56 protein-coding genes, 1 pseudogene and 1 riboswitch (2 of these 58 running past the window's edge) are annotated in these 56,160 nt (G+C 55.6%); of the genes and pseudogenes, 31 read left to right on the forward strand and 26 right to left on the reverse strand.

Features of this window, described 5'->3' with window-relative positions; all coding sequences use genetic code 11:
- The 4 genes in view from cmoA to E0L20_RS00965 are tightly spaced (at most 52 nt apart) and all read right to left on the reverse strand, a layout consistent with a single transcriptional unit that may run on beyond the window.
- Positions 1–138 carry the 5' portion of a carboxy-S-adenosyl-L-methionine synthase CmoA gene (gene cmoA, locus E0L20_RS00950; RefSeq protein WP_131632262.1) on the reverse strand. Its footprint begins 606 nt before the window's first position, so only the first 138 of its 744 coding nucleotides appear in the window; the start codon lies at positions 136–138; the stop codon falls past the left edge of the window.
- Positions 139–178: 40 nt separating this feature from the next.
- Positions 179–574 carry an MAPEG family protein gene (locus tag E0L20_RS00955; RefSeq protein WP_131632263.1) on the reverse strand — a complete coding sequence of 132 codons (396 nt, stop codon included), beginning with the start codon at positions 572–574 and terminating at the stop codon, positions 179–181.
- 52 nt (positions 575–626) lie between these two features.
- Positions 627–1,445: a DUF72 domain-containing protein gene (locus tag E0L20_RS00960; protein ID WP_131632264.1), complete on the reverse strand. Its 819-nt coding sequence runs from the start codon at positions 1,443–1,445 to the stop codon at positions 627–629.
- A complete protein-coding gene (locus tag E0L20_RS00965; protein ID WP_131632265.1) occupies positions 1,442–2,008 on the reverse strand; it encodes a hydrolase in 567 nt (188 codons plus the stop codon). Before E0L20_RS00965 ends, E0L20_RS00960 begins: the two co-directional genes overlap by 4 nt.
- Positions 2,009–2,272: 264 nt before the next feature.
- Between E0L20_RS00965 and aspS the strand changes: the two genes are divergently transcribed.
- From aspS to ruvB, 6 genes are all read left to right on the forward strand, one after another.
- Positions 2,273–4,045, forward strand: coding sequence for an aspartate--tRNA ligase (aspS, locus tag E0L20_RS00970; RefSeq protein ID WP_131632266.1), 1,773 nt, complete (start codon positions 2,273–2,275; stop codon positions 4,043–4,045).
- A gap of 1 nt (position 4,046) precedes the next feature.
- Entirely contained in the window at positions 4,047–4,490 is a 444-nt protein-coding gene (gene nudB / locus E0L20_RS00975) for a dihydroneopterin triphosphate diphosphatase (RefSeq protein ID WP_131632267.1), read from the forward strand.
- Between the two features lie 27 nt (positions 4,491–4,517).
- Positions 4,518–5,258, forward strand: a complete 741-nt coding sequence (locus E0L20_RS00980; protein ID WP_040075122.1) for a YebC/PmpR family DNA-binding transcriptional regulator — start codon at positions 4,518–4,520, stop codon at positions 5,256–5,258.
- Between the two features lie 34 nt (positions 5,259–5,292).
- Positions 5,293–5,814, forward strand: coding sequence for a crossover junction endodeoxyribonuclease RuvC (gene ruvC / locus E0L20_RS00985; protein ID WP_003859749.1), 522 nt, complete (start codon positions 5,293–5,295; stop codon positions 5,812–5,814).
- A gap of 81 nt (positions 5,815–5,895) precedes the next feature.
- Positions 5,896–6,510 carry a Holliday junction branch migration protein RuvA gene (gene ruvA, locus E0L20_RS00990; RefSeq protein WP_023312236.1) on the forward strand — a complete coding sequence of 205 codons (615 nt, stop codon included), beginning with the start codon at positions 5,896–5,898 and terminating at the stop codon, positions 6,508–6,510.
- Between the two features lie 8 nt (positions 6,511–6,518).
- On the forward strand, positions 6,519–7,529 hold the full coding sequence (ruvB, locus tag E0L20_RS00995; RefSeq protein ID WP_131632268.1) for a Holliday junction branch migration DNA helicase RuvB: 1,011 nt from the start codon (positions 6,519–6,521) through the stop codon (positions 7,527–7,529).
- An 88-nt stretch (positions 7,530–7,617) separates the two neighbouring features.
- Here the strand turns inward: ruvB and znuB are convergent, their stop codons facing one another.
- Entirely contained in the window at positions 7,618–8,403 is a 786-nt protein-coding gene (gene znuB, locus E0L20_RS01000) for a zinc ABC transporter permease subunit ZnuB (RefSeq protein WP_131632269.1), read from the reverse strand.
- On the reverse strand, positions 8,400–9,155 hold the full coding sequence (gene znuC / locus E0L20_RS01005) for a zinc ABC transporter ATP-binding protein ZnuC (protein WP_131632270.1): 756 nt from the start codon (positions 9,153–9,155) through the stop codon (positions 8,400–8,402). The genes znuB and znuC overlap by 4 nt, the downstream gene beginning before the upstream one ends.
- A gap of 77 nt (positions 9,156–9,232) precedes the next feature.
- Here znuC and znuA point away from each other — a divergent pair, with 77 nt between their 5' ends.
- The 3 genes from znuA to lpxM all read left to right on the forward strand — a co-directional run bounded on the left by znuA (position 9,233) and on the right by lpxM (position 12,610).
- The gene (znuA, locus tag E0L20_RS01010; protein ID WP_131632797.1) at positions 9,233–10,177 is read left to right on the forward strand and encodes a zinc ABC transporter substrate-binding protein ZnuA; all 945 of its coding nucleotides are present in this window, start codon (positions 9,233–9,235) and stop codon (positions 10,175–10,177) included.
- 15 nt (positions 10,178–10,192) lie between these two features.
- Positions 10,193–11,512 carry a murein DD-endopeptidase MepM gene (gene mepM / locus E0L20_RS01015; RefSeq protein WP_131632271.1) on the forward strand — a complete coding sequence of 440 codons (1,320 nt, stop codon included), beginning with the start codon at positions 10,193–10,195 and terminating at the stop codon, positions 11,510–11,512.
- Between the two features lie 126 nt (positions 11,513–11,638).
- Positions 11,639–12,610, forward strand: coding sequence for a lauroyl-Kdo(2)-lipid IV(A) myristoyltransferase (gene lpxM, locus E0L20_RS01020; RefSeq protein ID WP_131632272.1), 972 nt, complete (start codon positions 11,639–11,641; stop codon positions 12,608–12,610).
- A gap of 40 nt (positions 12,611–12,650) precedes the next feature.
- Here lpxM and pyk read toward each other — a convergent pair whose 3' ends face one another.
- Together pyk and E0L20_RS01030 are read right to left on the reverse strand one after the other, a co-directional pair.
- The gene (gene pyk / locus E0L20_RS01025) at positions 12,651–14,093 is read right to left on the reverse strand and encodes a pyruvate kinase (protein ID WP_131632273.1); all 1,443 of its coding nucleotides are present in this window, start codon (positions 14,091–14,093) and stop codon (positions 12,651–12,653) included.
- Positions 14,094–14,208: 115 nt separating this feature from the next.
- A complete protein-coding gene (locus tag E0L20_RS01030) occupies positions 14,209–15,078 on the reverse strand; it encodes a MurR/RpiR family transcriptional regulator (RefSeq protein ID WP_119937233.1) in 870 nt (289 codons plus the stop codon).
- A gap of 357 nt (positions 15,079–15,435) precedes the next feature.
- On the opposite strand from E0L20_RS01030, the gene zwf reads away from it, so the two are divergent.
- The 3 genes from zwf to kdgA all read left to right on the forward strand — a co-directional run bounded on the left by zwf (position 15,436) and on the right by kdgA (position 19,638).
- Positions 15,436–16,911, forward strand: coding sequence for a glucose-6-phosphate dehydrogenase (gene zwf, locus E0L20_RS01035; RefSeq protein WP_131632274.1), 1,476 nt, complete (start codon positions 15,436–15,438; stop codon positions 16,909–16,911).
- A gap of 234 nt (positions 16,912–17,145) precedes the next feature.
- Positions 17,146–18,957, forward strand: coding sequence for a phosphogluconate dehydratase (edd, locus tag E0L20_RS01040; protein WP_131632275.1), 1,812 nt, complete (start codon positions 17,146–17,148; stop codon positions 18,955–18,957).
- A 39-nt stretch (positions 18,958–18,996) separates the two neighbouring features.
- Complete coding sequence (gene kdgA, locus E0L20_RS01045; RefSeq protein WP_131632276.1) at positions 18,997–19,638, forward strand: bifunctional 4-hydroxy-2-oxoglutarate aldolase/2-dehydro-3-deoxy-phosphogluconate aldolase; 642 nt, start codon at positions 18,997–18,999, stop codon at positions 19,636–19,638.
- 42 nt (positions 19,639–19,680) lie between these two features.
- Here kdgA and purT read toward each other — a convergent pair whose 3' ends face one another.
- Positions 19,681–20,859, reverse strand: a complete 1,179-nt coding sequence (purT, locus tag E0L20_RS01050) for a formate-dependent phosphoribosylglycinamide formyltransferase (RefSeq protein ID WP_131632798.1) — start codon at positions 20,857–20,859, stop codon at positions 19,681–19,683.
- 170 nt (positions 20,860–21,029) lie between these two features.
- Between purT and E0L20_RS01055 the strand changes: the two genes are divergently transcribed.
- On the forward strand, positions 21,030–21,683 hold the full coding sequence (locus E0L20_RS01055; protein ID WP_131632277.1) for a tellurite resistance TerB family protein: 654 nt from the start codon (positions 21,030–21,032) through the stop codon (positions 21,681–21,683).
- A gap of 83 nt (positions 21,684–21,766) precedes the next feature.
- Positions 21,767–23,842, forward strand: a complete 2,076-nt coding sequence (ptrB, locus tag E0L20_RS01060) for an oligopeptidase B (protein ID WP_131632278.1) — start codon at positions 21,767–21,769, stop codon at positions 23,840–23,842.
- Here ptrB and exoX read toward each other — a convergent pair.
- The 3 genes from exoX to E0L20_RS01075 all read right to left on the reverse strand — a co-directional run bounded on the left by exoX (position 23,824) and on the right by E0L20_RS01075 (position 25,502).
- Positions 23,824–24,486 carry an exodeoxyribonuclease X gene (gene exoX / locus E0L20_RS01065; protein ID WP_131632279.1) on the reverse strand — a complete coding sequence of 221 codons (663 nt, stop codon included), beginning with the start codon at positions 24,484–24,486 and terminating at the stop codon, positions 23,824–23,826. The two genes, ptrB and exoX, sit on opposite strands and share 19 nt — an antisense overlap.
- Before the next feature lie 24 nt (positions 24,487–24,510).
- Positions 24,511–25,161, reverse strand: a complete 651-nt coding sequence (locus tag E0L20_RS01070) for a nitrilase-related carbon-nitrogen hydrolase (protein WP_131632280.1) — start codon at positions 25,159–25,161, stop codon at positions 24,511–24,513.
- A 110-nt stretch (positions 25,162–25,271) separates the two neighbouring features.
- Positions 25,272–25,502 carry a DNA polymerase III subunit theta gene (locus tag E0L20_RS01075; RefSeq protein ID WP_013096102.1) on the reverse strand — a complete coding sequence of 77 codons (231 nt, stop codon included), beginning with the start codon at positions 25,500–25,502 and terminating at the stop codon, positions 25,272–25,274.
- Between the two features lie 137 nt (positions 25,503–25,639).
- On the opposite strand from E0L20_RS01075, the gene yobA reads away from it, so the two are divergent.
- From yobA to E0L20_RS01090, 3 genes are read left to right on the forward strand one after another with little or no spacing between them, the layout of a single operon-like run.
- A complete protein-coding gene (yobA, locus tag E0L20_RS01080; protein WP_131632799.1) occupies positions 25,640–26,011 on the forward strand; it encodes a CopC domain-containing protein YobA in 372 nt (123 codons plus the stop codon).
- A gap of 1 nt (position 26,012) precedes the next feature.
- Complete coding sequence (copD, locus tag E0L20_RS01085) at positions 26,013–26,882, forward strand: copper homeostasis membrane protein CopD (RefSeq protein WP_131632281.1); 870 nt, start codon at positions 26,013–26,015, stop codon at positions 26,880–26,882.
- A 15-nt stretch (positions 26,883–26,897) separates the two neighbouring features.
- Positions 26,898–27,236, forward strand: coding sequence for a YebY family protein (locus tag E0L20_RS01090; protein WP_131632282.1), 339 nt, complete (start codon positions 26,898–26,900; stop codon positions 27,234–27,236).
- Positions 27,237–27,641: 405 nt separating this feature from the next.
- Here the strand turns inward: E0L20_RS01090 and E0L20_RS01095 are convergent, their stop codons facing one another.
- Positions 27,642–28,583, reverse strand: a complete 942-nt coding sequence (locus E0L20_RS01095) for a VirK/YbjX family protein (protein WP_131632283.1) — start codon at positions 28,581–28,583, stop codon at positions 27,642–27,644.
- 167 nt (positions 28,584–28,750) lie between these two features.
- On the opposite strand from E0L20_RS01095, the gene pphA reads away from it, so the two are divergent.
- Complete coding sequence (gene pphA / locus E0L20_RS01100; protein ID WP_131632284.1) at positions 28,751–29,395, forward strand: protein-serine/threonine phosphatase; 645 nt, start codon at positions 28,751–28,753, stop codon at positions 29,393–29,395.
- Positions 29,396–29,429: 34 nt separating this feature from the next.
- On the opposite strand, the gene E0L20_RS01105 is transcribed toward pphA, so the two are convergent.
- The 4 genes from E0L20_RS01105 to yebS form a co-directional block, all read right to left on the reverse strand.
- Positions 29,430–29,669, reverse strand: coding sequence for a YebV family protein (locus E0L20_RS01105; protein WP_131632285.1), 240 nt, complete (start codon positions 29,667–29,669; stop codon positions 29,430–29,432).
- A gap of 105 nt (positions 29,670–29,774) precedes the next feature.
- Complete coding sequence (gene rsmF / locus E0L20_RS01110; protein WP_131632286.1) at positions 29,775–31,217, reverse strand: 16S rRNA (cytosine(1407)-C(5))-methyltransferase RsmF; 1,443 nt, start codon at positions 31,215–31,217, stop codon at positions 29,775–29,777.
- A gap of 77 nt (positions 31,218–31,294) precedes the next feature.
- Complete coding sequence (locus E0L20_RS01115) at positions 31,295–33,928, reverse strand: PqiB family protein (RefSeq protein WP_131632287.1); 2,634 nt, start codon at positions 33,926–33,928, stop codon at positions 31,295–31,297.
- Positions 33,897–35,180, reverse strand: a complete 1,284-nt coding sequence (yebS, locus tag E0L20_RS01120) for a membrane integrity lipid transport subunit YebS (RefSeq protein WP_131632288.1) — start codon at positions 35,178–35,180, stop codon at positions 33,897–33,899. The genes E0L20_RS01115 and yebS overlap by 32 nt, the downstream gene beginning before the upstream one ends.
- A gap of 132 nt (positions 35,181–35,312) precedes the next feature.
- Here yebS and E0L20_RS01125 point away from each other — a divergent pair, with 132 nt between their 5' ends.
- The 4 genes from E0L20_RS01125 to htpX all read left to right on the forward strand — a co-directional run bounded on the left by E0L20_RS01125 (position 35,313) and on the right by htpX (position 39,739).
- Positions 35,313–35,810 carry a GAF domain-containing protein gene (locus E0L20_RS01125; RefSeq protein WP_131632289.1) on the forward strand — a complete coding sequence of 166 codons (498 nt, stop codon included), beginning with the start codon at positions 35,313–35,315 and terminating at the stop codon, positions 35,808–35,810.
- Between the two features lie 96 nt (positions 35,811–35,906).
- Positions 35,907–36,596 (forward strand): RNA chaperone ProQ, encoded by a 690-nt coding sequence (proQ, locus tag E0L20_RS01130; RefSeq protein ID WP_131632290.1) that lies wholly within the window; start codon positions 35,907–35,909, stop codon positions 36,594–36,596.
- A gap of 19 nt (positions 36,597–36,615) precedes the next feature.
- Entirely contained in the window at positions 36,616–38,664 is a 2,049-nt protein-coding gene (gene prc, locus E0L20_RS01135; protein WP_131632291.1) for a carboxy terminal-processing peptidase, read from the forward strand.
- A 193-nt stretch (positions 38,665–38,857) separates the two neighbouring features.
- Complete coding sequence (htpX, locus tag E0L20_RS01140) at positions 38,858–39,739, forward strand: protease HtpX (protein ID WP_131632292.1); 882 nt, start codon at positions 38,858–38,860, stop codon at positions 39,737–39,739.
- Between the two features lie 51 nt (positions 39,740–39,790).
- Here the strand turns inward: htpX and E0L20_RS01145 are convergent, their stop codons facing one another.
- Positions 39,791–41,164, reverse strand: a complete 1,374-nt coding sequence (locus tag E0L20_RS01145; protein WP_131632293.1) for an MFS transporter — start codon at positions 41,162–41,164, stop codon at positions 39,791–39,793.
- 178 nt (positions 41,165–41,342) lie between these two features.
- Between E0L20_RS01145 and kdgR the strand changes: the two genes are divergently transcribed.
- Positions 41,343–42,134, forward strand: a complete 792-nt coding sequence (kdgR, locus tag E0L20_RS01150; RefSeq protein WP_131632294.1) for a DNA-binding transcriptional regulator KdgR — start codon at positions 41,343–41,345, stop codon at positions 42,132–42,134.
- A gap of 65 nt (positions 42,135–42,199) precedes the next feature.
- Here the strand turns inward: kdgR and E0L20_RS01155 are convergent, their stop codons facing one another.
- Positions 42,200–42,439, reverse strand: a complete 240-nt coding sequence (locus E0L20_RS01155; RefSeq protein ID WP_131632295.1) for a YobH family protein — start codon at positions 42,437–42,439, stop codon at positions 42,200–42,202.
- Between the two features lie 160 nt (positions 42,440–42,599).
- Here E0L20_RS01155 and mgrB point away from each other — a divergent pair, with 160 nt between their 5' ends.
- The 7 genes and pseudogenes from mgrB to rlmA all read left to right on the forward strand — a co-directional run bounded on the left by mgrB (position 42,600) and on the right by rlmA (position 47,834).
- A complete protein-coding gene (gene mgrB / locus E0L20_RS01160) occupies positions 42,600–42,743 on the forward strand; it encodes a PhoP/PhoQ regulatory lipoprotein MgrB (protein ID WP_013096124.1) in 144 nt (47 codons plus the stop codon).
- Positions 42,744–42,817: 74 nt separating this feature from the next.
- Positions 42,818–43,108 carry a YebO family protein gene (locus E0L20_RS01165; protein ID WP_131632296.1) on the forward strand — a complete coding sequence of 97 codons (291 nt, stop codon included), beginning with the start codon at positions 42,818–42,820 and terminating at the stop codon, positions 43,106–43,108.
- A gap of 23 nt (positions 43,109–43,131) precedes the next feature.
- The gene (locus E0L20_RS01170; RefSeq protein ID WP_131632297.1) at positions 43,132–44,121 is read left to right on the forward strand and encodes an MBL fold metallo-hydrolase; all 990 of its coding nucleotides are present in this window, start codon (positions 43,132–43,134) and stop codon (positions 44,119–44,121) included.
- A gap of 526 nt (positions 44,122–44,647) precedes the next feature.
- Positions 44,648–44,792 (forward strand): annotated as a pseudogene (locus tag E0L20_RS01175) (DUF2627 domain-containing protein).
- Positions 44,793–44,804: 12 nt separating this feature from the next.
- Positions 44,805–45,014, forward strand: a complete 210-nt coding sequence (gene cspE, locus E0L20_RS01180; protein ID WP_001062678.1) for a transcription antiterminator/RNA stability regulator CspE — start codon at positions 44,805–44,807, stop codon at positions 45,012–45,014.
- A 230-nt stretch (positions 45,015–45,244) separates the two neighbouring features.
- Positions 45,245–46,951 carry a peptidoglycan glycosyltransferase FtsI gene (ftsI, locus tag E0L20_RS01185; protein WP_131632800.1) on the forward strand — a complete coding sequence of 569 codons (1,707 nt, stop codon included), beginning with the start codon at positions 45,245–45,247 and terminating at the stop codon, positions 46,949–46,951.
- Between the two features lie 67 nt (positions 46,952–47,018).
- Positions 47,019–47,834 carry a 23S rRNA (guanine(745)-N(1))-methyltransferase gene (gene rlmA, locus E0L20_RS01190; RefSeq protein WP_131632298.1) on the forward strand — a complete coding sequence of 272 codons (816 nt, stop codon included), beginning with the start codon at positions 47,019–47,021 and terminating at the stop codon, positions 47,832–47,834.
- Here rlmA and mntP read toward each other — a convergent pair.
- The 5 genes from mntP to manX form a co-directional block, all read right to left on the reverse strand.
- On the reverse strand, positions 47,831–48,397 hold the full coding sequence (gene mntP / locus E0L20_RS01195) for a manganese efflux pump MntP (RefSeq protein ID WP_131632299.1): 567 nt from the start codon (positions 48,395–48,397) through the stop codon (positions 47,831–47,833). The two genes, rlmA and mntP, sit on opposite strands and share 4 nt — an antisense overlap.
- A gap of 10 nt (positions 48,398–48,407) precedes the next feature.
- A riboswitch (yybP-ykoY riboswitch) is annotated at positions 48,408–48,596 on the reverse strand.
- Positions 48,597–48,794: 198 nt separating this feature from the next.
- On the reverse strand, positions 48,795–49,253 hold the full coding sequence (locus E0L20_RS01200; protein WP_131632300.1) for a DUF986 family protein: 459 nt from the start codon (positions 49,251–49,253) through the stop codon (positions 48,795–48,797).
- A gap of 55 nt (positions 49,254–49,308) precedes the next feature.
- Entirely contained in the window at positions 49,309–50,160 is an 852-nt protein-coding gene (locus E0L20_RS01205; RefSeq protein WP_131632301.1) for a PTS mannose transporter subunit IID, read from the reverse strand.
- A 12-nt stretch (positions 50,161–50,172) separates the two neighbouring features.
- Positions 50,173–50,973, reverse strand: a complete 801-nt coding sequence (gene manY / locus E0L20_RS01210; protein WP_008500490.1) for a PTS mannose transporter subunit IIC — start codon at positions 50,971–50,973, stop codon at positions 50,173–50,175.
- Positions 50,974–51,020: 47 nt separating this feature from the next.
- On the reverse strand, positions 51,021–51,983 hold the full coding sequence (gene manX / locus E0L20_RS01215) for a PTS mannose transporter subunit IIAB (protein ID WP_131632302.1): 963 nt from the start codon (positions 51,981–51,983) through the stop codon (positions 51,021–51,023).
- A 462-nt stretch (positions 51,984–52,445) separates the two neighbouring features.
- Here manX and yoaE point away from each other — a divergent pair, with 462 nt between their 5' ends.
- Positions 52,446–54,005, forward strand: a complete 1,560-nt coding sequence (yoaE, locus tag E0L20_RS01220) for a CNNM family cation transport protein YoaE (RefSeq protein WP_131632303.1) — start codon at positions 52,446–52,448, stop codon at positions 54,003–54,005.
- Positions 54,006–54,011: 6 nt separating this feature from the next.
- Here the strand turns inward: yoaE and E0L20_RS01225 are convergent, their stop codons facing one another.
- Together E0L20_RS01225 and sdaA are read right to left on the reverse strand one after the other, a co-directional pair.
- The gene (locus tag E0L20_RS01225) at positions 54,012–55,610 is read right to left on the reverse strand and encodes an EAL domain-containing protein (RefSeq protein ID WP_131632304.1); all 1,599 of its coding nucleotides are present in this window, start codon (positions 55,608–55,610) and stop codon (positions 54,012–54,014) included.
- A gap of 129 nt (positions 55,611–55,739) precedes the next feature.
- Positions 55,740–56,160, reverse strand: the final stretch of a protein-coding gene (sdaA, locus tag E0L20_RS01230) for an L-serine ammonia-lyase (RefSeq protein WP_131632305.1). It continues 944 nt past the right edge of the window; the window shows 421 of its 1,365 coding nt (coding positions 945–1,365); its start codon lies off the right edge, out of view — the gene reads right to left on this strand; its stop codon occupies positions 55,740–55,742.

A 56,160-nucleotide genomic window follows, 5' to 3' on the forward strand; every position in this document is an offset into this window, starting at 1 on the left:
GATCATCGAGATAATGTTGGAATAACCGGGAACAGAGCGCTGGATCATATCCGGGAAGACTTCGGCTACCCGTTCATCAAAGGTCCAGTCGCCCAGGCTGGCGATAGGCGCAGAAAAAAGCGTGTCGCGATCTGACATAACGTAAAAATCCGGGAAAAATAAAGGGGCGTATTGTGCGCTAACGGAAGGAGAAAACCAACTCCCACGGCATATACCACAGGTTAGCCAGCACCATCAGCAAAAGCGAACACCATGTGGCGCTCATGCCGGAGCGACGCCAGCGGAATAAGCGGTGGTGAAAGCCGTAATAATGCATTAACCGACCCGCAATCAGCAGCAGGCCGCAAACGTGCACCATCCAGGTTTCCGCGCCGTTCATTTCCATAAACAGCAGCAGGATCAGCGCAACAGGGATGTACTCAACCGCATTACCGTGAATGCGAATGGCGCTTTGAAGTTCGGAAAAACCACCGTCACCGTAGGAGACGCGGTACTGCATTCTCAGGCGCACAACGTCGAATGAAAACTTAATCAGCAGTAATGCACCTAACACCGCATACAGCGCGCTGACCATACAAACTCCCTGTTATTTGGCAGATGGCACCTCTCTATGATAGGGGGTGAAATCAGAAAAGAGAAGATTGTTGTGGGATGGATGGGGCGCTGCCCACCGACGGAACCGCAGCCTGCAAGGCATGCCAAAGAGCATCGACCAGTTCAGGCGCGTGCGCGATGTCTGGGGTGTGTAAAAAGAGATACGGCGTGGTGGTTTTCTCCCATTTCGGCAACGTTTGCAGCCAGACGGCGAACATATCCTGATTTTGCTGCATATTGTCGCTGCCGATAAACCTGATCATGGGGTTTTTCGCCGTCACGATGGCGTGTACGGGCACTTTTGGCTTTTTGCGCTGCGCCTCAACGATGGCTTCACTGTGCGGAATGGCGCCGTGCACCGGACGGCTGTCGAGGATGACGCGGTTAACGGAACGTTCGAGCAGGCCGCGGTTGAGTGCTATCTCGGCCTCGCGTTTGGCAAAGAAGTCCTGATGCCGGACTTCAACGCCGTAGGTAAATTCCCGGGGCAGGGCATCCAGAAACTGCCACAGCGCGGGCAAGTCGCGCGGGCCAAAGGTCGCGGGAAGCTGTAGCCAGTATTGGCCGATGCGGTTCGCCAGCGGGGACATCCGCGTGAAAAATTCTTCGGTTAAATCATTACAGTTGCGCAGCGCGGCGTTGTGGGAGATGGTCGCCGGAAACTTAAAGCAGAAACGAAAGTCGTCGCTGGTTTGCTCCCGCCAGCGCTCGACGATTTCTGCCCGGGGAAGGGCATACAGCGTGGTATTACCCTCGACGCAGTTAAAGTGTCGGGCATACTCTTCAAGGCTGGTGATGCCAAGGCGCACCCATTTCGGGTGCGACCACTGGGGCAGGCCCACGTATATCATAAGGCGTTTAAAATCTCGTCGGTGCTGCGGACGCGACCTATGCGCGGGAAGATATGGGTCATGCTGCCCTGATGCTGATCCGCAGAGGCTGCGCTGCAGGCATCTTCGGCAATCACCAGGTTAAAGCCCAGTTCCCAGGCGTTGCGGGCAGTGGATTCCACGCCGATGTTGGTGGAGATCCCGCAGAGGATAATGGTGTCGATGCCGCGACGGCGCAGCTGCAGCTCCAGATCGGTGCCGTAAAATGCGCCCCACTGGCGTTTGGTCACTTCGATATCGCTGTCGCGTTTGCCGAGCGATACCGGGTACGTCCACCAGTTTTCCGGCAGGGCATGCGCCCCGGCCTGAGCATCGACCGGCTGTTTTAACGCTTCGGCAAAATCAGCGGACCAGCCGACGCGTACCATGACCACGGGCGCACCGCTGGCACGGCATTTTTCCGCCAGACGGGCAGCGCGGCTGACCACATCATCAGCGGCGTGTGGGCCACCGGCAAAAGGCAGGATACCTTCCTGTAGGTCAATGACCACAAGTGCGGTTTTGGTGGCATCGAGTGTAAACATAGTAACTCCAGTTAAATGAATCGCTTCGGCTACACCTTACGACGTTATGGCCTGTTATCGGTCGGATAATTTTGTTAATTTTTGTGAGAATGCGCAATAAGAGCGCAGCAAACGACCGTCAGGCCGCGCTTCTCTCTTATCGTCCGGCGGAATTTCCAGTATAATAGCCGCCTTTTTTCATCCAGTTGTGACATACAGAAAGCTGCGACATAGTAGCCTGCACATCAGGCAACGTTTAGCCTGCGGCTAATTAAGGGATATCTCATGCGTACAGAATATTGCGGGCAGCTGCGTCAGTCCCACGTCGGGCAGCAGGTTACCCTGTGTGGTTGGGTCAACCGTCGTCGTGATCTTGGTAGCCTTATCTTCATCGATATGCGCGACCGCGAAGGTATCGTTCAGGTGTTCTTCGATCCGGATCGCGCAGAGGCGTTGAAGCTGGCTTCTGAACTGCGTAATGAGTTCTGCATTCAGGTCACCGGCACCGTGCGCGCCCGTGACGAGAAAAACGTAAACGCAGACATGGCGACCGGTGCGATTGAAGTCCTGGCGTCTGACCTCGTTATCATTAACCGTGCCGAAGCGCTGCCGCTGGACTCCAACCACGTCAACACCGAAGAAGCGCGTCTGAAATACCGCTACCTGGATCTGCGTCGCCCGGAGATGGCTCAGCGCCTGAAAACCCGCGCGAAGATTACCAGCCTGGTGCGTCGCTTTATGGATGACCACGGTTTCCTCGATATCGAAACCCCGATGCTGACCAAGGCCACGCCGGAAGGCGCGCGCGATTACCTGGTGCCGTCCCGCGTGCATAAAGGCAAATTCTACGCGCTGCCGCAGTCTCCGCAGCTGTTCAAGCAGCTGCTGATGATGTCCGGCTTCGACCGCTACTACCAGATCGTAAAATGCTTCCGTGACGAAGACCTGCGCGCTGACCGTCAGCCAGAATTCACCCAGATCGACGTAGAAACCTCCTTCATGACCGCCGAGCAGGTGCGTGAAGTGATGGAAGCCCTGGTGCGCGGCCTGTGGAACGACGTGAAAAGCGTTGAGTTGGGTGACTTCCCCATCATGACCTTCGCCGAGGCCGAGCGCCGCTACGGCTCTGACAAACCGGACCTGCGTAACCCGATGGAGCTGGTGGACGTGGCTGACCTGGTGAAATCCGTCGAGTTCGCGGTATTTGCCGGTCCGGCTAACGATGCCAAAGGTCGCGTCGCGGCGCTGCGCGTTCCGGGCGGTGCTGCCCTGAGCCGTAAGCAGATCGACGACTACGGTAACTTCATTAAAATCTACGGCGCGAAAGGGCTGGCCTATATTAAGGTAACCGAACGTGCGAAAGGTCTGGAAGGGATCACCAGCCCGGTGGCGAAATTCCTGAACGCAGACATCGTGGAAGCGATCCTCGAGCGCACTGGCGCGCAGGACGGCGACATGATCTTCTTCGGCGCGGACAACAAGAAAGTGGTCGCGGATGCCATGGGCGCGCTGCGTCTGAAGCTCGGCAAAGACCTGAACCTCACCGACGAAAACAAATGGGCGCCGCTGTGGGTTATCGACTTCCCTATGTTTGAAGACGACGGTGAAGGCGGCCTGACCGCAATGCACCACCCGTTCACCTCGCCAAAAGACATGAGCGCGGCGGAGCTGAAGGCGGCACCGGAAGACGCGGTCGCCAACGCTTACGATATGGTCATCAACGGCTATGAAGTGGGCGGCGGTTCCGTGCGTATTCACAGCGGCGAAATGCAGCAGACCGTGTTTGGTATTCTCGGCATTAACGAGCAGGAGCAGCGTGAGAAATTCGGCTTCCTGCTGGACGCGCTGAAATACGGTACGCCGCCGCATGCGGGTCTGGCATTCGGTCTTGACCGTCTGACCATGCTGCTGACCGGCACCGACAACATTCGTGATGTTATCGCCTTCCCGAAAACCACGGCAGCGGCGTGTCTGATGACCGAAGCGCCAAGCTTTGCCAACCCGGCCTCTCTGGCCGAGCTGGGCATTGAAGTGGTGAAGAAGGAAGAGAAAAACTGATATGGCATATAAGCGTCCCGTTTCTGTCTTAGTTGTAATTTACGCCCAGGACACGAAGCGGGTGCTGATGTTGCAGCGGCGCGACGATCCTGATTTCTGGCAGTCGGTTACCGGCAGCCTGGAAGAGGGGGAGACCGCGCCGCAGGCCGCCGCGCGTGAAGTAAAGGAAGAGGTCACCATTGACGTTGCCTGCGAGCAACTGACCCTGAAGGACTGTCAGCGCACGGTGGAGTTTGAAATTTTTAGCCATTTACGTCATCGCTATGCGCCGGGTATCGAACGCAATACGGAATCCTGGTTCTGTCTCGCGCTCCCCCACGAGCGGGAAATCGTGTTCACTGAACACCTGACCTACCGCTGGGTAGACGCGGCGGATGCTGCCTCGCTGACCAAGTCGTGGAGCAACCGGCAGGCGATTGAAGAATTTGTAATTAACGCTGCCTGAAAAGGCGCGCTCTTTGAGGATATTTTTATGGCAGGTCATAGTAAGTGGGCCAACACTAAACACCGCAAAGCGGCACAGGATGCCAAGCGCGGTAAAATCTTTACCAAAATCATTCGCGAGCTGGTAACGGCTGCGCGTCTGGGCGGCGGCGATGCGGGATCTAACCCACGTCTGCGCGCGGCTATCGATAAAGCACTGTCTAACAACATGACGCGTGACACCCTGAACCGTGCAATTGCGCGCGGCGTGGGCGGTGATGAAGACGCGAACATGGAAACCATCATTTATGAAGGTTACGGTCCTGGCGGTACAGCGGTCATGGTTGAATGTCTGTCTGACAACCGTAACCGTACCGTAGCGGAAGTGCGCCACGCGTTCACCAAAACCGGTGGCAACCTGGGCACCGACGGTTCCGTGGCTTACCTGTTCAGCAAAAAAGGCGTTATCTCCTTCGAGAAAGGCGATGAAGATGTGATCATGGAAGCGGCGCTGGAAGCGGGTGCGGAAGACGTGGTGACCTTCGACGACGGCGCTATCGACGTCTACACCGCGTGGGAAGAGATGGGCGCCGTGCGCGACGCGCTGGAAGCGGCTGGCCTGAAAGCGGACAACGCTGAAGTCTCCATGATCCCGTCCACCAAAGCGGATATGGATGCAGAGACTGCGCCAAAACTGCTGCGTCTGATCGACATGCTCGAAGACTGCGACGACGTGCAGGAAGTGTATCACAACGGTGAAATCTCTGATGAGGTTGCAGCGACTCTCTAATGAGAGCGTATAAGTCCGTTACGGGAGACGCGTGATGTCGATTATTCTCGGGATTGACCCAGGCTCACGCGTCACCGGTTATGGCGTTATCCGTCAGGTCGGACGCCAGTTAACCTACCTGGGCAGCGGGTGTATTCGCACCAAAGTCGACGATCTGCCGTCGCGCCTCAAGCTCATCTATGCGGGCGTGTCGGAGATCATCACCCAGTTTCAGCCGGACTATTTCGCCATTGAGCAGGTCTTTATGGCGAAGAACGCCGATTCGGCGTTAAAGCTCGGTCAGGCGCGCGGCGTAGCGATTGTTGCCGCCGTGAACCAGGATTTGCCGGTATTCGAATACGCGGCACGCCAGGTAAAGCAGACGGTGGTGGGCATTGGGAGCGCGGAGAAAAGCCAGGTGCAGCACATGGTGCGTACCCTGCTGAAGCTTCCCGCGAACCCGCAGGCCGACGCCGCGGATGCGCTGGCGATTGCGATTACCCACTGCCACGTCAGCCAGAACGCGATGCAAATGAGCGAGTCGCGGCTTAATCTGGCACGAGGCAGGTTACGATAATAAGAAATCAGGCTGGATAAACATCCAGCCTTTTTTTATTATGTTGCCAGTCAACAAACTTTCAGAACGCAGGAGCGTCACGTGATAGGCAGACTCAGAGGCATCATCATTGAAAAACAACCCCCGTTAGTGCTGCTGGAAGTGGGTGGCGTGGGCTATGAAGTCCATATGCCGATGACCTGCTTCTACGAGCTGCCGGACGCGGGCAAAGAGGCGATTGTCTTTACCCAGTTTGTCGTGCGTGAAGATGCCCAACTGCTGTACGGCTTCAACAACAAGCAGGAACGCACCCTGTTCCGCGAGCTGATTAAAACCAACGGCGTCGGGCCGAAGCTGGCGCTGGCGATTTTGTCCGGCATGTCTGCGCCACAGTTCGTGAATGCCGTTGAGCGCGAAGATCCCGCGGCGCTGATTAAGCTCCCGGGCATCGGTAAGAAAACCGCTGAACGTCTGATCGTCGAAATGAAGGACCGCTTTAAGGGCTTGCACGGCGATCTGTTCACGCCGGCTGCCGATTTGGTACTGACCTCGCCAGGCGGCCCTGCAACGGATGATGACGCCGAGCAGGAAGCGGTTGCCGCGCTGGTGGCGCTGGGCTATAAACCTCAGGAGGCCAGCCGTATGGTGAGCAAAATTGCCAAACCGGACGCCAGCAGTGAAACCCTGATTCGTGAAGCGCTGCGCGCTGCATTGTGAGGTAAAGGATGATTGAAGCAGACCGCCTGGTATCGGCAGGCACCCTTCAGGCAGAAGACGTGGTGGATCGTGCGATCCGCCCGAAGCTGCTTGATGAGTATATTGGCCAGCCGCAGGTCCGTTCCCAGATGGAAATCTTCATCCAGGCGGCCAAGCTGCGCGGCGATGCGCTCGATCACCTGCTGATTTTCGGCCCGCCGGGGTTAGGCAAAACCACGCTGGCGAATATCGTCGCCAATGAAATGGGCGTGAACCTGCGCACCACCTCCGGTCCGGTGCTGGAGAAAGCGGGGGACCTGGCGGCGATGCTGACCAACCTTGAGCCTCACGACGTGCTGTTTATCGATGAGATCCACCGCCTGTCGCCGGTAGTGGAAGAAGTGCTTTATCCGGCAATGGAGGATTACCAGCTGGATATCATGATCGGTGAAGGCCCGGCGGCGCGCTCCATCAAAATCGACCTGCCGCCGTTCACCCTGATTGGCGCCACGACGCGCGCCGGGTCGTTAACCTCTCCGCTGCGCGACCGCTTCGGCATCGTTCAGCGCCTGGAGTTTTACCAGGTGCCCGACCTTCAGCATATCGTTGGCCGCAGTGCTCGCTATATGGGTCTGGAGATGAGCGAAGAGGGCGCGTTTGAAGTGGCGAAGCGTTCCCGCGGAACGCCGCGTATTGCCAACCGCCTGCTGCGCCGCGTGCGTGACTTTGCCGAAGTGAAGCATGACGGCACGATTTCCGCTGAGATCGCAGCCCAGGCGCTGGATATGCTGAACGTGGATGCGGAAGGCTTCGACTATATGGATCGCAAGCTGCTGCTGGCCGTGCTGGATAAGTTCTTCGGCGGCCCGGTCGGGCTGGATAACCTGGCGGCGGCTATCGGTGAAGAGCGAGAGACGATTGAGGACGTGCTGGAGCCGTATCTGATCCAGCAGGGCTTCCTGCAGCGTACCCCGCGCGGGCGCATGGCAACGGTGCGGGCGTGGAATCATTTCGGCATAACTCCGCCCGCAATGCCATAAAAAATGCCGGGTGGCGGCTACGCCTTACCCGGCCTACAATTTGGCCTTTGTAGCCCCGGTAAGCGAAGCGCCACCGGGGACATACCCGCTACTGTGCGGTCTTCTTCATCATACTGAAGATAAACAGCGCCGCCGCACACAGCACCACCGACGGACCCGCAGGCGTGTCGTAAAACGCCGAGAAGGTTAACCCACCCGTTACCGCAATCATTCCGATAATTACCGCCACACCCGCCATCTGCTCCGGCGTCCGTGCAAAGCGACGGGCCGTGGCCGCAGGTATAATCAGCAGTGAGGTGATGATCAGCGCCCCGACAAACTTCATCGCTACGCCGATGGTTAACGCCGTCACCAGCATCAACAGCAGCTTCACGCGCTGGAGCTTCACGCCGTCGACAAAGGCCAGATCGGGGCTGACGGTCATCGCCAGCAGGTTACGCCACTGCCAGAGCAGAATGCCAAGCACCACCGCCACGCCAATGGCGATCGAGATCAGATCTTCCGGCGTAACGGCAAGCAAATCGCCAAACAGGTAGGCCATCAGGTCAACGCGGATGTTGGACATCAGGCTCACCACCACCAGACCCAGCGACAGGGCGCTGTGCGCCATAATGCCAAGCAGCGTGTCTATCGCGAGGTGAGGGCGTTTTTCCAGCCAGACCAGCCCCCCGGCCAGCAGCAGCGTGACCACGATAACGGCATAGAACGGGTTGACGTTCAGCAGCAGGCCAAAGGCCACGCCGAGCAGAGACGCGTGCGCAAGGGTATCGCCGAAATAGGACATTCTGCGCCAGACCACAAACGAGCCAAGCGGGCCCGCGGCGCAGGCAAGCATAATCCCGGCCAGCCAGCCGGGCAGTAACAGTTCAATCATGAGCGTCCATTTCCCCGGCGCAGGACAATTCGTCCCTGTAAATCGTGGCGGTGATTGTGATTATGGCGATAGATGCCAAGCTGCTCGGCGCCGCGATGCCCAAACATAGAGATAAACTCCGGATGCATCGAAACGACTTCGGGCGTACCCGAACAGCAGATGTGATGGTTAAGGCACAGTACTTCGTCGGTTTTCGCCATCACCAGATGCAGATCGTGGGAAACCATCAGCACCGCGCAGTTAAGCTCGCAGCGCAGCTGGTCAATCAGGTCATAAAGCGCGACCTGGCCGTTAACGTCAACGCCCTGCGTAGGTTCGTCAAGGACCAGCAGCTGAGGGCTGCTTAGCAGCGCTCGCGCGAGCAGCACGCGCTGCGTTTCACCGCCGGAGAGCTTCTGTAAGGGAGCGTCCATCAGATGACCCGCCTGCACGCGCTTAAGGGCAGGGAGAATGTCTGCTTTGCGCGTGCCGGGGCGCAGGCGCAGAAAGCGGCTGACCGTCAGCGGCAGGGTGGCATCCAGATGGAGTTTTTGCGGCACATAGCCGATTCGCAGTTTTTCTTCGCGTTTGATCACACCTTCATCAGGTGCTACCAAACCCAGAACCACGCACACCAGCGTGGATTTACCCGCGCCGTTCGGCCCGAGCAGCGTCAGAATTTTGCCGGGTTTCAGATCCAGCGAGACGTCAGAGAGGACGCGGCGCTGGCCGAATGACACCGAAATATTTTCAAGAGTAACCAAAGTCGTCATGTCAATTTAAGCTTGCAGAAGTCAACGAATGTTATAATATCACATTCACCGAACTTATTACGATGATTAGTCGCATTATGTTACATAAAAATACGCTTCTTTTCGCAGCATTATCCGCTGCCCTTTGGGGTACAACAGCACAAGATGTTAACGCCGCTGTTGTCGCTTCGCTTAAACCGCTTGGATTCATTGCATCCGCCATTGCAGATGGGGTGACGGAGACGCAGGTTCTGCTGCCGGATGGCGCTTCTGAACACGATTATTCTCTGCGTCCGTCCGACGTAAAACGCTTACAAAACGCGGACTTAGTTGTCTGGATTGGTCCAGAGATGGAAGCGTTCATGCAAAAATCGGCGAAACAGGTGCCCGATAAAAAACAGGTCACGATCGCCGAGCTTTCGGGCGTGAAGCCCTTGCTCATGAAAGGGACTGACGACGACGGTGATGAGCATGACCACGACCACGCTCATGCCGAAAAAGGTGACGACGATCACCATCACAGCGAGTACAACATGCATCTCTGGCTTTCCCCAGAGATAGCAAGGCTTTCGGCGGTTGCAATCCATGACAAATTAGTGGAACTTATGCCGCAAAGTCGAGCCAAACTTGACGCCAACCTGAAAGATTTTGAGGCACAATTAGCCGCAACCGATAAGCAGGTGGGTAACGAGCTCGCGCCGCTGAAAGGAAAAGGGTATTTCGTTTTTCATGACGCCTACGGCTATTACGAAAAACACTACGGCCTGACCCCGCTGGGGCATTTTACCGTCAACCCTGAAATACAGCCTGGTGCGCAGCGTTTACATGAGATCAGAACACAGTTGGTTGAGCAAAAAGCAACGTGCGTTTTTGCTGAGCCACAGTTCAGGCCAGCGGTCGTAGAAGCCGTGGCCAGGGGAACTTCCGTGCGCATGGGAACCCTTGACCCGCTAGGTACGAACATCCAGTTGAGCAAAGCGAGCTATTCGCAGTTCCTCAGCCAACTGGCGAACCAGTATGCGAGCTGCCTGAAAGGAGATTAACGAGGAAGTGAATACGTGCAACAGATAGCCCGCTCTGTCGCCCTGGCGTTTAATAATCTGCCTCGACCCCACCGCGTCATGCTGGGGTCGCTTACAGTTCTCACCCTAGCGGTCGCCGTCTGGCGGCCCTATGTTTACCACCCGAGTTCTGCCCCCATCATCAAAACCATCGAGCTTGAGAAGAGCGAAATCCGCTCTTTGCTGCCGGAGGCCAGCGAGCCTATCGATCAGGCCGCGCAGGAAGATGAAGCGATCCCGCAGGATGAGCTGGATGACAAGATCCAGAACGAAGCGGGTATTCATGAGTATGTTGTTTCCACTGGCGATACGCTGAGCAGCGTCCTTAACCAGTACGGCATCGACATGAGCAATATCAGCCAGCTTGCAGCCTCCGACAAAGAGCTGCGTAACCTGAAAATTGGTCAGCAGCTCTCCTGGACCCTAACCGCAGACGGCGACTTACAGCGCCTGACGTGGGAGATGTCGCGCCGCGAAACCCGCACCTACGATCGCACTGCAAACGGTTTCAAAATGACCAGCGAAATGCAGCAGGGCGACTGGGTTAACAGCGTAATGAAAGGCACCGTTGGCGCGAGCTTCGTTTCCAGCGCGCGTGATGCGGGCCTGACCAGCGCTGAGATCAGTTCGGTGATTAAAGCCATGCAGTGGCAGATGGACTTCCGCAAGCTCAAAAAAGGCGATGAGTTCTCCGTACTGATGTCCCGTGAAATGCTGGACGGCAAGCGTGAGCAGAGCCAGCTGGTCGGCGTTCGTCTGCGTTCCGATGGCAAAGACTACTATGCCATTCGCGCGGAGGACGGCAAATTCTACGACCGCAGCGGTACGGGGCTTGCGAAGGGCTTCCTGCGCTTCCCGACGGCAAAACAGTTCCGCGTCTCGTCCAACTTTAACCCGCGTCGACTGAACCCGGTCACCGGCCGCGTTGCGCCGCACCGTGGCGTTGACTTCGCGATGCCGCAGGGTACGCCCGTGCTCTCCGTTGGCGATGGCGAAGTGGTAATGGCAAAACGCAGCGGGGCGGCGGGATACTACGTGGCCATTCGTCACGGTCGTACGTATACCACCCGTTACATGCACCTGCGTAAGCTGCTGGTTAAGCCGGGTCAGAAAGTGAAGCGCGGTGACCGCATTGCGCTTTCCGGTAATACCGGACGTTCTACCGGCCCGCACCTGCACTATGAAGTGTGGATCAACCAGCAGGCGGTAAACCCGCTGACGGCGAAGCTGCCGCGTACCGAAGGGCTGACGGGTAAAGATCGTACTGATTACCTGGCGCAGGTCAAAGAGGTGATGCCGCAGCTGCGCTTCGACTAAGCCACTCATCTGTCGAATCGAAAGCCGGTGCCCGCGAGCGCCGGCTTTTTCTTTTGTGCCTGAGCGCCTGCCTCGCTACACTATCCGCATTATTCCTTTTTTCGCTTTCTCTTCCCTGGAATCAGCATGGAAACAAAAAAAAATAACATTGAGTACATTCCTGAGTTTGAGCCGTCGTTCCGTCATCCGCGCAGCTGGGGAGCCTGGCTTGGCGTGTACGCGTTTGCCGGTATTGCTATGCTTCCGGCATCCGTTCGCGACCCGATTCTGGGGACGGTAGGTCGTCTTGCCGGACGGATGGGCAAAAGCGCTCGCCGCCGGGCGCAGATTAACCTCTATTACTGTTTCCCTGAAAAAAGCGACGCCGAGCGTGAAGCGATTATTGACGCCATGTACACCACCGCGCCGCAGGCCATGGCGATGATGGCGGAGCTGGCGCTGAAAGGGCCTAAGAAGATCCTAAGCCGCGTTGACTGGAAAGGGCTGGACATCATTGAAGAGATGCGCCAAAACGATGAAAAAGTGATTTTCCTCGTGCCTCACGGCTGGGGCGTGGATATTCCGGCGATGCTGATGGCGTCGCAGGGGCAGAAAATGGCGGCCATGTTCCATAATCAGGGGAATAAAATCTTTGACTACGTCTGGAACACCGTGCGTCGCCGCTTTGGCGGTCGCCTGCACGCGCGTAACGATGGGATCAAGCCGTTTATTCAGTCCGTGCGTCAGGGATACTGGGGCTACTATCTCCCGGATCAGGATCACGGTCCCGAGCACAGCGAGTTCGTCGATTTCTTTGCTACCTACAAAGCCACACTCCCCGCGATCGGTCGCCTGATGAAGGTCTGTCGCGCCCGCGTTATCCCTCTGTTCCCGGTCTACGACGGTAAAACGCATCGTCTCAGCATCGAAGTACGTCCGCCTATGGACGACTTGCTCACTGCCGATGATTACACCATCGCGCGCCGCATGAACGAAGAGGTTGAACTGCTGGTGGGGCCGCATACCGAACAGTACACGTGGATACTGAAGCTGCTCAAAACGCGCAAGCCGGGTGAAAAAGAGCCGTACAAGCGCAAAGAGCTTTTCCCGAAGAAATGAAAAACACGCCCTCTCCCCGCAGGGGAGAGGGCGTCATGTCTTACTCTACGGTCAATACGCGGGTGGTATTGGTGGAGCCGATGGTACTCATCACGTCACCCTGCGTCACAATCACGATATCACCGGACACCAGGTAGCCTTTGTCGCGCAGCAGATTTACCGCATCGTGCGCGGCGGCAACGCCGTCGCTGGTGCTGTCGAAGTGAACCGGCGTCACGCCGCGGTACAGCGCCGTCAGGTTCAGCGTGCGCTCATGGCGGGACATCGCGAAGATTGGCAGGCCGGAGCTGATGCGTGAGGTCATCAGCGCGGTACGGCCGGATTCGGTCATGGTGATGATCGCGGTAACGCCTTTCAGGTGGTTCGCCGCGTACATGGCGGACATCGCAATCGCTTCTTCCACGTTGTCGAACTGAATGTCCAGGCGGTGCTTAGAGACGTTGATGCTGGGGATTTTTTCCGCACCCAGACACACGCGCGCCATTGCCGCGACGGTTTCAGCCGGATACTGGCCTGCGGCCGTTTCAGCCGACAGCATCACCGCATCGGTACCGTCCAGAACGGCGTTTGCCACGTCCATGACTTCCGCACGGGTTGGCATCGGGTTGGTAATCATCGACTCCATCATCTGGGTCGCGGTGATCACCGCGCGGTTGAGCTGGCGTGCGCGACGGATCAGCGCTTTCTGAATGCCGACCAGCTCAGGGTCGCCAATTTCAACGCCCAAATCACCACGGGCAACCATGACCACGTCAGACGCCAGAATCACGTCGTCCATGGCGTCCTGATCGCACACCGCTTCAGCACGTTCAACCTTGGCTACGATTTTTGCATCGCAGCCCGCATCGCGCGCCAGACGACGGGCGTAGTTCAGGTCTTCGCCGCAGCGCGGGAAGGAGACGGCAAGGTAATCCACGCCAATCTGCGCGGCGGTGACGATGTCCGCTTTGTCTTTCTCGGTCAGCGCTTCGGCAGAGAGGCCGCCGCCGAGCTTGTTGATGCCCTTGTTGTTAGAGAGAGGGCCGCCGACGGTGACTTCGGTGAATACCTTCATCCCCTGAACTTCCAGCACCTTGAGCTGCACACGACCGTCGTCGAGCAGCAGAATGTCGCCCGGCACCACGTCAGCAGGCAAGCCCTTATAGTCGATACCGACCTTTTCTTTATCGCCTTCGCCTTTGCTCAGGTTGGCATCAAGCAGGAACTTGTCGCCGATATTGAGGAAAACTTTACCTTCTTTGAAGGTTGAAACGCGAATTTTTGGACCCTGAAGGTCACCGAGGATTGCAACGTGGCGGCCGAGTTTAGCCGCGATCTCACGCACTTTGTCTGCGCGTAACTTATGGTCTTCTGGCGTACCGTGAGAGAAGTTCATGCGCACCACGTTGGCACCTGCGGCGATAATCTTTTCGAGATTATTATCGCGATCGGTAGCTGGGCCTAAGGTGGTTACGATCTTGGTTCTGCGAAGCCTTCTGGACATGTAATACTCCGTTGACTGAAACAACTTTGGTGTTGCGTGAACATAGAATCGGCCTTCATCTGCCGCAAGGCGACGGGGAGCGGGCCGAATGCCGTAAATCGTTACATCTTAGTTATTAGGGAACATCGCTCTTTATAAGCAATTCTTTATCAAAACGCGATTCCTTGAGCGCTTCCTTGACTCGCTTCAAGTTATCTCTGAATTTTGCGCCCCGGCGTAAGGTAAAACCGGTCGCCAGCACGTCAATGACCGTAAGCTGCGCCAGGCGAGACACCATCGGCATGTACATATCGGTATCTTCCGGCACGTCCAGGGTGATGGCGAGCGTCGCTTCGCGCGCCAGCGGCGTGCCCGCCGTCGTCAGGGCAATGACCATGGCATCGTTTTCACGCGCCAGCTGCGCCAGCTCAACCTGGCTCTTGGTTCGGCCCGTGTGGGAGATCAGAACCACCACATCGTCTTCGCTACAGTTCATACAGCTCATGCGTTGCAGGACGATGTCGTCAGAATAAATAACCGGCACGTTGAAGCGGAAAAATTTGTTCATCGCATCGTGCGCCACGGCAGCCGATGATCCAAGACCGAAGAACGCGATGCGTTTGGCCTGCGTCAGCAAATCAACCGCGCGGTTAACCGAACTCATGTCCAGGGACTGGCGTACGTGGTCGAGGGTCGCCATGGCCGACTCAAATATTTTCGCCGTGTATGCATCTACGCTGTCGTCTTCATCCACATTGCGATTAACATAGGGCGTGCCGTTTGCCAGACTTTGTGCCAGATGCAGTTTAAAATCAGGGAAGCCGCGCGTTTCCAGGCTGCGGCAGAATCGATTGACCGTCGGTTCGCTGACGCCTGATTCCTGCGCCAGAGCGGCGATGCTTGAATGAATCGCCTGAGCGGGAGAGGCGAGAATAACCTCGGCCACTTTTCGCTCGGATTTGCTAAGGTGTTCCAGTTGAAACTGGATTTTTTCCAGCATGTTCATTGTTAACAAGGCGCTCTTGGGGATGGAAACGATTTCATGTATAGATGAAATCCTGAGTCGTTTTAGCCGATATTACCCCTGTGTTTTCCTAAAGGGTAACAGTCGGCAAGAAATGTTGTTGTTTTTTTTCATTACTTGATCGATGTCGGGTTTTGTTATGCCCTTTTAGTTCAAAGAATCAACGCTTTTCACGTTATTGCTGCGCCGTATGGGGCTTACAGGCGAAAAATCGCGGTATCGCACGCGAGGTTAAGCGCTAATGGTTTCGGGAATGACGTAAAAGCAGTACAGTGCATTGTAATAAAATTACAACGATACCTGGCAGAAGCACCAGGTGATCCAACTGAGGAGAATGACATGGCGGTAACGCAAACAGCCCAGGCATGTGACCTGGTCATTTTCGGCGCGAAAGGCGACCTTGCACGCCGAAAATTGCTGCCTTCCCTGTATCAACTGGAGAAAGCGGGCCAGATTCATCCGGATACGCGTATCCTGGGCGTAGGGCGCGCCGACTGGGACAAGGACGCTTATACCAAAGTCGTGCGTGAAGCGCTCGAAACTTTCATGAAAGAGAAAATTGATGAAAGCCTGTGGGATACGCTGAGCGGGCGCCTCGACTTCTGCAACCTGGACGTGAACGACGTCAGTGCGTTTACCCGCCTGGGCGACATGCTCGATCAGAAAAACCGCGTCACCATTAACTATTTCGCCATGCCGCCAAGCACCTTCGGTGCCATCTGCAAAGGTTTGGGCGAAGCAAAACTGAACGCCAAGCCTGCTCGCGTCGTCATGGAAAAGCCGCTGGGCACCTCGCTGGCCACCTCCCGCGAGATTAATGACCAGGTTGGCGAATACTTCGAAGAGTGCCAGGTTTACCGTATCGACCACTATCTCGGTAAAGAAACGGTGCTGAACCTGCTGGCGCTGCGCTTTGCCAACTCCCTGTTCGTCAACAACTGGGATAATCGCACCATCGATCACGTGGAAATCACCGTGGCCGAAGAGGTGGGTATCGAAGGTCGCTGGGGTTACTTTGATCAGGCCGGCCAGATGCGCGATATGATCCAGAACCATCTGCTGCAAATTCTGTGCATGATCGCTATGTCTCCGCCGTCCGATCTCACCGCGGACAGCATCCGCGACGCGAAAGTGAAGGTGCTGAAGTCCCTGCGCCGCATCGACCGCTCCAACGTGCGTGAGAAGACCGTTCGCGGCCAGTATACCGCCGGGTTTGCGCAGGGTAAAAAAGTGCCTGGCTATCTGGAAGAAGAGGGCGCGAACAAGGCCAGCAACACCGAAACGTTCGTGGCGATCCGCGTGGATATCGACGACTGGCGCTGGGCGGGCGTGCCGTTCTACCTGCGCACCGGCAAACGTCTGCCGGCCAAATGCTCTGAAGTGGTTGTCTACTTCAAAAATCCTGAGCTGAACCTGTTCAAAGAGTCCTGGCAGGAGCTGCCGCAGAACAAGCTGACCATCCGTCTGCAGCCGGACGAAGGCGTGGATATCCAGATCCTCAACAAAGTGCCGGGCCTGGACCACAAGCACAACCTGCAGACCACCAAGCTGGACCTGAGCTACTCCGAAACCTTTAACCAGACGCACCTGGCCGATGCTTACGAGCGTCTGCTGCTGGAAACTATGCGCGGTATTCAGGCGCTGTTCGTGCGTCGCGATGAGGTGGAAGAGGCATGGAAGTGGGTCGACTCCATTACCGAAGCCTGGGCTGCCGATCAGGACGCGCCTAAACCGTATCAGGCGGGGACCTGGGGTCCTGTTGCCTCCGTGGCGATGATCACCCGCGATGGCCGCTCCTGGAACGAGTTCGAGTAACGTAACCCTCTAGCCCGAAGGTGTTATTTTACCGGTAACATGATCTAACACAGCTAGTGGCACAATTTTTAATCTTTTAAGCTCCGCGTGGATTCACCCGCGGAGCTTTTTTTATTACACTGCCGGAAGCGATTTTGCCCCTGAGCTCCGGACAGCAAGCGTTTCAGCGTTGTTAACAACCGCCAGCGACTTTGTAAACTCCCGAGCCCGGACAGATAAATTTGAGGAGCCTTTATGAATCCGACATTGTTACGCGTAACACAACGCATTATCGAACGCTCAAAAGAGACGCGTTCTGCCTACCTCGCCCGCATTGAGCAGGCAAAGAGCGAAACCGTACACCGCTCGCAGCTGGCCTGCGGTAACCTGGCCCACGGCTTCGCCGCCTGTCAGCCCGGTGATAAAGACGCGCTTAAGAGCATGCTGCGTAACAATATCGCCATCATTACCTCCTATAACGACATGCTCTCCGCGCACCAGCCGTATGAGGTCTATCCGAACATCATTCGTAAAGCACTGCACAGCGTAAACGCGGTGGGGCAGGTGGCGGGCGGCGTACCGGCCATGTGCGACGGCGTGACCCAGGGGCAGGACGGGATGGAGCTGTCGCTCCTGAGCCGCGAAGTGATCGCGATGTCCGCGGCGGTGGGTTTGTCTCACAATATGTTTGATGGCGCGCTCTATCTGGGCGTGTGCGACAAGATCGTCCCGGGCCTGGTGATGGCGGCGCTGTCATTCGGTCATCTGCCGGCGATTTTCGTCCCTTCCGGCCCGATGGCGAGCGGCCTGCCAAATAAAGAAAAAGTGCGTATCCGCCAGCTGTATGCCGAAGGCAAGGCCGATCGTCAGGCGCTGCTGGAAGCGGAAGCGGCCTCCTACCATGCGCCGGGCACCTGCACCTTCTACGGCACCGCCAACACCAACCAGATGGTGGTGGAGTTTATGGGGATGCAGCTTCCTGGCTCGTCCTTCATACAGCCGGATGCGCCGCTGCGCCAGGCGCTGACTGAAGCCGCTGCTCGTCAGGTGACGCGTCTGACCGGGAACGGCAACGAGTGGATGCCAATGGGCAGAATGGTTGACGAAAAAGTCGTCGTCAACGGCATTGTCGCCCTGCTGGCAACCGGGGGCTCAACTAACCACACCATGCACCTCGTGGCGATGGCGCGTGCGGCGGGCATCCTGATCAACTGGGATGATTTCTCTGATATCTCTGCCGTAGTGCCCCTGATGGCACGCCTGTACCCGAACGGTCCGGCAGACATCAACCACTTCCAGGCGGCCGGCGGCGTACCGGTATTGATGCGTGAACTGCTGAAAGGCGGCCTGCTGCATGAAGATGTCAACACGGTGGCGGGCTTTGGCCTGCAGCGCTATACCCTCGAACCGTGGCTGAACAACGGCGAGCTGGATTGGCGCGATGGCGCGAACGCATCGCTCGATGCGCAGGTCATTGCCACCATCGATAAACCGTTCTCTCACCACGGCGGCACGAAGGTGCTGAGCGGCAACCTCGGACGTGCGGTCATGAAAACCTCTGCCGTGCCGGAAGAGAACCAGATCATTGAAGCGCCTGCGGTAGTATTTGAAAGCCAGCATGACGTATTGCCGGCATTTGACGCGGGCCTGCTCGACAAAGATTGCGTGGTCGTCGTGCGCCATCAGGGGCCAAAAGCCAACGGGATGCCAGAATTACATAAACTTATGCCGCCACTTGGTGTATTATTGGACCGCCGTTTCAAAATTGCGCTGGTGACCGATGGACGCCTGTCAGGCGCATCAGGTAAAGTGCCTTCTGCTATCCACGTGACCCCGGAAGCCTACGACGGCGGTTTGCTGGCGAAAGTGCGCGATGGCGATATTATCCGCGTTAATGGCCAGACGGGTGAGTTAAGCCTGCTGGTCGATGAAGCAGAGCTGGCGGCACGTAAGCCCCATATTCCTGACCTGAGCGCGTCGCGCGTGGGTACCGGACGCGAAATGTTTGGTGCGCTGCGTGAGAAACTGTCCGGCGCGGAGCAGGGCGCAACCTGTATTACGTTTTAAGACGACTTGATTTTAACGATCTGGCGAGAGAAAACTCTGATGAAAAACTGGAAAACAAGTGCAGAAGCAATCCTGACCACTGGCCCTGTCGTGCCGGTTATCGTGGTCAATAAACTGGAGCACGCTGTCCCGATGGCGAAAGCGCTGGTTGCGGGCGGCGTACGCGTTCTGGAAGTGACCCTGCGTACCGCATGCGCGATGGACGCGATCCGCGCTATCGCAAAAGAGGTGCCGGACGCGATTATCGGTGCGGGTACCGTTCTGAATGCACAGCAGCTGGCTGACGTAACCGAAGCGGGCGCCCAGTTCGCTATCAGTCCTGGCCTGACCGAGCCGCTGCTGAAAGCGGCAACCGAAGGTTCTATTCCTCTGATCCCAGGTATCAGCACCGTGTCTGAACTGATGCTGGGCATGGACTACGGCCTGAAAGAGTTTAAATTCTTCCCTGCGGAAGCCAACGGCGGCACCAAGGCGCTGCAGGCGATTGCGGGTCCTTTCTCTCAGGTTCGCTTCTGCCCAACCGGCGGTATCTCTCCTGCCAACTACCGCGACTACCTGGCGCTGAAGAGCGTGCTGTGCATCGGCGGTTCCTGGCTGGTGCCGGCGGATGCGCTGGAAGCGGGCGACTGGGATCGCATCACCAAACTGGCTCGCGAAGCAGTTGAAGGTGCGAAGCAGTAAGCTCTTCGCAGCATGAAAAACGGGCCTTTTGGCCCGTTTTTTTTATCCTGCTACCTTAACGCTCGCAGCGGCCTCTTTCGCTCTTGCCACGGCGTCGTCAACATTATCCCCGGTGGCTAATGCCACGCCAAGACGACGGGTTCCCGCGATCTCCGGCTTGCCGAACAAGCGGACCTGCAGGCCTGCGCCCACGGCACCTTCTACGTTATCAAACGTCACGTTCTGGCTGGTGAGCTGAGGCAGGATCGCTGCCGATGCTGACGGGCCGTACTGTCGAATGCCGCCAACGGGCAGGCCGAGGAAAGCGCGCACGTGCAGGGCGAACTCGGAGAGATCCTGCGAAATGAGCGTCACCATGCCGGTATCGTGCGGGCGAGGGGAGACTTCGCTGAAAATCACCTCGTCGCCGCAGACGAAGAGCTCCACGCCGAACAGGCCGTAGCCGCCCAGCGCCAGCACCGTCTTGCGGGCGATCTCCTGCGCGCGCGACAGCGCAAGGGCGCTCATCTGCTGCGGCTGCCAGGATTCACGGTAGTCGCCGTCTTCCTGACGGTGACCAATCGGATCGCAGAAGTGGACGCCGTCAACGGCGCTGACGGTCAGGAGGGTAATTTCAAAATCAAACTTCACCACGCCTTCAACGATAACCCGTCCGGCCCCGGCGCGACCGCCCTGCTGCGCGTAGTCCCAGGCGCGGTCCAGCGCGCTGCTGTCGCGGATATAGCTTTGCCCTTTACCGGACGAACTCATCACCGGCTTTATGATGCACGGGTAGCCAATTTCCTCCACGGCGTGAAGAAACTCGGTTTTGTCACCGGCAAAACGGTAGCTGGAGGTGGGGAGCTGGAGATCTTCCGCCGCCAGGCGACGAATGCCCTCCCGGTTCATGGTCAGCTTCGCGGCTTTCGCGCACGGAACAACGCGCTGGCCTTCCTGCTCTAGAGCGATCAGCGTATCTGTGGCGATGGCTTCGATTTCAGGCACCACGAAATGAGGCTGCTCTTTCGCAATAAGCGCGCGCAGCGCCTCACCGTCAAGCATGTTAATCACGCAGGCGCGATGGGCAACGTGCATCGCAGGGGCGTCGGGGTAACGATCCACGGCAATCACTTCAACACCCAGGCGCTGGCACTCGATGGCCACTTCTTTACCCAGTTCACCCGATCCCAACAGCATAACGCGCGTCGCGGCAGGACGCAGCGCAGTTCCTAAAAGAGTCATCATAATCCCCCTGAAAAAGTTGCGGGGAGTATAAACGAAAACGTTTGCGCGTGTCTTGTCAGGGACATCAGCGGCGTGAGGAAATTTGCGCTTCTTTAGCGCCAACAGACATTTCCTGACGTCTGCTCGCTTAGTCTGTGAAGCATATGCACTGCTAAGTGAGGGAAATCATGTCAGGCTGGTTAAATCAATTGCAATCCATGCTGGGTCAGAAAGCCGGGGCGTCTGGCGAGCAGGGGCTGAGCAAGCTGCTGGTGCCGGGCGCACTCGGCGGGCTGGCGGGCCTGCTGGTCGCCAACAAGTCATCGCGCAAGCTGCTGGCAAAATACGGCACCGGCGCGCTGCTAGCGGGCGGAGGGGCCATTGCCGGGACCGTGCTGTGGAATAAATACAAGGATAAGGTACGTACCGCGCATCAGGACGAACCGCAGTACGGGCAGCACGTCTCGCCGTTGGATATCCGTACCGAAAGGCTCATTCTGGCGCTGGTGTTTGCCGCGAAAAGCGACGGGCATATCGACGACAGAGAACGCTCTGCAATAGAGGAACAGCTGCGTGAAGCCGGTGTTGAAGAGCAGGGCAGAACGCTGGTCGCGCAGGCCATTGAACAACCCCTTGACCCTCAGCGTCTGGCGCAAAGCGTCAAAAACGAGGAGGAGGCGCTTGAGCTTTACTTCCTGAGCTGCGCAGCCATCGATATCGACCACTTTATGGAGCGTAGCTACCTAAACGCGCTGGGCGATGCGCTGAAAATCCCTCAGGAGGTTCGGGAGGGCATCGAAAAGGATATTCAGCAGCAAAAACAGACGTTGCAGGGCGTGTAATTAACCCATGAGGCCACGTTTCGCTTGCATCATGCGTGGGTTTTGCCACCCTTATAGGGTGTAAAACTCATAAGTAAGATGACATGCCACCGAAAGCCCGACGTACTCCATATGCGATCGTTACGCATGGCGATACGCGTATAGACAACTATTACTGGCTACGGGACGATTCGCGTTCCGAGCCAGCCGTCCTCGACTATCTGCACGAGGAGAATGATTATGGCCGCAGGGTCATGGCCAGCCAGCAGGCGCTGCAGGATAGGTTGCTGAAGGAGATGGTAGAGCGCGTTCCCCAGCGCGATGTCTCCGCGCCCTGGACCAAAAACGGTTACCGCTACCGCCATATCTATGAGCCAGGCAACGAATATCCCATCTACCAGCGTCAGTCGGTCCTGAGTGCCGAATGGGACGCGTGGGAAATTCTGCTTGATGCCAACCAGCGCGCCGCCCACAGCGAGTTTTATACGCTGGGTGGAATGTCAGTTTCTCCCGACAACGCCATCATGGCCCTGGCAGAAGACTACCTCTCGCGCCGCCAGTACGGTCTGCGTTTCCGCAACCTTGAAACAGGGAACTGGTATCCGGAAATGCTGGATAATGTTTCACCGGATTTCGTCTGGGGGAATGATTCCGAAACGGTTTACTACGTTAAAAAGCATGCTTCAACGCTGCTGCCGTATCAGGTATGGCGGCATACCGTGGGCACGGCCTCTACGGATGATGAACTGGTTTATGAGGAGAAGGATGAGACGTTTTATGTCAGCCTGCACAAAACCTCTTCGCGCCACTATGTGATTATCCACCTCGCCAGCGCCACCACCTCTGAGGTCATGCTGCTGGACGCGGAACTGCCGGATGCACAGCCGCTGTGCTTCCTGCCGCGTCGTAAAGATCACGAATACAGTCTGGATCACTTCCAGCACAGCTTTTACCTGCGCTCGAACCGGGAAGGTAAAAATTTTGGCCTGTACAAAACCAAAGTGCGCGACGAGCGAAAATGGGAAGTGTTAATTCCCGCGCGGGAACAGGTCATGCTCGAAGGGTTTACCCTCTTTACCGACTGGCTGGTGGTGGAGGAGCGCCAGCGCGGGCTGACCAGCATTCGGCAAATCAACCGCAAAACGCGAGAAGTGGTCGGGATTGCCTTCGACGATCCGGCCTACGTCACGTGGATTGGGTTTAACCCTGAACCCGAATCGTCGCGCCTGCGCTATGGCTATTCGTCCATGACCACGCCGGATACCCTGTTTGAGCTGGACATGGACACCGGCGAGCGCCAGGTGATTAAACAGGCTGAGGTAAAAGGATTCGATTCCGATAATTACCGCAGCGAACACCTGTGGGTTATCGCCCGGGACGGCACGGAAGTGCCCGTGTCGCTGGTTTACCACAAAGCGTACTTCACCAAAGGTAAAAACCCGCTTCTGGTATATGGCTACGGCTCCTATGGGTCCAGCATGGATGCAGATTTCAGCGGCAGCAGACTGAGCCTGCTCGATCGCGGTTTCGTGTTCGCTATTGCCCATATACGCGGCGGCGGAGAGCTGGGGCAGCAGTGGTATGAGGATGGTAAATTCCTGAAAAAGAAAAATACCTTCAACGACTACCTCGACGTCTGCGACGCGCTCATTGATCAAGGCTATGGCGATCCGACACTCTGCTTCGGCATGGGCGGCAGCGCGGGCGGCATGCTGATGGGGACCGTCATCAATCTGCGCCCGGATCGCTTCAAGGGCATTGTCGCTCAGGTCCCGTTCGTGGATGTGGTAACGACCATGCTGGATGAGTCTATTCCGCTGACCACCGGTGAATTTGAGGAGTGGGGTAATCCTCAGGATGAAACCTACTATCGCTACATGAAGGACTACAGTCCGTACGACAACGTTGAGGCAAAAGCCTACCCGCACATGCTGGTAACCACCGGCCTGCATGATTCACAGGTGCAATACTGGGAACCGGCGAAATGGGTGGCGAAACTGCGTGAACTGAAAACCGACGATAATCTGCTGCTTCTCTGTACCGATATGGACTCGGGGCACGGCGGGAAGTCGGGGCGATTTAAATCCTATGAGGGCGTCGCCCTGGAGTATGCCTTTTTGATTGGCCTGGCGCAGGATACGCTGCCAGGCCGTGCGGAAAGTCAGGCTTCGCCGAGGTAGTGTCTCAGCGTCAGGCGAAGCTCCGGGCTCATTCTGTCTAGGTTGTTATACAGCCAGCGCAGGTAGCCCGGATCTTTATCCGCGACCTCTGACACCGGCTTCCCGCGGTATTTGCCGAAGGTGAAGGTGGTCAGCAGCGCAGGGCGTCCCGTGATGGTCGCCATATCGTCTGGCGTCCAGCCGGACGTGTTCATGATGTCAATCAGCAGGGCGGCGGTGATGTAGCAGTCATACAGCGCGCGGTGATGATGCAGCCCCTCCGGCGTCCGGACGCTGAGCTTGCGGGATTTATACAGCGCCATATTGCTGTATTTAATCCCCGGCCAGAGGCGGCGCGCGAGCTTCATCGTACAGATCCATTCCCCGGGCATTTCCGGCAGTACCCGTCGATCGAAGCTGGCGTTGTGCGCCACATACCACGGGCTGCCGAAGTAGTGAGGGATGATCTCCTCAATCCACGGCTTATCCGCCACCATCGATTCCGTAATGCGGTGGATCGCCATTGCCTGCGGGCTAATCGGGCGGTCGGGGCGTACCAGGTGGCTCATTGGGTTAACTATCTTCCCGTCAATAACGTCGACGGAGGCCACTTCCACAATCCCGCCCTGGAGATCGCAAGTTTCGGTATCGATGACGCGCAGCATTGATCGCTCCTGACCATAAAACGCTTAGCCTAAAGGAATGATATCGCCTTGCCAACCCTGTCTGCTGAGAGAACCCGTCAATAACAGCTCGCCTTTATCCGCCCGGACAATCAGCTGGCCCTTTTCATCCCACAATGCGCTACCGCTGCGGGCGTTAGCCATTAACACCGCAATGGCGTATTTGTGGGCAAACCGCTGTAAGGTGCCAATTGACTGCCGCAGGTGATTCTCTCCTACCGCCTGAGAGCTGGTGAACAGGGTGGCCTGCGGATCGATGTTTGGCGATTCCGCATGCGGGTCGATAATGGTGAGCTGTTTGTCGCCGGGAATGAGGCTTGCACCGCTGCCCTGAGGATAGCGGCGGATGGTGTCGAGATGCGGCGTGAAGAGCGCGAGTCCTTTATGACGCTGGCCTTGCTGGAGGAGCGTCAGGCCGGCAATCACCGTAATGTTGCGCGATTGCGCAGCGTGAAGCAGAGGGGCAAGCTGCAGATCGTCTGGCGGTGCGGGCAAACCGGCTTCACCGGGGCCTGTTAACGAGAGTTCTGGAAAAACCAGCAAATTGCACGCCTGTCGCGCCGCTTCGTCAATGAAGCGGAGATGGTGCGCTACGTGGTCATCTACGCTGAGGTGCTGCCCGCCATACTGGGCAGCGGCAATATTCCATCGTGACATCGTGACTTCCTTATACACTGAGTCGCTGAGATTTAAGAATACACCTAAGTTAATCAGGGTTTTCTTATCCTGCCATAATCCGTGTAAGGAAATGTAACGTGTCGTTAAGCTTACTTAACTTTCGGCTCGTAAGGCAGCCGCGAGAGGTTCACCGAGGCGAGACGGTGCGCAATCAGCCGTTCGCGGAACCAGTCGCGCAGGTGCGCGGGTTGTTCACGCTCGACGACTTCAGCCACGATGGGCATGTTGTAACGCTCTTTGAATGCAACGCCAGCGGCAGCGAGATCGACATTCACTTTATCCATCTCGTCCTGAGGAAGGGCGGCCAGATTGATCTTCATTACCTTCTCCTTTTTATGCGGCGGCAACGTTACCGCGATTGCACGACGATGACAAGCGGAGGCAGGATGATCCTCGACTCGCTTATTATACAGAGTTATTCTTTGCCATACAGGCATAACAAAAAGGAATGATTGTGATGGGTATCTCCTCGTCCCGCGCGGTTTGCGCGCTGGCTTTTCTTCTCTCATCGGCAATGACGCCCGCCGCGCTGGCGCATGCCCACCTTAAGCAGCAATCACCGGCCGCGGATTCTCACGTGGCTGCACCTCAGGCGCTGACGCTGAATTTCTCTGAAGGCGTCGAGCCTGCGTTTAGCGGCGTGGTGGTGACGGATGAAAAGCAGCGGGTGGTTAAAACGGGTGCCGTGACGCGGGATCAACACGATACGTCTCAGCTCACTATCCCCCTGGATCAAACGCTTTCAGCCGGTACTTATCAGGTTGACTGGCACGTGGTTTCGGTTGATGGCCACAAAACCAAAGGCAGCTATCGCTTTAGCGTGAAATAACATGCTGGCATTACTTTATGTGGCGTTGCGCTTCATCCACTTTGGCGCGCTGATGCTGATGTTTGGCAATGCGCTCTACAGCGTCTGGTTTGCGCCTTCCTCTCTGCATCGCCTGATGTCGCGACGGTTTCAGACCCAGCAGAAAATCGCCGCCGCGATCGGCCTGGCCTCTGCGCTCCTGATGTTCGGGGTTCAGGGCGGGCTGATGGCTAACGGCTGGGCGGATGTGTTCAGCCCGGATATCTGGCGCGCCGTGCTGGGGACGCAGTTCGGCGGCGTCTGGCTATGGCAAATCGTTCTGGCTGCCATCACGGTGGGGGCGGCATGGCTTGCCCCGCTAAAGGGGGCGCGCATGCTGTTGCTCGCTATGGGGCAGCTCGTGCTGCTCGCAGGGGTAGGGCATGCCGCAATGAACGAGGGGGCCACCGGCGCGCTTCAGCGCCTCAACCATGCCGTTCACCTGCTGTGCGCCGCGACCTGGCTGGGGGGCCTGCTGCCGCTGCTGTTCTGCATGCACCTGGCGAAAGGGCGCTGGCAGACGGCTGCCATCTACACCATGATGCGCTTTTCGCGCGTGGGGCATTACGCCGTCGCGGGCGTGGTGCTGACCGGCGTTATCAACGCGCTGTTTATCCTGGGGATCCACGTTCCCTGGCAGACGGGCTACGTCCAGTATCTGTTGTTCAAATGTGCGCTAGTGGCATTGATGGTGGTAATTGCGCTGGCGAATCGGTATTTTCTGGTGCCACGGTTTCGTCCGGGAGCCGGGCGGGCACAGCAGATTTTTATCAGAATGACACAGGCAGAAGTGGTGCTAGGCGTGCTGGTGCTGGCAACGGTCAGCCTGTTCGCGACCTGGGAACCGTTTTGACAAGGTTAAAATCATATGAAAAAGACAGTACTTTCTCTCTTATTACTGGCCTGCACGGGCAGCGCATTCGCTGCGCCACAGGTGATAACCGTCAGCCGTTTTGAAGTTGGCAAGGATAAATGGGCGTTCAATCGTGAAGAGGTGATGCTGACCTGCCGTCCGGGACATGCGCTGTATGCGATCAACCCCAGCACGCTGGTGCAGTACCCGTTAAACGATACCGCCGAGCAGCAGGTGGCCAGCGGTAAAAGCAGCGGGCAGCCGATAAGCGTCATCCAGATTGACGACCCGGCAAATCCGGGACAGAAGATGAGCCTGGCTCCCTTCATCGAGCGCGCAGATAAGCTCTGCTAGCGTTCTGGTTTCCAATAAAAAACCGCAGATGCTGGCGAAAGCACTGCGGTTTTTTACTTTTAATGATGCTCTGACGCTTTTTTTCAGGCCGCTTTAGCTGTGGACTGGAAAACCTGGCGTCGTCATCTATTCTTAAAAGGCAAGGCGATTTAGCCTGCATTAATGCCAACTTTTAGCGCACGGCTCTCTCCCAAGAGCCATTTCCCTGGACCGAATACAGGAATCGTATTCGGTCTCTTTTTATCTGTATGAAAGCTAACGAGTAATCCCTTCGCAGACTTTCTCACAGGGAGCACATCCTGTGCCTCTCCATCAAACATAACACAACACGGCGGGCGGAAGTCCAGCCCTTTTTGCCTGTTTTGTTAAATAATTGTGTATAGCTAACGAAAGTCGCTGCCCGGGCTAAAAGCGAGATTTCATTGACGCTTCTATTTCGTCGAGCAGTTCGAAGCGGCGGCGATATTCGGCGCGCTTTTTACTGGCGATCTCTTCGAGCGACTTGCGCTCCATCTGCAGCGGCAGCTGCCAGCGGAAGGCGGAGAGCTTTTTGCCTTCGATAGAAGCCCAAAATTCATCGTAGCTGGCGTGGAAGTGGCGGCCTTTGCTCAGGCGATAGCGCAGCGCGCGGAAGATGTGTCCTTCATCGCTGACGGCATAAATGGCCTTGATGCCGGAGAGCGTCGCCAGCTGGAACAGGATCTCCATCAGCACGCGCTTGGGGAACAGACCGTGGCAGGCGCGAGTTGCCAGCTTGATCGTATCGCGGGATACGCTGCGGCGCGGGCCCTGCAGGCCACCGATAATCAGAACGGACTGGCCGTTTTCACGCGCGACGCAAAAGGTCAGGCTGGCAAGCAGGGTATTTTCGTTGTCGCGCAGCCACAGCGTGCATTCCCCCTCGCGCTCCGCTTTGCTGGCATTCATGGCGTTGACGTTATAGGTAACGCCATCTTTGGCATGGAACTCAACGATAGACCGCTCTGTCGGGCCGGTTAACGCATTGACCAGATCGGCGTCCTTCAGAGAGTCAATCCACTGATAGTGATGAATGATGGCGTCTGCGCGCGCGTTGGCGTTCATGCCACGCATCAAATACTGGCGGTGGGTTTTGCTTGGGAGCGTGATCTGCGACGCCAGCAGCCGATCAAAATCGTCGCGGCGGGACAGGGCGTCCAGCATACGGTGCGTGGAGGACCAGAAGAGCATCGAGCGTAACCAAAATTTCAGTCGATACTCGCGTTTTTGCCAGATTGGGCCTGGAACGCGTTTCCCTTTCACCAGATCGGAAATGATAGTTGTTCGATGCGCTGATGATACATCGTTTTGCAGGCGCGAATTGGACACGTGAAAACCTCAGATTTTATGCGATGCATATTTTAGGGGGCATGCAAGAGCGGATTAATACATATGAAATCTTTATTTATCCCTAGTTTACTATTTGTTTAACTTTGTAAATAGCACCGCTACGCTGAATTTTTTCTGTAGCCGCTATACTCCAGAGAGGAGGCTTTATGTATCAGCGAATCGATGGCGGGAAGTGGCGTCACGTCTGGGTTGTGAGCGATATACACGGCTGCTTCCAGTGGCTTATGGATGAACTCAGGCGCCGGCATTTTAGTCCTTACGAGGATTTGCTTATCTCGGTGGGGGATCTCATCGATCGCGGGCCGGACAGCGTTAAATGCCTTGAGCTAATGAATGAAGCGTGGTTTTGTGCGGTACGTGGAAATCACGAGCAAATGGCGCTCGACAGCCTGCAGGGTAATGACGTTGCCCTCTGGACGATGAACGGCGGAATATGGTTTGCACGCCTTGAGCATGAACAGCAGAAGCGGGCGCGGACCTTACTCGAGGCTTGCCGCGGTTTACCGCATATTATCGAAATAACCTGCGCTAACGGCCTGAACGTCATCGCGCACGCTGACTATCCTGCCGCTGAATATGAATGGAACAAACCCGTGAGCGCACGGCGCGTACTGTGGGATAGAGACCGGTTAACGGGCTTTATGGCGGGTAAAGGGCAGGGGATTGGCGGAGCTGACCATTTCTGGTTTGGGCATACGCCCGTGGATAAGCGTTATGATTTTGGCAATCTGCACTACATTGATACCGGCGCTGTCTTCGACGGTTACTTTACGCTTGCCCAGCTGCAATAATAAATAACCCGCCTTCGGGCGGGTTCTTTTTAGATCATGCAAGGCGCATGACCCAGGCATCGGTGCTGCTATCGTAGTGCTTACGGTATAGAACGGAATGTTCGCCATCAAGAATTGCCGGGACGCTGGTATCGTCGTCCCAGGCATCCAGTTGCATGCACAAATCCGGGTCGGATTTGCAGGGAATACTTAACGTTCGATCGCCCTGTGCTTCGCCGCGCAGTTCTGCGTCGTCGATTTCAAAAGCGCCAATACGCACGCTGGTTTTCGTCATAGTGCTCTCCGGGTTTGGTGTCAAAATCTGGTATGACCAGTATGGCCACCCATTTTTGATCCTAGACAAGGAGCGCGAAAGCGCCAGTAAAAAAGTGCGCTTTTTTCAGTCCGTGCGATCGTTACCGGTAAACAGACGCCCGTCTCTGACCAGCTCGCGCGGGTAGCTGTTTTTTAGCCGCGACCCCACCTTTTTCGCCAGCCCCAGCGGATATCCCTGATACGTCACGATCGCTTCATCCTGCTGCGGCGTGCTTTCAGGGTATACGTCGCGCCCGCGATACCACTCCTCGGCTTCCTGATGCGTCAGGGCAAAAGTGTTTTCGCTTCCGGCCAGGGCTATGACGGCCTCGTGCTGCCAGCGATAGCCTTTGTTGTGAACCTCCGCCAGGCGAATACCCAGACGGGAAAAGCGCACTTTGCCAATCAGCGGTTCGATATGGCTCGGGAAAAGCCAGATCTCCTTGTCACGCGTCCAGAGACGCAGGCTGTCGTCCCAGTTCAGGCCAACCTTGCCGGCGGCGGTTTCCGCCTGCGCGGCTTCGCGGCCCTTAAGCGGCGTAAACGGGAACTTGCCCACCCTGAACGTCGGTGCGGGCAGCGGATCGATCGCGCGGGTTTTGCGCAGGCGGGCCACAAAGAATCCTTCGCAATCGTAAATCTGCGGGAAAACGTGCAGGAATCCTTCCGGCGTGACGGCCTCTTTTGCCGTGTCGAAAAGATCGTTCAGAGGCAGGATCTCGACGGCATCCGGATACTGCGCCTTCAGCCACAGGCAGACGTCCTCGTTTTCATCGCGGTTTAGCGTACAGGTTGAATAAACCAGCGTACCGCCAGGCCTCAACGCATGAAACGCGCTGTCGATCAGCTCGCGCTGGGTGGCGGCGATGTCCAGATTACTTTCTGTCGACCAGTTTTTTAACGCATCAGGATCTTTACGCACCACGCCTTCACCCGAGCACGGCGCATCCAGCAGGATTGCGTCAAAGGCTTCCGGCAGGGCGGCGCCAAAGACGCGGCCGTCAAAGTGGGTCAGGGCAACGTTATGTATCCCGCAGCGGCTGATGTTGGCGTGCAGCACCTTGACGCGGCTGGCGGAAAACTCATTGGCGAGGATAGCGCCTCGGTTGCCCATGCGTGCGGCGATCTGCGTGGTTTTCGACCCCGGCGCGGCGGCGACGTCCATCACCCGCTCAGGTGCGTTATCATCCGCAAACAGCGCGGCGACCGGCAGCATTGAGCTGGCTTCCTGAATATAAAACAGTCCGCTCAGGTGTTCGGCGGTGCTGCCCAGCGGCAGGGCGTCGTCGTCTTCACGCTCGATCCAGAAACCCTCTTCACACCAGGGCACCGGCGTGAGCTGCCAGCGATAGGGCGATACCAGCGTCAGAAAATCGGCAACGCTAATCTTAAGCGTGTTAACGCGAATGCTGCGGCGCAACGGCCGCTGACACGCGGCGATAAAATCGTCGAAGGAGAGATGAGAAGGAAGCGCCTCGCGCATTTGCGCCAGGAATTGTTCAGGAAGATATACGGAGTTTTGAGCCACGGGCACACCACAGGGAAAATTTCAGGTGCGCAGTGTAGCATAAAGGCTCCGGCGCGTTGACACCGGAGCCTTGCAGATTAACGCGGCAGGGCGGTTCCCCACTCGCGCCACTCTTTCGGTTCGCTTTCGAGCAGCAGGAAGTGTTTACCCGGCTGCGCCTTCGGCGCCAGCGGCGTACCCGGCGGTGTCGCAAAGGCGATGCCGCCGCGAATGAACTGGTTGAAGGTCCCGGTTTTCACTACCCCTCCGGTCAGGCCGAAGTCCAGCGAATAGCCGGATGCCAGCCAGAACACCGAGTTGTTTCTCACCAGGTGCTGATAGCGCTCGCTGATGCGCAGCGCCACCATCACGCGGTCTGACAGCGTGCCCAGGTTCAGGCCCGTTACCGTCCCCACTTCGATACCGCGGAACAGCACCGGCGTACCGATGGCCAGGCCACCCGCTTCCGGTACTTCCACCACGATGCTCAGGCCGTCAAGATAGCGTGAGTCTGTGATCGTAGCTTCCTGCAGCTCGAAATCGCGGCGTGCGTTGCCGCGTCCCGGCTCGACGTTAATGTACGGCTGCAAAATGGTGTCGAGATGCTCAACGCCTGCGGCAGAAATCTGCGGCGTCACCACCGAGAAACGTGAGCCTGACCGGGCAAAGGTCTGAACGTATTCAGGGTAGAGCACGGCCGTGGCCTGCACTTCGTTGCGCGCCGTGATCAGCGTCAGCTTCTGGATCTGCCCGATATCAATGCCCAGATAGCGAATCGGCATTCCTTCGGCCAGCTTGCCTGCATCGAAAGCGTGCAGGGTAATCTGTCCGCCCACCGCGCGCGCCGCAGTTTCTGACGGGAAGAGGATTCGCTTGTCGCCCTTGCGCATATTGCCGCCCGCGCCGGGCAGATTATCGAAGCTAATTGCGCCGCGCAGCGCACGGGAGAGAGGGGAGGCCTGGACGGTTAGCCCGCTGCCGTTCAGCTGGACCTTCGCGCCGCCTTCCGCCCAGAAAACGCTGTTTTGAGTCAGCAGCTTGCGATATTCCGGCTTGATGTGCAGTTCGATATCAAACGCATCCGCGCGAGGACGCACGGTGATCACTTCGCCCACCTCGAACTTGCGGTAGAGCACGACGGAGCCCGCCTGCACGTCCGGCAGCGTTTCGGCACTTAACGTCAGCGTGGTGGTCGGCAGGTCGCTCAGGCTGTTTTCAATCGCCTTGTCCAGATTGGCATACAGCGGATAGCTGTCGCGCAGCGGGCCTTTGTTGCCTGGCAGGATGCGTATCCCGCCGTTGACCCATTCGCTGGCGCTGGCCCCGAGGAACTCCACGCCGTCCAAACCGACCTTCACGTCGACGCGGCTGTTGACGACAAACTTGCTGTCGCCATGCACCAAATCGCTATACTGCGGATCGATGGCCGCAGAGAAGGAGACGCCTTTCTCGGACAGCTTGCGATCGAGCACCTGTCCGACCTGCACGCCGTGCAGGATGAGCGGCTGCCCGGCCTCAATCCCGTAGCTTTCCGGGGCGGTCAGCGTGACCGTCAGCACGCCGGGTTTTTGCAGAAGCGCTTTATCCGCCGTGGCGATGACGAAATTATTGCTCGGGGGACCTTCGCCTGGAATAAGCTCAAAGGTGCTGCCGGTCAGCAGGCTGCTGATGCTGGCGTCGCTAAGCGAGAGCTTTGGACTGCGCATTTCAATGCGCGTTTTCTCGCGAAGCAGATCCACTACGCTCGGATCGACGGTCATTTCCCCGGTCACAGACCCGCCGGGGTTAAGCGTCATTTTGGTCAACTGGCCGACCTCTAATCCCTGGTACATCAGCGGGGTTGAACCTGCTTTCAAGCCCTTGGCGCTGGGCAGGGCGAGCTTCACAATCACGCCCCGCTGGCTGTGGGCCAGATCCGCATACAGCCCGAAGGTGTCATCGGCAGTGGCTGGATTCGAGCCTTCAGGCGAATCGAAAGCGATCGCACCGTTGACCAGCGCGGCCAGGCTTTCGAGCTTCACTTTTGCACCGCTCAGGCTCAGGTCGGCATCTACGCCTGAAACGTTCCAGAAGCGGCTGCCTTTCTTAACAAGATTGGTGAAGCGGCGTTCGATCAGCACGTCGATGGTGACGCCCTGTTTATTCGGGTTAATGGCGTAGTCATACACGCGGCCAACCGGGATCTTGCGGAAATAAACCAGCGATCCGCTGTTCAGAGAGCCAAGGTCGGGCGCCTGCAGGTGGATCATCAAATCGCCGTTGTTGAGCCGGTATTTGGGCTGCGTATCCAGGGCAACAAAGTGATCCTGCGGTTCACCTTTGCCCGGCATCATGCCGATGTAGTTACCGCCCACAAGCGCGTCTAGTCCGGAGACACCGGCCAGAGAGGCTTTAGGCGTCACCAGCCAGAACTGCGTTTCGCTGCGCAGGGCATCCTGCATGTCAGATTTAATGCTGACGCGCACCTGAATTTTGTTAAGCCCTTTTCCAAGGGAGATGTCCTGGACCGTACCCACTTCAACCCCCTGGAAGCGAACCGGGGTTCGCCCGGCGACGATGCCGTCGGCGGTCTGGAAATCAATGGTGACGGTACTTCCGCGATCTTCATAGCTCGTCCAGATAAGCCAGCCTGCAATCATCAGCGCAATGACAGGCAGCAACCAGAATGGCGAAATGCGGCGTTTTGTTTTAATTCTCGCTTCAGTCGGCGAAGCGGGCGTTTCCTGACTCATGTGCATCCCAAAGTAAGCGGCTATCCAGCCATTCCACAGCAAGAATAGTCAATATCACCGCAGAGCCGAAATAAAAAGCCGCGGGTCCCATTGTAAAAGCAAGTAACTGGTCGCGGTTAATCAGCGACATCATCAATGAAATGACGAACAGATCCAACATCGACCAGCGGCCAATCCAGGTAACGAATCTCAAGAGCAGAATGCGGGTGCGTAAGCCCTGCTCGCATTTAAAGTGAATGCTGATAAGCAGGGTAAACATCACCACCACTTTCGTAAACGGCACCAGGATACTGGCGATAAAGACAATTGCGGCTACCCCGATGTTACTGTGTCCGAGGGAGATGATCCCGGAAAGGATAGTATCTTCCTGACGCGCACCATTCACGTAAATTATGGAAATCGGCAGTACGTTGGCAGGGATCAGGAACACCAGCGAAGCAATCAGCGCCGCCCAGCACTTTTGCAGGCTGTTATTGCGTCGGTGCCTTAGTGGGATATGGCAGCGCGGGCAGCGGCCGCGGGCATCCGGCAGCCCGGTATAATGACATCCCAGACAGACCCGCAGGTTTTCATTCGGACGCGTGGCAGGGCGCTGCGGGTAAAATCGTTCCCATAGCTGTTCCACATTGAGATGGATCAGGGTGAGAATGCTTAATAATACCAACGATATAAAGGCGAAAAGGCCAATGCCGGGCTGTAAAAACGCGTAGTCCTGCACCTTGATTGACGCGACGCCTACGCCTACCAGATAGATGTCCAGCATGACCCACTCTTTCAGCTTGTCCAGCATCAGCAGGACGGGGCGCAGGTTCATTCCGAGAATGTTGCCAAACCACAGATAGGCTATCGCGGCGACCAGCACCAGCGGCGCGCCGACGGTGCAGAACAGCACCATTGCGGCCGTTAGGGGATCGCCCTGACGCGTCATTTGCCAGATGCCCTGCAACACGTTGGCATCAATACGTACCCCCAGCAGGTAGAGCTTTAGCAACGGCTCGCTCCACGCAAACGGCATAAGCAGAAGCATGGTGACCGCCATAGCGGCGAGCCGGGTTAAAGACCAGTCGCGCCCGTCGCGGATTTTTGCATCGCAGCAGGGACAAAAGGCACTTTGATGCGATTTCATCTTCGGCAACATAAAAAGCGTATCGCACTGAGGGCAACGCTGATAATGTGCACGCGGCAGGGCTTCACTTACCGTATGGATGGTGATTTTTTTGGTCGGCGTAATGTGGTTTGTTTTTAAGGCCATCAGCTGCGCATAGATAAGTATTGTTAGAAGTTATAATAACTCATGATCTGATTCATCTTGAGCATGAGCGCATTTAATGCTTATTTTAATAGGCTATGCGGTAATTTTGTAAGACAACTAAGTGATTGAAGAATGAACAAAACAGAATTCTACGCGGATCTCAACCGCGATTTTAAGGCATTGATGGCGGGTGAAACCAGCTTCTTAGCCACTCTGGCAAATACTAGCGCATTACTGTTTGAGCGTCTGTCCGACGTGAACTGGGCCGGTTTTTATCTTCTTGAAGGCGAAACGCTGGTGTTGGGGCCCTTCCAGGGCAAACTCGCCTGCGTGCGTATCCCCGTTGGGCGCGGCGTGTGCGGTACTGCCGTTGCTACCAATGAAGTCCAGCGCGTGGAAGACGTGCACGCATTCGACGGGCACATTGCCTGCGATGCGGCCAGTAATTCTGAGATCGTTCTTCCGCTGGTGGTGAAAAATCAGATTATTGGCGTTCTGGATATCGACAGTACGGTCTTCAGCCGCTTTACGGCAGAGGACGAACACGGGTTGCGCGAGCTGGTGTCTAACCTTGAAAGCGTGCTGACAGTAACCGATTATCACAAATTCTTTGCGAGCGTCGCAGGATAATCAACGGATAACGTAGCATTTACTGATAGCGTCATTATAATGTCGCCTGTTCATGCCTGCGCTTGTTGGCAACGTCCGTTGTAATCAGGAAATTTCATGGAAAATCAACCTAAGTTGAATAGCAGTAAAGAAGTTATCGCATTTCTGGCCGAGCGTTTCCCGCAGTGCTTTAGCGCTGAAGGCGAAGCTCGTCCCCTGAAAGTCGGTATTTTTCAGGATTTGGTGGCGCGCGTTGAGGGGGAAATGAACCTCAGCAAAACTCAGCTTCGCTCCGCCTTACGTCTTTATACTTCAAGCTGGCGCTACCTGTACGGTATTAAAGCCGGTGCAACCCGTGTCGATCTCGACGGTAACCCTTGTGGTGAACTCGACGAGCAGCACGTTGAGCACGCGCGCAAACAGCTTGAAGAAGCCAAAGCACGCGTTCAGGCACAGCGTGCCGAACAGCAAGCGAAAAAACGTGAAGCCGCTGCGGCAAACGGCCAGGAAGACGCGCCTCGTCGCGAGCGCAAGCCACGTCCTGCACCGCGCCGTAACGAGAATAACGATCGTAAACCGCGTGCTGACAAACCAGCAGCAGCTAAAGCCCCTCGCGCACCTCGTGAAGAGCCGCGCCACACCCCAGTGTCCGACATCAATGCGCTGAGCGTTGGTCAGGCTCTGAAGGTCAAAGCGGGTAACAACGCAATGGATGCCACCGTAATGGAAATCACCAAAGATGGCGTTCGTGTACAGCTGACTTCTGGTATGTCAATGATTGTACGCGCAGAACACTTGTTGTTCTGAAACGGAGGCCAAGCCTGGCATGAACACTTTTTTTAAGCTCACCGCGCTGGCGGGCCTGTTTGCTATAACAGGCCACGCTTTCGCAGTGGACGATATCACGCGTGTTGATCAAATTCCGGTACTCAAGGAAGAGACACAGCACGCGACGGTGAGTGAGCGCGTGACGTCGCGCTTCACTCGTTCGCACTATCGTCAGTTCGATCTCGATCAGGCCTTCTCGGCCAAAATCTTTGACCGCTATCTGAACTTGCTGGATTACAGCCATAACGTACTGCTCGCCAGCGATGTCGAGCAGTTCGCAAAACGCAAATCCGATGTGGGTGATGAGCTACGATCCGGCAAGCTGGACCTGTTCTACGACCTGTATAACCTGTCGCAAAAACGCCGTTTTGAACGTTACCAGTATGCGCTGAAGGTCCTGGAACGTCCGATGGACTTTACCGGCAACGACACCTTTAATCTGGACCGCAGTAAAGCGCCCTGGCCGAAAGATGAAGCCGAGCTGAATGCGCTGTGGGACGGAAAAGTTAAGTATGACGAACTGAGCCTTAAGCTGACGGGCAAAGACGAAAAAGAGATCCGTGACACGCTCACCCGCCGTTACAAATTTGCTATTCGTCGTCTGGCGCAGACAAACAGTGAAGATGTCTTCTCACTCGCAATGACAGCGTTTGCTCACGAAATCGACCCACACACCAACTATCTCTCCCCGCGTAACACCGAACAGTTCAATACTGAGATGAGCCTCTCTCTTGAAGGTATCGGCGCGGTGCTGCAGATGGACGATGACTACACGATCATCAACTCGATGGTTGCAGGTGGCCCGGCGTCGAAAAGCAAGGCCATCAGCGTCGGCGACCGCATTGTGGGCGTAGGTCAAACCGGACAGAACATGGTCGATGTGATCGGCTGGCGTCTGGACGATGTGGTTGCGCTGATTAAAGGCCCGAAAGGCAGCAAGGTTCGCCTGGAGATCCTGCCCGCAGGCAAAGGCACCAAAACCCGTATTGTTACCCTGACGCGTGAGCGTATCCGCCTGGAAGACCGCGCGGTGAAAATGTCGGTGAAAACCGTGGGTAAAGAGAAGGTCGGTGTGCTTGATATTCCTGGCTTCTACGTTGGTTTGACTGACGATGTCAAAGTGCAGCTTCAAAAGCTTGAGAAACAGAACGTCAGCAGCGTAATTATCGATCTGCGCAGCAATGGCGGCGGGGCGTTGACCGAAGCGGTTTCCCTGTCTGGCCTGTTTATCCCGTCTGGCCCGGTGGTTCAGGTGCGCGATAACAACGGCAAAGTGCGCGAAGATGCTGATACCGACGGCGTGGTCTATTACAAAGGCCCGCTGGTGGTCTTAGTCGATCGTTTCAGTGCGTCTGCGTCTGAAATCTTTGCCGCAGCAATGCAGGACTATGGCCGCGCGCTGATCGTCGGTGAACCGACGTTCGGTAAAGGGACCGTCCAGCAGTACCGTTCTCTGAACCGAATCTACGACCAGATGCTGCGTCCGGAATGGCCTGCCCTGGGCTCTGTCCAGTACACCATTCAGAAATTCTACCGCGTGAATGGCGGCAGTACGCAGCGTAAAGGCGTGACGCCGGACATCATGATGCCAACCGGCACGGAAGAGACGGAAACGGGCGAGAAGTTTGAAGATAACGCGCTGCCGTGGGATAGCATCAATGCCGCGACCTACGTGAAAGCGGGTGATATGAAGCAGTTCGGTCCTGAATTGCTGAAAGACCATAACGATCGCATCGCGAAAGATCCGGAATTCCAGTACATCATGAAGGACATTGCGCGTTTCAATGCCCTGAAAGAAAAACGGAATATCGTCTCTCTTAACTACGCTCAGCGTGAGAAAGAGAATAACGAAGACGACGCAACGCGTCTGGCGCGTGTCAACGACCGCTTCAAACGCGAAGGTAAGCCTCTGCTCAAGAAACTGGACGATCTGCCAAAAGATTACCAGGAGCCGGATCCGTACCTGGACGAGACGGTGCATATTGCCCTCGACCTGGCGAATCTCGAAAAAGATAAGCCTGCCGTACAGCCCGCACCGGCAAAATAATCTCTCAACAGGCACAAGAAATTGTGCCTGTTTTTTTTAGTTCTGCCTCCTCCCGTCAATCAGACTTTCAATTGTGTAAAGTTGTGTCTTTCTGGTGACTTACGCACCCTGAATCCTTGAAAATAGCCACAATACCCATACGATGTGGGTAATCGCATAGTGCGCTTTGTTAAACTGAGGTTAAAAGAAAATTATGATGCGAATCGCGCTCTTCCTGCTCACCAACCTTGCGGTGATGGTGGTATTCGGGCTTGTGCTAAGCCTGACGGGAATTCAGTCGAGCAGCGTTCAGGGTCTGTTGATTATGGCGCTGCTGTTTGGTTTTGGTGGCTCGTTCATTTCACTGCTGATGTCGAAATGGATGGCGCTTAAATCAGTTGGCGGTGAAGTTATTGAACAACCGCGTAACGATATGGAACGCTGGCTGATGAATACGGTTGCTCAGCAATCCCAACAGGCCGGGATCGCCATGCCGCAGGTCGCCATTTACCATGCGCCGGACATCAACGCCTTCGCGACCGGTGCGCGTCGTGACGCGTCTCTGGTTGCCGTCAGCACCGGTCTGCTGCAGAACATGAGCCGTGACGAAGCCGAAGCGGTTATCGCTCACGAAATCAGCCATATCGCCAATGGTGACATGGTGACCATGACCCTGATCCAGGGCGTGGTGAACACCTTCGTTATCTTCATTTCCCGAATTCTGGCGCAGATTGCGGCAGGATTTATGAGCGGTAACCGTGACGAAGGCGAAGAGAGCAACGGTAACCCGCTGATCTACTTCGCGGTGTCGATGGTGCTGGAGCTGGTGTTTGGTATTCTGGCAAGCATCATCACCATGTGGTTCTCCCGTCACCGTGAATTCCACGCTGACGCGGGCTCTGCGAAACTGGTTGGTCGTGAGAAGATGATCGCCGCGCTGCAGCGTCTGAAAACCAGCTACGAACCGCAGGAAGCGAGCAGCATGATGGCCTTCTGCATCAACGGTAAGTCGAAATCGCTGAGCGAGCTGTTCATGTCTCACCCGCCGCTGGATAAACGTATCGAAGCGCTGCGCAGTGGGGAATACCTGAAGTAACGCTTCAACTGACAGCAAGGCCGGGCAGAATAAACGCTGCCCGGCTTTTTTTTATGCCTGCGCGCGGGGCTGGGTGACGCGCAGCCCGCTGACGATCGCGGCGAGGGTTGCGAGCGTTCCCGCAGTCAGGAGCGCAACGTGATTGCCGTTTTGCCCCGCGAGGTTAAACATCAGCGCGACAAGTGCAGCACCGGTGCTTTGCCCGAGCAGGCGCGCCGTCCCCAGCATGCCGCTGGCACCGCCGCTGCGGTTGCGCGGCGCGGAGGTAATGATGGTGTGGTTATTCGGGGACTGGAACAGGCCGAATCCCGCCCCGCACAGCATCATGCGCCAGATAATATCCAAATCCGTGGGTGAGGACGGAAGCAATGCCAGTGCAAAAAGCCCGGTCGCCATCACGATCAGCCCCAGTGCCCCCAGCAGTCCAGCATGTACCCGCTCAATTAAATAGCCTGCCAGCGGGGCCATTACCATCGTCGCCAGCGGCCAGGGCGTTAACAGCAGCCCGGTTTCGACCTCTGAGCGACCTATTACGCTTTGCAGGAAGAAGGGCAGGGATACCAGCGCCAGCATCTGGGCGCAGAACGAACAGATGGACGTACAAATAGAAAGTGAGAAGAGAGGAATACGCAGTAAATCAACGGGTAGCAGCGGCACGGGCAATGAGAGCTGGCGGCGCACAAAGAAGAAGCCAATGACCAGCAGCGCGACAAGCTCAGCCCCGGTAAGCAGAAGAGACTGGCCCTGCGCAAAGCCGCTCAGGGCGGTAATCAGCAGGCCAAACGTCAGGGCATTCATCACCGCGCTCGGCAGGTCAAAGCGCGGCATCGCGCTTTTAGAGCCGTTTGCCGGCAAATAGCGAAGAGCAAAGAAGATCGCCGCGATACCCAGCGGAACGTTGATGGCAAACAGCCATTGCCATGACGCAACCGAGAGAATGGCCGCAGCAATTGTTGGCCCGGCGGCTGAAGAGACGGCCACAATAAAGGAGTTAATCCCCATCCCCCGGCCAAGCTGGCGCTGCGGATAAATTAAGCGGATCAGCGCAGTGTTGACGCTCATTAGCGCTGCGCCGCCAAATCCTTGCAAAATGCGGGCAACCGTCAGCGTATGCAGTGAGTCTGATAGGGCGCAGAAAAGCGAGGTTAAGGTAAATACAGCAAGCCCGCACTGGTAGACCCGGCGGTAGCCGAACATGTCGCCCAAAAAAGAGAGGGACAGGAGGGAAACGACAATGGCGATCTGGTAAGCATTCACGATCCAGATAGAACTGGCGGGTGAAGCATGCAGGTCGCTGGCGATGGTTGGCAGGGCAACGTTCGCGATAGCGCCGTCCAGAACGGCCATTGAAATGCCGATAACGATCGTAGCGATAGCGCCGTAACGCTGGGGTAACGGCAGGCCATCGGTAAGGTTTTTTTCCATGCTGGGTGAAATGCTCAAGGTGAAATTATTCTCAGGGTAACTATTTTAGCATCGTTAATTCGGTTTTATGTCGCAGATTTGTAACGAAGTAAACGAGGATTGATTGCAGGCAGCATGGCGGGAAATTATAATAAAAACCGGTTCTGATTTTTATAAAACACTCTCCATGAGGTGATAAATGGCAATTGCAGATTTGGATAAGCAGCCAGATTCTGTTTCTTCCGTGCTGAAGGTGTTTGGCATCTTACAGGCGCTCGGGGAAGAGCGTGAAATTGGTATTACAGAGTTATCGCAGCGTGTGATGATGTCAAAGAGCACCGTTTATCGCTTTTTGCAGACCATGAAGTCGTTGGGCTACGTTGCGCAGGAAGGTGAGTCCGAAAAATACTCTCTGACGTTGAAACTCTTCGAATTAGGTGCCCGTGCACTGCAAAACGTCGACCTGATCCGCAGCGCCGATATTCAGATGCGCGAACTTTCTCGCCTGACCAAAGAGACGGTCCACCTGGGCGCGCTGGATGAAGACAGCATTGTTTACATTCATAAAATTGACTCGATGTATAACCTGCGTATGTATTCGCGCATCGGTCGTCGCAACCCGCTGTACAGCACCGCCATTGGTAAGGTTCTGCTGGCATGGCGTGACCGTGAAGAAGTCGAACAGATCCTCGAAGGCGTAGAGTACAAGCGCAGCACCGAGCGCACCATTACCAGCACCGAGGAATTGTTAACGGTTCTCGATAAGGTGCGCGAGCAGGGATATGGCGAAGACAACGAAGAGCAGGAAGAAGGCCTTCGCTGCATCGGCGTTCCCGTGTTCGACCGTTTTGGCGTTGTGATCGCGGGGCTGAGTATTTCATTCCCGACGCTGCGCTTCTCCGAGGAGCGCCTGCACGAGTATGTTGCTATTCTCCATACCGCCGCGCGTAAAATTTCTGAGCAGATGGGCTACAACGATTATCCGTTCTAAACCCTGTTAAGAAAAAAAACGCCGCAATCGTTGCGGCGTTTTTTGTTAATCAGAAACAGTGCCGGTCAGCCATTATCTACCACGACGGACGTTTTACGCAGTACCGGGCAGTTGGTTAACCCAATGATGCCGCTATCGGAATGCAGGTACTGGGCGGTACTGGTACCTTGTGCGGTCAGATATTTACACTGGATACCTAATCCAGCGGCATTTTCAGTGCTTCCCACAAGCACGCCGTATCCGGTTAAAAGAAGGCCAATCCAGACGATAGCCAGAGCAAGAATAGTGCGAATAATTAAGCGCATCAGTGCCTCTTTATCTTTGTTGTCATGCAGATAAGCGTAAACGGTTTACCCTGTGAAACAAGTGCATGATTCTGAAAAGAGCGTGATGAAGTTACAGTTAGTCCTTGTTTAAGATAACCGTGGTAACCTGGACTCATCAGGTCTTAAGACGGAGTGTGGAGTGAAAAAAATACGCTGGGTAATTCTGGTTATTGTACTGATAGCATGCGTAGTGCTGTGGACGCAGACTATCAACGTGATGTGCGACCAGGATGTACAGTTTTTTAGCGGCGTTTGCGCAATTAATAAGTTTATCCCGTGGTAACAGCCATTTTTTCTCAATCTGATTTCCTTCCTTCACGCCAGTGGTAAAATAGACGTTTTTATTGAGGTGGTGAAATGGGTGAGTTAATGAGTTCAGGGCTGCTGAATATGGCATCTCTGGTAATCTCTTTCGTTGTTCTGATCGTGGGATTAGTGGTCTGGTTTTTCGTTAATCGCGCCAGCTCTCGTACTAACGAACAAATCGAACTTCTGGAAGCATTGCTCGATCAGCAAAAGCGCCAAACGGCGCTGCTGCGTCGCCTGTGTGAGGCGAACGAGCCGGAAGTGAAAGACGTGCAGAAAGAAAGTGTCGCTGAAGACAAAGACGACGAGGACGACTTTATCCGTCTGGTGGCAGAGCGTTAATTTGTCGCGCAGGGGAGGTGGATGTGGTCTGGAAAAATCCCTGGTATAACCCCTCCCTTAAGCACCACACGCCAGAGGGCTTTCGTAACACCGATCCGGTAGGGCATGAGGCCGGTGACGTCGAGCGGTGGCGAAAGGCACGAAAGGCCGCAGGCTTGCCTAAACCTCCGGCAGTTGGTTATGACGAATTCATCCGTCAGTGGTGGCAGCCTGCCGATCTGAATCAACCGTCAGAAGATGGCGTATGGTGGCTGGGTCATGCCAGCGTCCTGCTGCAAATGGATGGCAATACGCTGCTCATCGATCCCGTCTTTTCCCGTCGCGCGTCCCCGCTTCCATTTTTAGGGCCAAAGCGTAAAACACCACCCGCACTTTCCATCGAGCAGCTTGAACGACTCGATGCTGTCGTTATTTCCCATAACCATTACGATCATCTGGATGCCGCGACCGTCAATCGGATACTGAAGCGCTTCCCGGACGTGTCTCTGTTTGTGCCGTTAGGTCTGGCTGACTGGTTTCGCCGACGGGGAGCAAGGCAGATCGTTGAGCTTGACTGGTGGCAGAGTTTCATCTGGCACGGTATGGCGCTTACCGCCGTACCGGCGCAGCACTGGAGCATGCGTTCGCCGTGGGATCGTAATCGCTCTCTCTGGTGCGGATGGGTCTTTGAAGGGCGGCAACATCGTTTCTGGTTCAGCGGCGACACGGGCTATACCCCTGAACTGTTACTCATTCCTGAACGTCTTGGTAAAATTGATGCTGCGGCCTTGCCCGTTGGTGCCTATGCACCAAGATGGTTCATGGCAGTACATCATATGGACCCGCAGTCCGCTGTGGCGCTGTGGCAGCAGCTGGGAAGCCCGCTGGCTTTTCCTGTCCACTGGGGCGTCTTTGAGCTGGCAGATGAGTCCCTTGACGAGCCTGTTTTGGAGCTGGCGCAGGCGATTGATAATTTAGCGGTAGTTAATAATTCATTTAGGATACTGAAAATTGGTGAATATTTATCCTTCTAAACGAACCGTAAGTTTCTTGCATATATTGTGTATTTGAACTACTCGCGGATGTTATATTTTTATCGAAACGTTTTGCTTGCCTTCTTTTGAGGCAAAGTCATAAAAATTTCATTATTTTGGTGCATAACGCTATTAATTGATTGGCTATTTATAATGCAATTTGACGGCCGCCGTTAACAACGAATAGGGTGGGCTTCTTTGCAACTGCGTTACATTGATTTCAGCATAAGTTTTCAGAAAATGTTCTAACTCAATCATTATGCTGAGGAAACTTTTCGTCGGCTCTGGACGCTCTGAAGTTATTGAGCTAAGGTAAAAAAGTCTTAGATTACAGCGCTTGCAACAGTAAGGCTGGGGCTGTGTAGAGGAGTAACGCTGACCATGAGCTTTGCGCATAATTGTGCGGATTGCTACAGGCCAGTGTCTGAATTTGTGCGGCGGATCGAGACACGTTTAAAAATGGCTTGCCATATTTAACGTTGTATGTGATAACACGTTTTGGGTCAAACGAGGTACAGTTCTGTTTATGTGTGGCATTTTCAGTAAAGAAGTCCTGAGTAAAAACGTTGTCGTTGAATACCGCTTCTCTGCCGAACCTTATATTAGTGCCTCATGCAGTAATGTCTCAGTTTTATCTAGGTCAATGCCTGCGGGCTAAGAAAACACTCTAAGGAATTTTGCAAATGGCAAAGATTAAAGGTCAAGTTAAGTGGTTCAACGAGTCTAAAGGTTTTGGTTTCATTACTCCTGCTGACGGCAGCAAAGACGTGTTCGTACACTTCTCTGCAATCCAGGGTAACGGCTTCAAAACTCTGGCTGAAGGCCAGAACGTTGAGTTCGAAATTCAGGACGGCCAGAAAGGCCCAGCTGCAGTTAACGTTACTGCTATCTGATCGAACCACTGCTGACTGAGGTGCCTTGCACTTCGATCTCAGACATAAAGCCTCGCGTATCGCGGGGCTTTTTTATTGCCTTATCTTTCAAAATATTACTATTCCCAGCCTTGTTAGTAACTTGTTGCAAAGCTACGAGGTTATTAGCATTGTTTTCTCTCCGCTACACCGGTTTTTCCCGTTAAATCAGGGCGTTGTTTAACAGTCCTGGGGTTCAGGTGAAAAAGAAAATGATAACTGCCGCCGGTAATTTCACCCCGGCGCGCTTTGCTTTGCTGTGTTTTGCCATTTTTTGTAGTCTGGCATTTTTATTGGGTCGGGTTGCCTGGCTGCAAATCATCAAACCTGACAACCTTGTTAAACAAGAAGATATGCGTTCGTTACGCGAGGTCGCAATCGATGCCCCGCGCGGAATGATCGTAGACCGTGAAGGGCGACCGCTGGCGGTAAGCGTGCCCGTCCGGGCCGTCTGGGCCGATCCTAAAACGGTACTGGCAAAAGGCGGCGTTGGGTTTGACGATCGCTGGCAGGCCCTGGCGAACGCGCTTCATCTTTCGCTCAGCACGTTGTCATCGCGAATTAACAGTAATCCCCAGGGACGATTCATATACCTCGCCCGCCAGGTCGATCCTTCCCAGGCCCAGTGGATCGATAAGCTTAACTTGCCCGGCATTAATTTACGCGATGAGTCGCGCCGCTTCTATCCGGCGGGTCACGTGGCGGCCAATCTGATTGGTTTTACCAATATCGATGGGCAAGGGATTGAAGGTGTTGAAAAAAGTTTCAATTCTCAGCTGATGGGCAAGCCCGGCGTCCGGCAGGTGAGGGAAGATCGCTACGGGCGCGTGGTCGAGAACCTGACGGAGGTTTCCCCGGTTCCAGCGCATAATATTCAGCTGAGTATTGATGAACGCCTGCAAACCATCACCGAGGATGCGCTTGATAATGCGGTAGCCTGGAATAAGGCCGACTCCGGGGCCTCGGTGCTCATCAATATTCAGACGGGCGAAATTCTTGCGATGGCGAGCTATCCGGACTTTAACCCGAATAATCGAGAAGGGGCGACGTTAAACGATTTTCGCAATCGTGCCATTAGCGATACCTTCGAACCGGGTTCTACCGTTAAACCGCTGGTGCTAATGACGGCGCTTCAGCAGGGGCTGGTTCAGCCCGATAGCGTGATTGATACCCATCCTTACACGCTCGATGGGCACCGTATACGCGATGTGGGCTATTATCCGGAACTGACGATGACCGGCATCCTGCAGAAGTCGAGCGACACGGGCGTCTCCCGCCTGTCGCTTGCCATGCCGATTCAGCACCTTATTGATACCTATCGTAACTTTGGCTTCGGAACCAATACCGGGCTTGGCCTAACGGGTGAAAGCTCCGGGCTGTTACCCCAGCGTAAATTCTGGAGTCAGCTCGACAGGGCGACCTTTGCCTTTGGCTATGGCCTGATGGCGACGCCGCTGCAGCTGGCGCATGTTTACGCGACTATCGGTGGCTATGGGCTTGAACGTCCTCTCTCGATCACCCGCATCGACCCGCCGGTGATCGGCAAGCGGGTCATGCCGGAAGAGATTGCCCACGAGGTCGAGCACATGATGGAAAGCGTGGCGCTGCCGGGCGGGGGAGGAATTAAGGCTGCGGTACGTGATTACCGCGTGGCGGTGAAAACCGGCACGGCGAAGAAAATTGATGATAGCGGGAAATATGTTGATAAATACGTCGCCTACACCGCAGGCGTTGCCCCGGCCAGCGATCCGCGATTCGCGCTGGTGGTGGTGATTAACGATCCGCAAAACGGCGCTTATTACGGTGGCGCCGTTTCCGCACCCGTTTTTAGCGAGATAATGGGTAATGTACTGCGTCTGGAAAACGTCAAGCCGGATGGCTTACCGGCTGACTCAAGCCACCTTATTGTGATGCGTTAACCCTGGCGTTTATAAGCGGGGCGAATAGCGGTACACTTCGCCCTTTGGTTTATGCTTCGGAGTTGCCATGTCCTTCAGTTGTCCCCTTTGCCACGCGCGGCTGGCGCGTACTGAGAAAAGTTTCGCCTGTCCGCAGGGGCATCGGTTTGATATGGCGAAAGAAGGGTATGTGAACCTTCTGCCCGTGCAGCATAAGCGTTCCCGCGATCCGGGCGACAGCGCCGAGATGATGCAGGCGCGTCGGGCGTTTCTCGATGCAGGTCATTATCAGCCCCTGAGGGATACGGTCGCGCGTTTGCTGCGCGAGAACCTGGCTGATAGCGCGTCCGCCATGCTGGACATCGGCTGCGGTGAGGGATACTACACGGCTGCCTTTGCGGATGTGGCGCGCGAAAAGGGCGCACGGACGTACGGCCTGGACGTGGCGAAAGTAGCCATCCGCGCGGCGGCGAAACGCTATTCTACGGTGATATTCTGCGTGGCCTCCAGCCACAGGCTGCCGTTTGATGATGCCACCATGGACGCCGTCGTGCGTATCTATGCCCCGTGTAAAGCAGAGGAGCTGGCCCGAGTGGTTAAACCCGGCGGATGGGTTATCACCGTCACGCCTGGCCCGCGCCATCTGATGGAGCTGAAAGGGTTAATCTACGACGAAGTGCGTCTGCATGCGCCGCACTCTGAGCAGTTGCCTGGATTTGCGCTCAGGCAGGAACAGTCCGTGGCCTATGACATGAACCTGAAAGGGGATGAAGCGGTGGCTCTGCTGCAAATGACGCCGTTTGCCTGGCGTGCAAAACCAGAGGTGTGGGAAACGCTCGCGGCTGGATCAGAATTTCGCTGCCAGACGGATTTTAGTCTCCACTGCTGGCAGCGCGAGGATTAACCGGCGAAGTGTGCCCAGAGGATTTGGGCACCAATGCCAATCAACACAATACCGCCCAGGATTTCGGCCCGCTTGCCTAACAGCGGGCCGATAAAGCGACCAACCATCATCCCCAGCGTTGACATGATTAGCGTTGCGCAGCCGATCGCCAGCGCAGTGGCAATGATATTGACCTGCAGGAAGGCCAGACCGACGCCGACGGCCATTGCATCGAGGCTGGTCGCAATAGCCGTGGTGACCAATAGCCAGAAGCCGTGGCGGTGCAGCGGCGCTTCATCTTCATCACAATTCCCGCGAAAACCTTCAATCACCATTCGTCCACCGAGGAACACCAGCAGGATGAACGCGATCCAGTGGTTCCACTCCAGCACGAATTGACTGGCAAGCATGCCAAGACCCCAGCCCAGTAGCGGCGTCAGCGTTTCGATCGCGCCAAAAATAAGGCCGGTGCGGAGGGCTTCGGAGAATTTGGGTTTATGTAGCGTGGCGCCTTTTCCGATGGAGGCAGCAAACGCGTCCATGGACATGCCAAATGCGAGAAGGATCGTAGCGGAGATATTCATAACAGCGTCCAGACCGGGGATATCCATATGACACATCACTGCCCCCAGTAAACAGCAGTTGATGTATCTATGGTCTCGCCTGATCGCTCTGCACACAAAGGTGCTGAAAACGATCCGTACGTGCCACGTTTTTCAACGAGTATGTTGACACGTACATTTCCTGCAGAGAGGAAATCGGCTACTCCCCAACGACGGGCGCAACCTTAACATATTTTGAGAATATAAAACAACAACAGAGAAGTATTATTCCATTAACTAGTTGATAACGATTTTCATTTAGATTTATTCGTAAATATAAGGTTAATAATACGTGGCGATTAAAAGAGCGTGGATATAGCTCTGGCTATATTGGATGTGGGGAAATAACACAATATATAGCCAGTGCTATAAATTCAACTCATTGAGTTTTAACGAGTAATTTGTATATCTTTTCCAGGTCATCAATATTCTTAACCCGAACCAGCAGGCGGCGCTGCTCTAATTGCATAACAAGAACGCCATCTTCCGATAAATTCATCTCTTTAATGCGGTTATATTCTATCCATACATTCGCGAAGAAAAATCCATGGCTTTTGAAAATAATCTTCGGCGTGCGGATCCAGAACAGATAAATCGCCATTAATGCCAGCGCACATAATAACCATGTGGTTAATATTGCACCGTGGCTGGTGATATTATTGTAAATCAGGGTGATGATAAGGCCGGCGAAGATAAACGCATCTACGCGTCCGCGCCGCAAAAGGGGAAGGGAGAGCCGCGTTTCGCCGTGACGGCGGGGCATAATGAACTCGTCATAGATCGCGTAAGCCAGAAGGGAAGCAATAAACAAAACCAGTACGATGTCCGTGACAGTCATTCATCCTCCAGATAAAAAAGACCGGGGGCAAGCCCCCGGTCGATAACGCAATGTCTTACAGGCCCAGCAGGCCGACCGCGTAACCCGCGATGCCGATGACGAAGAAGCCAACGATAATCCACAGTGGGTTAACTTTCTTACGCAGCAGCCACATGCAGGCGAAGGTTAACAGCAGCGGAACCAGACCCGGCATCAGCTGATCGAGGATGGTTTGCACGGTGGTCACGCGAGTCTGACCATCCTGACCGGTGATGGTCGAGACCACCAGCGGGATGTTCACGTGCGTCCACTTGTTAACCAGTGCCCCCATGACAAACAGGCCGAGGATTGACGCCCCCTCGGTCAGTTTCTGCAGGAAGCCGCCGCCCATATCTTGAACGATATCAACACCCTTTTTGTACCCGTACGCCACGCCGTAATAACGGGTCAGCAGACGCACCGCATTGAACAGGATGAAGAACAGCAGCGGGCCAAGCAGGCTGCCGCTCATGGCGATACCCGCGCCCAGCGCCGCAAAGACCGGACGTACGGTACCCCAGAAAATAGGGTCACCCACGCCCGCCAGCGGCCCCATCAGACCGACTTTGATACCGTTGATGGCACCATCGTCAATCTCTGCGCCGTTTGCACGCTGCTCTTCCATCGCCAGCGTCACGCCCAGAACCGGAGCCGCGACGTACGGATGGGTGTTAAAGAATTCCAGGTGACGCTTGATCGCCTGACGACGTGCTTCGTTGTTTTCCGGATACAGGCGTTTGATCGCCGGAACCATGGAGAAACAGAAGCCCAGCGCCTGCATACGTTCAAAGTTCCATGAACCCTGGAACAGGTTAGAACGAAGGAACACGCCACGAATATCACCCGGAGTGAGTTTTTTCTCAGTGGTAGTTTTTGTCATATCAACCATTTCGCTCACCTGCTAGTCCAGTTCGTTATCGAGATCGTTATTACCAGCAGCCTGCGCTGGGGCACCCGCTACGCGGTTATATTTCGGGCTGAGCTGGATGTAGAGAATCGCCATGACCGCACCAATCACGCCCAGAGCAACCAGGTTGAAGTTGGTGAACGCAGCGGTAACGAAGCCGAGGTAGAAGAACGGCATCAGGTAGCCTGCACGCATCATGTTGATGACCATCGCGTAACCGACCACCACGATCATGCCGCCCGCGATGTTCAGACCGCCGGTAACCACCTCAGGGATGGCGTTGAGCATGCTCTGGACTTCACTGGTACCGACAGAAATCGCAACGATAACCGCCGGGATAGCGATACGCATCGCCTGCAGGAACAGGGACGAAACGTGTATCCAGGACAGCGCCGTCAGGTTGCCGTTTTCGGCCGCCTTATCCGCAGCGTGTTGGAACGCAACGGTGATGGTACGTACGATGATGGTCAGTACCTGGCCTGCTGCTGCCAGCGGGATAGCCAGGGCGATACCCGCACCGATACTTTGATGACCGGCAATAACCAGAACGGTCGAGATAATGGACGCCAGCGCGGCATCAGGCGCAACGGCTGCACCGATGTTCATCCAGCCGAGGGCGATCATTTCCAGGGTACCACCGATGATGATACCGGTTTTCATATCACCGAGAACCGCACCAATTAACGTACAGGCCACCAGAGGGCGGTGGAACTGAAATTCATCAAGTACGGATTCCATACCCGCAATACATGCGACGACGAACACCAGCACAATCTGAAGAGTGGTAATCTCCATTGTACTTCTCCTATTACATAATCTTTATGTGAAAAACCGGCGCGGGCTTATTTCCCAACTTTGCCGATCAAATCCATCATTTTCAGTTTTTGATCCGTGGAAACCTTACGGGCTTCCAGCTCAATACCGCGCGCATTCAGCTTGTTGAATGCATCGATATCTTTTTCATCGACTGAAATTGCGTTGTTGACCTGCGTTTTGCCCTGACGGAATGCCATGCCGCCAATGTTAACGGAGGTGATTTTCACGCCGCCTTCAACAATACGTTCGACGTCTGTCGGGTTAGTGAACAGGAGCATCACGCGCTCGCCCGCATATTTCGGGTTGTTATACACGCGGATCATCTTGGCAACGTCCACCACGTGTGCTGTTACGCCCGGAGGGGCAACCTGAGTCAGAAGGGTACTACGCACCTTATCGGCGGCAACGTCGTCACTGACGACAATGATGCGCTTAACGTTCGTCTCTTTGGTCCAGCGTGTTGCCACCTGGCCGTGGATCAGACGGTCATCAATACGGGCAAGGCCGATAACCATATAATCGTTCGGGCCCATGGGTTTTGCCGGTGCAGCGGCTTTTGGCGCTGCGACGGCAGGTGCTGGCTTCTCAACCGGCTGTGCTTTCAGCGCCTTCACACCTTCGCGGCCGGTCTCAACGGCCAGTGCCACCAGCTCATCGAAGCCAGGGTTGTCGTCGCGGGCCATGAAGGTTTCCACCAGCATTGGGATATTGACCCCCGCGACAACTTCGTAATGCTCTTTATCGACGACAATGCGGCTGGCAGCATTGAACGGGCTGCCTCCCCATGTATCCACGAGAAACAGCACGCCTTTGCTGGTATCCAGCTTCTCAAGCTGAGCGTTGTATTTCTCAATCAGCGTTTCGGCATTTTCACCGGGAACGAAATCGATCCAGCCGACGTTTTCCTGCTCGCCCAACAGCATCTCTGCTGTCTTGAGTAACTGCTCTGCAGCCCAACCATGTGTGCCTATGACAATAGCAATGGTCACTTGCTACCTCCTTTTATTATCGTTAATACGTCTGCCAGGCAGTCGTACTGAGAATCGTATTGGCGTACCGAATCGATTCAGATAAGGGTTAAAGTGAAAAAATCTAAGACTTCCGCGAATTATTTTAGACAGTGAAAAAATAATTTATGTGATGAAGATCCGTAATTTAGCTACGCTTTGCAGAATTTTCTGTAAGGTAAAACACGTGTGTTACAGAAGTTTGCAAAGGAACGTAAATCTTTGCTAAAAAGCTATTGTCTCTGATATGTTTAGCCTCCGTTTAATTGTTCAGGAGTATAGGGCTAAAGCCCACTATATGGACCGTCACCGACGTCAGTCATCTACCAGGCCATTTCGCGCCTTTTTCACCGGCGATCCTCGCCACGCACCGACTCATTTAGCCTCTGATTTGCCCAATGTGATTGCGGCACCGTTTGGTCATTCCTTTAGCAGGAGCTTGTCATGGAATTCTTAATGGACCCGTCAATCTGGGTAGGATTGCTTACGCTGGTGGTACTTGAGATTGTTCTCGGTATCGACAACCTGGTGTTTATTGCCATCCTTGCGGATAAACTTCCGCCAAAACAACGTGATAAAGCGCGTTTGATCGGCCTCTCGCTGGCGCTGATCATGCGACTGGGCTTGCTGTCCGTAATTTCGTGGATGGTCACGCTGACCAAACCGCTCTTCTCCGTCATGGATTACACCTTCTCCGGCCGCGATTTGATCATGCTGATCGGGGGGATATTCCTGCTCTTTAAAGCGACAACGGAGCTACACGAGCGGCTTGAAAACCGTCAGCACGATGACGGCCACGGTAAGGGCTACGCCAGCTTCTGGGTCGTTGTCCTGCAGATTGTGGTGCTAGATGCCGTATTCTCGCTGGACGCGGTGATCACGGCAGTGGGTATGGTGAACCATCTTCCGGTGATGATGGCGGCTGTTGTCATTGCGATGGCGGTTATGCTGCTGGCCTCGAAGCCGCTGACGCGTTTCGTCAACCAGCACCCGACGGTCGTTGTGCTGTGTCTGAGCTTCCTGCTGATGATTGGCCTCAGCCTGGTGGCGGAAGGCTTTGGCTTCCATATTCCGAAAGGCTACCTGTACGCCGCGATTGGCTTCTCGATTCTGATCGAACTGTTCAACCAGATTGCGCGCCGTAACTTTATCAAGCAGCAGTCTAATCAGCCGCTGCGTGCCCGTACCGCAGATGCGATTTTGCGTTTGATGGGCGGTCGCCGTCAGGTGAACGTGCAGTCCGATACCGAAAACCGTAATCCGGTTCCTGTGCCTGAAGGCGCGTTTGTGGAAGAAGAGCGCTACATGATTAACGGCGTGCTGTCGCTGGCCTCCCGCTCCCTGCGCGGCATCATGACCCCGCGCGGCGAAATCAGCTGGGTAGATGCTAACCTGAGCGTCGACGAAATTCGCCAGCAGCTGCTCTCTTCACCGCACAGCCTGTTCCCGGTCTGCCGCGGCGAGCTGGACGAAATCATCGGCGTGGTGCGCGCGAAAGAGATGCTCGTGGCGCTGGAAGAGGGCGTAAACGTAGAGGCGATTGCCGCCGCATCGCCTGCAATCGTGGTACCGGAAACGCTGGACCCGATTAATCTCCTGGGCGTACTGCGCCGTGCTCGCGGCAGCTTTGTTATCGTGACCAACGAGTTTGGCGTGGTGCAGGGGCTCGTTACGCCGCTGGACGTGCTGGAAGCGATTGCCGGTGAGTTCCCGGATGCGGACGAAACGCCGGAAATCGTGGCCGACGGTGATGGCTGGCTGGTGAAGGGAGCTACCGATCTGCATGCGCTTTCACATACGCTGGGGCTGGAAAACGTCATCAACGATGAAGAAGACATTGCCACCGTTGCCGGTCTGGTGATTTCCGTTAACGGTCAAATCCCGCGCGTCGGGGACGTTATCGAACTGCCGCCGCTGCACATTACGATCGTCGAAGCCAACGACTACCGCGTTGATATGGTGCGTATTGTTAAAGAGCAATCAACGCATGACGAAGACGAATAAGCGTTGCTAACGTAACGGCATTAAGGGCACGATGTGCCCGCTGTGATGCGCTGGCGGGGGAGTATTCCCCGCCAGCCATACTGGAAAATCCCTCAGCGGCATTGGCCGCGCATAGAAATATCCCTGCAGAACATGCACGCCGTGAAGGCGTAAATATCGCGACTGCTCCTCCGTTTCGACACCTTCCGCCACAAGCTCAATGTTCAACCGCTGGCCCAGCGCAATGATGATGTCCGTCACCGTTGAGTTCACGGCGTCCGTACCGATAGCGGTGGTAAAGGACTGGTCGATTTTCAGCACGTCCGGGTGGAGTTTCTCAAGCCAGGAGAGCGAGCTGTTCCCGGTGCCAAAATCATCAATGGCAATCTTCACCCCTTTGTGATGAAGCTCGCGCACGATACGATAATCCACATCCAGCAATGCATCGCGTTCCGTCAGCTCAATAATCAGCTGCTGGACGGGACTGGCGCTGAACCAAAGGCGGTTAAGATCCTGTAAAAGCACCGCACGCCGGAAATGGCTGGCAGCGACGTTAATACCAATATGAAAATCAGAGTGGGAGGGGAAATAGCCAATCTGACGCACCGTTTCAGCGATGACATACCGGGTTAAAGAGACGATCAGGTTATGCTCCTCAGCCAGCGGGATAAAGACCTCTGGCGATATCCAGCCCTGACGCGGGTTATTCCAGCGGAGCAAAATCTCAACGCCGATACACTCCTGACTGCGCGCGTTCACCAGCGGCTGGCAGAAAAGCTCAAACTCCCGCGCCGCGATCCCCATATTGATTTCCCAGGTAAAGCTCATGCGCTTTGCCGTGGCAAGCCACGCAATGTAGCCCAGCAGCAGGCTGAGCATCAGGGCAAGCGGCATCTGGGCAGGCAGGCTTTTCAATGCCACTTCGCCCGGGCCCGGACCTCTCAGGGTGATGCTGAACGGGAAGCGCGTCGACGTCTGCACCAGTGAAACGTCATCGTCGTCAACGTTCAGGGTAGGAGTGACCTGCTGCCCGTAACGCAGAGAGTTGTCTCCTACGGTGAGGACGACGTCGGTGATCAGCGGGCGCTGCGGCTCAAGGATCATCCTGGTAATCAAATCGATATTGACGATTTCCATCACGCCATCCTCACCGGCTGGCGAGACGGGGTTCCACTGGATGAGGATTGGGCTACCTTTCAGGAGAGAGTGGTCGGTGGATAAGAGCAGTTTAGGTTCAGCGGCGGGTAAAAATGGCTGTAAATTATTGACCGGAACGTCGCGGCTGCCGAAGATGCTCGAACAGTAGAGAATACCGTCTTTGACCAGGGCAATGGAGCGGACGGTTTGCAGGATCGCCGCCTGTTTACGCAGCAGGAGATGGGCCTGTTGGCAGGGCTGACCAACAAGCGGCTGCAGAACGCCGCGGTGATTTTCCAGCGAGAGCAGAACCTTATCCAGCGATCGTACGGTGTGGTTAGCGAAGCCGAGGATGCTTTCCTGGTTCACATTTCTCTGGGAAATAAAGCGAATGCCCAACGTCAGGATGAGCGTAAGGAGCGCAACCGTTAAGCAGACGATAACGCGTTTTCGGCGATAGTCTTTAATGATCGTTTGTGCATTTTGCATGAACGCTTGCCCGATAAGCACCCGCGCCAAAAGCTGGACGCAACAGGAAAAGTGTAGTGGGGAATGCGTAATGAGACGAGACGTGAGGAGAAAATTCGCCCATCCGTTGCAGATGGGCGAAAGGAACTACTAGTCGCACTGCACCTTAATAGCCAGACCGCCGCGTGACGTTTCACGATATTTGGCGTTCATGTCTTTGCCGGTTTCGTACATGGTTTCAATAACCTTATCCAGAGAAACGCGCGGTTCGCTGGTGCGGCGCATTGCCATACGGGAGGCGTTGATCGCTTTCACGGAGGCGATGGCGTTACGCTCGATGCACGGCACCTGGACCTGGCCAGCAACGGGGTCACAGGTGAGGCCAAGGTTGTGTTCCATGCCGATTTCTGCAGCCACACACACCTGCTCAGGGCTTGCACCCAGCAGCTCTGCAAGACCCGCTGCCGCCATAGAGCAGGCCACGCCGACTTCACCCTGACAGCCGACTTCTGCGCCAGAGATTGACGCGTTCATCTTGTACAGCGCGCCAATCGCGCCCGCCGCCAGGAAG

This window comes from Enterobacter wuhouensis, assembly GCF_004331265.1.
In the GTDB taxonomy this organism is placed as follows: domain Bacteria; phylum Pseudomonadota; class Gammaproteobacteria; order Enterobacterales; family Enterobacteriaceae; genus Enterobacter; species Enterobacter wuhouensis.

Bases quoted from the DNA above. Each gene is read 5' to 3' on its own strand.
- E0L20_RS00955 (WP_131632263.1), bottom strand. From the start codon at position 574: ATGGTCAGCGCGCTGTATGCGGTGTTAGGTGCATTACTGCTGATTAAG.
- E0L20_RS00960 (WP_131632264.1), bottom strand. From the start codon at position 1,445: ATGATATACGTGGGCCTGCCCCAGTGGTCGCACCCGAAATGGGTGCGC.
- E0L20_RS00965 (WP_131632265.1), bottom strand. From the start codon at position 2,008: ATGTTTACACTCGATGCCACCAAAACCGCACTTGTGGTCATTGACCTA.
- aspS (WP_131632266.1), top strand. From the start codon at position 2,273: ATGCGTACAGAATATTGCGGGCAGCTGCGTCAGTCCCACGTCGGGCAG.
- nudB (WP_131632267.1), top strand. From the start codon at position 4,047: ATGGCATATAAGCGTCCCGTTTCTGTCTTAGTTGTAATTTACGCCCAG.
- E0L20_RS00980 (WP_040075122.1), top strand. From the start codon at position 4,518: ATGGCAGGTCATAGTAAGTGGGCCAACACTAAACACCGCAAAGCGGCA.
- ruvC (WP_003859749.1), top strand. From the start codon at position 5,293: ATGTCGATTATTCTCGGGATTGACCCAGGCTCACGCGTCACCGGTTAT.
- ruvB (WP_131632268.1), top strand. From the start codon at position 6,519: ATGATTGAAGCAGACCGCCTGGTATCGGCAGGCACCCTTCAGGCAGAA.
- znuB (WP_131632269.1), bottom strand. From the start codon at position 8,403: ATGATTGAACTGTTACTGCCCGGCTGGCTGGCCGGGATTATGCTTGCC.
- znuC (WP_131632270.1), bottom strand. From the start codon at position 9,155: ATGACGACTTTGGTTACTCTTGAAAATATTTCGGTGTCATTCGGCCAG.
- znuA (WP_131632797.1), top strand. From the start codon at position 9,233: ATGTTACATAAAAATACGCTTCTTTTCGCAGCATTATCCGCTGCCCTT.
- lpxM (WP_131632272.1), top strand. From the start codon at position 11,639: ATGGAAACAAAAAAAAATAACATTGAGTACATTCCTGAGTTTGAGCCG.
- pyk (WP_131632273.1), bottom strand. From the start codon at position 14,093: ATGTCCAGAAGGCTTCGCAGAACCAAGATCGTAACCACCTTAGGCCCA.
- E0L20_RS01030 (WP_119937233.1), bottom strand. From the start codon at position 15,078: ATGAACATGCTGGAAAAAATCCAGTTTCAACTGGAACACCTTAGCAAA.
- zwf (WP_131632274.1), top strand. From the start codon at position 15,436: ATGGCGGTAACGCAAACAGCCCAGGCATGTGACCTGGTCATTTTCGGC.
- edd (WP_131632275.1), top strand. From the start codon at position 17,146: ATGAATCCGACATTGTTACGCGTAACACAACGCATTATCGAACGCTCA.
- kdgA (WP_131632276.1), top strand. From the start codon at position 18,997: ATGAAAAACTGGAAAACAAGTGCAGAAGCAATCCTGACCACTGGCCCT.
- purT (WP_131632798.1), bottom strand. From the start codon at position 20,859: ATGACTCTTTTAGGAACTGCGCTGCGTCCTGCCGCGACGCGCGTTATG.
- E0L20_RS01055 (WP_131632277.1), top strand. From the start codon at position 21,030: ATGTCAGGCTGGTTAAATCAATTGCAATCCATGCTGGGTCAGAAAGCC.
- ptrB (WP_131632278.1), top strand. From the start codon at position 21,767: ATGCCACCGAAAGCCCGACGTACTCCATATGCGATCGTTACGCATGGC.
- exoX (WP_131632279.1), bottom strand. From the start codon at position 24,486: ATGCTGCGCGTCATCGATACCGAAACTTGCGATCTCCAGGGCGGGATT.
- E0L20_RS01070 (WP_131632280.1), bottom strand. From the start codon at position 25,161: ATGTCACGATGGAATATTGCCGCTGCCCAGTATGGCGGGCAGCACCTC.
- E0L20_RS01075 (WP_013096102.1), bottom strand. From the start codon at position 25,502: ATGAAGATCAATCTGGCCGCCCTTCCTCAGGACGAGATGGATAAAGTG.
- yobA (WP_131632799.1), top strand. From the start codon at position 25,640: ATGGGTATCTCCTCGTCCCGCGCGGTTTGCGCGCTGGCTTTTCTTCTC.
- copD (WP_131632281.1), top strand. From the start codon at position 26,013: ATGCTGGCATTACTTTATGTGGCGTTGCGCTTCATCCACTTTGGCGCG.
- E0L20_RS01090 (WP_131632282.1), top strand. From the start codon at position 26,898: ATGAAAAAGACAGTACTTTCTCTCTTATTACTGGCCTGCACGGGCAGC.
- pphA (WP_131632284.1), top strand. From the start codon at position 28,751: ATGTATCAGCGAATCGATGGCGGGAAGTGGCGTCACGTCTGGGTTGTG.
- E0L20_RS01105 (WP_131632285.1), bottom strand. From the start codon at position 29,669: ATGACGAAAACCAGCGTGCGTATTGGCGCTTTTGAAATCGACGACGCA.
- E0L20_RS01115 (WP_131632287.1), bottom strand. From the start codon at position 33,928: ATGAGTCAGGAAACGCCCGCTTCGCCGACTGAAGCGAGAATTAAAACA.
- yebS (WP_131632288.1), bottom strand. From the start codon at position 35,180: ATGGCCTTAAAAACAAACCACATTACGCCGACCAAAAAAATCACCATC.
- E0L20_RS01125 (WP_131632289.1), top strand. From the start codon at position 35,313: ATGAACAAAACAGAATTCTACGCGGATCTCAACCGCGATTTTAAGGCA.
- proQ (WP_131632290.1), top strand. From the start codon at position 35,907: ATGGAAAATCAACCTAAGTTGAATAGCAGTAAAGAAGTTATCGCATTT.
- prc (WP_131632291.1), top strand. From the start codon at position 36,616: ATGAACACTTTTTTTAAGCTCACCGCGCTGGCGGGCCTGTTTGCTATA.
- htpX (WP_131632292.1), top strand. From the start codon at position 38,858: ATGATGCGAATCGCGCTCTTCCTGCTCACCAACCTTGCGGTGATGGTG.
- E0L20_RS01145 (WP_131632293.1), bottom strand. From the start codon at position 41,164: ATGGAAAAAAACCTTACCGATGGCCTGCCGTTACCCCAGCGTTACGGC.
- kdgR (WP_131632294.1), top strand. From the start codon at position 41,343: ATGGCAATTGCAGATTTGGATAAGCAGCCAGATTCTGTTTCTTCCGTG.
- E0L20_RS01155 (WP_131632295.1), bottom strand. From the start codon at position 42,439: ATGCGCTTAATTATTCGCACTATTCTTGCTCTGGCTATCGTCTGGATT.
- E0L20_RS01165 (WP_131632296.1), top strand. From the start codon at position 42,818: ATGGGTGAGTTAATGAGTTCAGGGCTGCTGAATATGGCATCTCTGGTA.
- cspE (WP_001062678.1), top strand. From the start codon at position 44,805: ATGGCAAAGATTAAAGGTCAAGTTAAGTGGTTCAACGAGTCTAAAGGT.
- ftsI (WP_131632800.1), top strand. From the start codon at position 45,245: ATGATAACTGCCGCCGGTAATTTCACCCCGGCGCGCTTTGCTTTGCTG.
- rlmA (WP_131632298.1), top strand. From the start codon at position 47,019: ATGTCCTTCAGTTGTCCCCTTTGCCACGCGCGGCTGGCGCGTACTGAG.
- mntP (WP_131632299.1), bottom strand. From the start codon at position 48,397: ATGAATATCTCCGCTACGATCCTTCTCGCATTTGGCATGTCCATGGAC.
- E0L20_RS01200 (WP_131632300.1), bottom strand. From the start codon at position 49,253: ATGACTGTCACGGACATCGTACTGGTTTTGTTTATTGCTTCCCTTCTG.
- E0L20_RS01205 (WP_131632301.1), bottom strand. From the start codon at position 50,160: ATGGTTGATATGACAAAAACTACCACTGAGAAAAAACTCACTCCGGGT.
- manY (WP_008500490.1), bottom strand. From the start codon at position 50,973: ATGGAGATTACCACTCTTCAGATTGTGCTGGTGTTCGTCGTCGCATGT.
- yoaE (WP_131632303.1), top strand. From the start codon at position 52,446: ATGGAATTCTTAATGGACCCGTCAATCTGGGTAGGATTGCTTACGCTG.
- E0L20_RS01225 (WP_131632304.1), bottom strand. From the start codon at position 55,610: ATGCAAAATGCACAAACGATCATTAAAGACTATCGCCGAAAACGCGTT.